At 54.8% G+C, this 52,654-nt stretch carries 73 protein-coding genes, 1 tRNA gene and 2 pseudogenes (1 of these 76 cut by a window edge); 49 read left to right on the top strand and 27 right to left on the bottom strand.

Going from position 1 to position 52,654, the window contains the following annotated elements:
- The 3 genes from HA43_RS08130 to HA43_RS08140 all read left to right on the top strand — a co-directional run.
- A partial coding sequence (locus HA43_RS08130) for an efflux RND transporter permease subunit (RefSeq protein WP_128083790.1) occupies positions 1–2,344 on the top strand: 2,344 nt, incomplete at its 5' end.
- 65 nt (positions 2,345–2,409) lie between these two features.
- Entirely contained in the window at positions 2,410–2,979 is a 570-nt protein-coding gene (locus HA43_RS08135; RefSeq protein WP_094111380.1) for a GNAT family N-acetyltransferase, read from the top strand.
- A gap of 161 nt (positions 2,980–3,140) precedes the next feature.
- Positions 3,141–4,250, top strand: coding sequence for an SDR family oxidoreductase (locus HA43_RS08140; RefSeq protein ID WP_094111381.1), 1,110 nt, complete (start codon positions 3,141–3,143; stop codon positions 4,248–4,250).
- Between the two features lie 85 nt (positions 4,251–4,335).
- Here the strand turns inward: HA43_RS08140 and HA43_RS08145 are convergent, their stop codons facing one another.
- The 3 genes from HA43_RS08145 to HA43_RS08155 all read right to left on the bottom strand — a co-directional run bounded on the left by HA43_RS08145 (position 4,336) and on the right by HA43_RS08155 (position 7,661).
- On the bottom strand, positions 4,336–5,466 hold the full coding sequence (locus tag HA43_RS08145) for a polysaccharide export protein (RefSeq protein ID WP_094111382.1): 1,131 nt from the start codon (positions 5,464–5,466) through the stop codon (positions 4,336–4,338).
- A 276-nt stretch (positions 5,467–5,742) separates the two neighbouring features.
- Positions 5,743–6,513, bottom strand: coding sequence for an amidohydrolase (locus HA43_RS08150; RefSeq protein WP_094111383.1), 771 nt, complete (start codon positions 6,511–6,513; stop codon positions 5,743–5,745).
- The gene (locus tag HA43_RS08155; protein WP_094111384.1) at positions 6,501–7,661 is read right to left on the bottom strand and encodes a pyridoxal phosphate-dependent aminotransferase; all 1,161 of its coding nucleotides are present in this window, start codon (positions 7,659–7,661) and stop codon (positions 6,501–6,503) included. The genes HA43_RS08150 and HA43_RS08155 overlap by 13 nt, the downstream gene beginning before the upstream one ends.
- A 127-nt stretch (positions 7,662–7,788) precedes the next feature.
- On the opposite strand from HA43_RS08155, the gene HA43_RS08160 reads away from it, so the two are divergent.
- Positions 7,789–8,484: a hypothetical protein gene (locus tag HA43_RS08160; protein WP_094111385.1), complete on the top strand. Its 696-nt coding sequence runs from the start codon at positions 7,789–7,791 to the stop codon at positions 8,482–8,484.
- Positions 8,485–8,544: 60 nt separating this feature from the next.
- Here HA43_RS08160 and fadE read toward each other — a convergent pair whose 3' ends face one another.
- Entirely contained in the window at positions 8,545–10,989 is a 2,445-nt protein-coding gene (gene fadE, locus HA43_RS08165) for an acyl-CoA dehydrogenase FadE (protein ID WP_094111386.1), read from the bottom strand.
- A gap of 242 nt (positions 10,990–11,231) precedes the next feature.
- Between fadE and lpcA the strand changes: the two genes are divergently transcribed.
- Together lpcA and HA43_RS08175 are read left to right on the top strand one after the other, a co-directional pair.
- Positions 11,232–11,810, top strand: a complete 579-nt coding sequence (lpcA, locus tag HA43_RS08170; RefSeq protein WP_065650032.1) for a D-sedoheptulose 7-phosphate isomerase — start codon at positions 11,232–11,234, stop codon at positions 11,808–11,810.
- A 48-nt stretch (positions 11,811–11,858) separates the two neighbouring features.
- A complete protein-coding gene (locus tag HA43_RS08175) occupies positions 11,859–12,626 on the top strand; it encodes a class II glutamine amidotransferase (RefSeq protein WP_094111387.1) in 768 nt (255 codons plus the stop codon).
- On the opposite strand, the gene dpaA is transcribed toward HA43_RS08175, so the two are convergent.
- Entirely contained in the window at positions 12,597–13,340 is a 744-nt protein-coding gene (dpaA, locus tag HA43_RS08180; RefSeq protein WP_094111388.1) for a peptidoglycan meso-diaminopimelic acid protein amidase, read from the bottom strand. The two genes, HA43_RS08175 and dpaA, sit on opposite strands and share 30 nt — an antisense overlap.
- A 244-nt stretch (positions 13,341–13,584) precedes the next feature.
- Here dpaA and dinB point away from each other — a divergent pair, with 244 nt between their 5' ends.
- The gene (gene dinB, locus HA43_RS08185; protein WP_071668489.1) at positions 13,585–14,640 is read left to right on the top strand and encodes a DNA polymerase IV; all 1,056 of its coding nucleotides are present in this window, start codon (positions 13,585–13,587) and stop codon (positions 14,638–14,640) included.
- Positions 14,641–14,681: 41 nt separating this feature from the next.
- Here dinB and pepD read toward each other — a convergent pair whose 3' ends face one another.
- Entirely contained in the window at positions 14,682–16,142 is a 1,461-nt protein-coding gene (gene pepD / locus HA43_RS08190; RefSeq protein WP_094111389.1) for a beta-Ala-His dipeptidase, read from the bottom strand.
- Between the two features lie 253 nt (positions 16,143–16,395).
- Here pepD and gpt point away from each other — a divergent pair, with 253 nt between their 5' ends.
- The 3 genes and pseudogenes from gpt to crl all read left to right on the top strand — a co-directional run bounded on the left by gpt (position 16,396) and on the right by crl (position 18,733).
- On the top strand, positions 16,396–16,854 hold the full coding sequence (gene gpt, locus HA43_RS08195; RefSeq protein WP_007887137.1) for a xanthine phosphoribosyltransferase: 459 nt from the start codon (positions 16,396–16,398) through the stop codon (positions 16,852–16,854).
- Positions 16,855–16,975: 121 nt separating this feature from the next.
- Positions 16,976–18,222 (top strand): annotated as a pseudogene (frsA, locus tag HA43_RS08200) (esterase FrsA).
- 109 nt (positions 18,223–18,331) lie between these two features.
- Positions 18,332–18,733 carry a sigma factor-binding protein Crl gene (gene crl / locus HA43_RS08205; protein ID WP_039382877.1) on the top strand — a complete coding sequence of 134 codons (402 nt, stop codon included), beginning with the start codon at positions 18,332–18,334 and terminating at the stop codon, positions 18,731–18,733.
- Between the two features lie 67 nt (positions 18,734–18,800).
- Here crl and ompC read toward each other — a convergent pair whose 3' ends face one another.
- Positions 18,801–19,895, bottom strand: coding sequence for a porin OmpC (gene ompC, locus HA43_RS08210; RefSeq protein ID WP_039382879.1), 1,095 nt, complete (start codon positions 19,893–19,895; stop codon positions 18,801–18,803).
- Between the two features lie 244 nt (positions 19,896–20,139).
- Between ompC and proB the strand changes: the two genes are divergently transcribed.
- From proB to HA43_RS08255, 10 genes and pseudogenes are all read left to right on the top strand, one after another.
- Entirely contained in the window at positions 20,140–21,243 is a 1,104-nt protein-coding gene (gene proB, locus HA43_RS08215; RefSeq protein ID WP_039382881.1) for a glutamate 5-kinase, read from the top strand.
- Positions 21,244–21,253: 10 nt separating this feature from the next.
- Complete coding sequence (proA, locus tag HA43_RS08220; RefSeq protein WP_039382883.1) at positions 21,254–22,507, top strand: glutamate-5-semialdehyde dehydrogenase; 1,254 nt, start codon at positions 21,254–21,256, stop codon at positions 22,505–22,507.
- Positions 22,508–22,857: 350 nt separating this feature from the next.
- Positions 22,858–23,589, top strand: coding sequence for a LexA family transcriptional regulator (locus HA43_RS08225; RefSeq protein WP_094111391.1), 732 nt, complete (start codon positions 22,858–22,860; stop codon positions 23,587–23,589).
- A gap of 413 nt (positions 23,590–24,002) precedes the next feature.
- Entirely contained in the window at positions 24,003–24,281 is a 279-nt protein-coding gene (locus tag HA43_RS08230) for a transcriptional antitermination N peptide (RefSeq protein WP_071668492.1), read from the top strand.
- A gap of 176 nt (positions 24,282–24,457) precedes the next feature.
- On the top strand, positions 24,458–24,925 hold the full coding sequence (locus HA43_RS08235) for a glycoside hydrolase family protein (RefSeq protein WP_039382888.1): 468 nt from the start codon (positions 24,458–24,460) through the stop codon (positions 24,923–24,925).
- Positions 24,926–24,927: 2 nt separating this feature from the next.
- Complete coding sequence (locus HA43_RS08240; protein ID WP_175540454.1) at positions 24,928–25,272, top strand: DUF7940 domain-containing protein; 345 nt, start codon at positions 24,928–24,930, stop codon at positions 25,270–25,272.
- Positions 25,269–25,562 carry a hypothetical protein gene (locus HA43_RS08245; protein WP_039382893.1) on the top strand — a complete coding sequence of 98 codons (294 nt, stop codon included), beginning with the start codon at positions 25,269–25,271 and terminating at the stop codon, positions 25,560–25,562. The genes HA43_RS08240 and HA43_RS08245 overlap by 4 nt, the downstream gene beginning before the upstream one ends.
- The gene (locus HA43_RS18675) at positions 25,525–25,713 is read left to right on the top strand and encodes a hypothetical protein (protein ID WP_128083791.1); all 189 of its coding nucleotides are present in this window, start codon (positions 25,525–25,527) and stop codon (positions 25,711–25,713) included. The genes HA43_RS08245 and HA43_RS18675 overlap by 38 nt, the downstream gene beginning before the upstream one ends.
- Positions 25,714–25,767: 54 nt before the next feature.
- Positions 25,768–27,511 (top strand): annotated as a pseudogene (locus HA43_RS08250) (amylovoran biosynthesis protein AmsF).
- A 152-nt stretch (positions 27,512–27,663) separates the two neighbouring features.
- Positions 27,664–27,739, top strand: a tRNA-Thr gene (locus HA43_RS08255).
- A 14-nt stretch (positions 27,740–27,753) separates the two neighbouring features.
- Here the strand turns inward: HA43_RS08255 and HA43_RS19195 are convergent.
- The 20 genes from HA43_RS19195 to HA43_RS08340 all read right to left on the bottom strand — a co-directional run bounded on the left by HA43_RS19195 (position 27,754) and on the right by HA43_RS08340 (position 37,645).
- Entirely contained in the window at positions 27,754–28,911 is a 1,158-nt protein-coding gene (locus tag HA43_RS19195) for an integrase (protein WP_244555222.1), read from the bottom strand.
- Positions 28,794–29,144: a helix-turn-helix domain-containing protein gene (locus HA43_RS08265; RefSeq protein ID WP_128083793.1), complete on the bottom strand. Its 351-nt coding sequence runs from the start codon at positions 29,142–29,144 to the stop codon at positions 28,794–28,796. Before HA43_RS08265 ends, HA43_RS19195 begins: the two co-directional genes overlap by 118 nt.
- Before the next feature lie 80 nt (positions 29,145–29,224).
- Positions 29,225–29,803, bottom strand: a complete 579-nt coding sequence (locus HA43_RS08270; RefSeq protein ID WP_094111393.1) for a phage N-6-adenine-methyltransferase — start codon at positions 29,801–29,803, stop codon at positions 29,225–29,227.
- 47 nt (positions 29,804–29,850) lie between these two features.
- Entirely contained in the window at positions 29,851–30,087 is a 237-nt protein-coding gene (locus tag HA43_RS08275; RefSeq protein WP_094111394.1) for a hypothetical protein, read from the bottom strand.
- A gap of 387 nt (positions 30,088–30,474) precedes the next feature.
- Positions 30,475–30,795: a hypothetical protein gene (locus HA43_RS08285; RefSeq protein ID WP_128083794.1), complete on the bottom strand. Its 321-nt coding sequence runs from the start codon at positions 30,793–30,795 to the stop codon at positions 30,475–30,477.
- A 66-nt stretch (positions 30,796–30,861) separates the two neighbouring features.
- The gene (locus HA43_RS08290) at positions 30,862–31,365 is read right to left on the bottom strand and encodes a hypothetical protein (protein ID WP_094111397.1); all 504 of its coding nucleotides are present in this window, start codon (positions 31,363–31,365) and stop codon (positions 30,862–30,864) included.
- Positions 31,362–31,898, bottom strand: a complete 537-nt coding sequence (locus HA43_RS08295; RefSeq protein WP_094111398.1) for a hypothetical protein — start codon at positions 31,896–31,898, stop codon at positions 31,362–31,364. The genes HA43_RS08290 and HA43_RS08295 overlap by 4 nt, the downstream gene beginning before the upstream one ends.
- Before the next feature lie 41 nt (positions 31,899–31,939).
- Positions 31,940–32,257, bottom strand: a complete 318-nt coding sequence (locus HA43_RS08300) for a hypothetical protein (protein WP_094111399.1) — start codon at positions 32,255–32,257, stop codon at positions 31,940–31,942.
- Between the two features lie 25 nt (positions 32,258–32,282).
- Entirely contained in the window at positions 32,283–32,771 is a 489-nt protein-coding gene (locus tag HA43_RS08305; protein ID WP_094111400.1) for a single-stranded DNA-binding protein, read from the bottom strand.
- On the bottom strand, positions 32,772–33,386 hold the full coding sequence (locus HA43_RS08310) for an ERF family protein (protein ID WP_094111401.1): 615 nt from the start codon (positions 33,384–33,386) through the stop codon (positions 32,772–32,774). It abuts the gene before it with no gap.
- Positions 33,373–33,531, bottom strand: a complete 159-nt coding sequence (locus tag HA43_RS18855) for a hypothetical protein (protein WP_158086438.1) — start codon at positions 33,529–33,531, stop codon at positions 33,373–33,375. Before HA43_RS18855 ends, HA43_RS08310 begins: the two co-directional genes overlap by 14 nt.
- Positions 33,521–33,718 carry a DUF5444 family protein gene (locus HA43_RS08315; protein ID WP_065649202.1) on the bottom strand — a complete coding sequence of 66 codons (198 nt, stop codon included), beginning with the start codon at positions 33,716–33,718 and terminating at the stop codon, positions 33,521–33,523. The genes HA43_RS18855 and HA43_RS08315 overlap by 11 nt, the downstream gene beginning before the upstream one ends.
- On the bottom strand, positions 33,715–33,849 hold the full coding sequence (locus tag HA43_RS18680) for a protease FtsH-inhibitory lysogeny factor CIII (protein WP_128083795.1): 135 nt from the start codon (positions 33,847–33,849) through the stop codon (positions 33,715–33,717). Before HA43_RS18680 ends, HA43_RS08315 begins: the two co-directional genes overlap by 4 nt.
- 32 nt (positions 33,850–33,881) lie before the next feature.
- Positions 33,882–34,850 carry a coiled-coil domain-containing protein gene (locus tag HA43_RS08320; protein WP_094111402.1) on the bottom strand — a complete coding sequence of 323 codons (969 nt, stop codon included), beginning with the start codon at positions 34,848–34,850 and terminating at the stop codon, positions 33,882–33,884.
- A 136-nt stretch (positions 34,851–34,986) separates the two neighbouring features.
- Positions 34,987–35,151, bottom strand: a complete 165-nt coding sequence (locus HA43_RS18860) for a hypothetical protein (protein WP_158086439.1) — start codon at positions 35,149–35,151, stop codon at positions 34,987–34,989.
- A gap of 18 nt (positions 35,152–35,169) precedes the next feature.
- Positions 35,170–35,331 carry a hypothetical protein gene (locus HA43_RS18865; protein ID WP_158086440.1) on the bottom strand — a complete coding sequence of 54 codons (162 nt, stop codon included), beginning with the start codon at positions 35,329–35,331 and terminating at the stop codon, positions 35,170–35,172.
- A 128-nt stretch (positions 35,332–35,459) separates the two neighbouring features.
- Complete coding sequence (locus HA43_RS08325) at positions 35,460–35,753, bottom strand: hypothetical protein (protein WP_128083796.1); 294 nt, start codon at positions 35,751–35,753, stop codon at positions 35,460–35,462.
- Positions 35,754–35,803: 50 nt separating this feature from the next.
- Positions 35,804–36,295 carry a hypothetical protein gene (locus tag HA43_RS08330; RefSeq protein WP_094111404.1) on the bottom strand — a complete coding sequence of 164 codons (492 nt, stop codon included), beginning with the start codon at positions 36,293–36,295 and terminating at the stop codon, positions 35,804–35,806.
- Between the two features lie 4 nt (positions 36,296–36,299).
- Complete coding sequence (locus tag HA43_RS08335; protein WP_094111405.1) at positions 36,300–36,542, bottom strand: transcriptional antitermination N peptide; 243 nt, start codon at positions 36,540–36,542, stop codon at positions 36,300–36,302.
- Positions 36,543–36,955: 413 nt separating this feature from the next.
- A complete protein-coding gene (locus HA43_RS08340) occupies positions 36,956–37,645 on the bottom strand; it encodes an XRE family transcriptional regulator (protein WP_094111406.1) in 690 nt (229 codons plus the stop codon).
- Between the two features lie 129 nt (positions 37,646–37,774).
- On the opposite strand from HA43_RS08340, the gene HA43_RS08345 reads away from it, so the two are divergent.
- The 29 genes from HA43_RS08345 to HA43_RS08470 all read left to right on the top strand — a co-directional run.
- On the top strand, positions 37,775–38,005 hold the full coding sequence (locus tag HA43_RS08345) for a transcriptional regulator (protein WP_094111407.1): 231 nt from the start codon (positions 37,775–37,777) through the stop codon (positions 38,003–38,005).
- A gap of 109 nt (positions 38,006–38,114) precedes the next feature.
- Positions 38,115–38,417 (top strand): CII family transcriptional regulator, encoded by a 303-nt coding sequence (locus HA43_RS08350; protein WP_244555219.1) that lies wholly within the window; start codon positions 38,115–38,117, stop codon positions 38,415–38,417.
- 34 nt (positions 38,418–38,451) lie between these two features.
- Positions 38,452–39,279, top strand: coding sequence for a ParB/RepB/Spo0J family partition protein (locus HA43_RS08355; protein WP_094111408.1), 828 nt, complete (start codon positions 38,452–38,454; stop codon positions 39,277–39,279).
- Positions 39,276–40,190 carry a replication protein gene (locus HA43_RS08360; protein WP_094111409.1) on the top strand — a complete coding sequence of 305 codons (915 nt, stop codon included), beginning with the start codon at positions 39,276–39,278 and terminating at the stop codon, positions 40,188–40,190. The genes HA43_RS08355 and HA43_RS08360 overlap by 4 nt, the downstream gene beginning before the upstream one ends.
- Complete coding sequence (locus tag HA43_RS08365; protein ID WP_094111410.1) at positions 40,187–40,891, top strand: replication protein P; 705 nt, start codon at positions 40,187–40,189, stop codon at positions 40,889–40,891. The genes HA43_RS08360 and HA43_RS08365 overlap by 4 nt, the downstream gene beginning before the upstream one ends.
- On the top strand, positions 40,884–41,135 hold the full coding sequence (locus tag HA43_RS08370) for a hypothetical protein (protein ID WP_094111411.1): 252 nt from the start codon (positions 40,884–40,886) through the stop codon (positions 41,133–41,135). Before HA43_RS08365 ends, HA43_RS08370 begins: the two co-directional genes overlap by 8 nt.
- Entirely contained in the window at positions 41,132–41,257 is a 126-nt protein-coding gene (locus tag HA43_RS19315; RefSeq protein ID WP_280173563.1) for a hypothetical protein, read from the top strand. The genes HA43_RS08370 and HA43_RS19315 overlap by 4 nt, the downstream gene beginning before the upstream one ends.
- On the top strand, positions 41,254–41,475 hold the full coding sequence (locus tag HA43_RS08375) for a hypothetical protein (protein ID WP_094111412.1): 222 nt from the start codon (positions 41,254–41,256) through the stop codon (positions 41,473–41,475). Before HA43_RS19315 ends, HA43_RS08375 begins: the two co-directional genes overlap by 4 nt.
- A complete protein-coding gene (locus HA43_RS08380; protein ID WP_128083797.1) occupies positions 41,408–41,665 on the top strand; it encodes a hypothetical protein in 258 nt (85 codons plus the stop codon). Before HA43_RS08375 ends, HA43_RS08380 begins: the two co-directional genes overlap by 68 nt.
- A 160-nt stretch (positions 41,666–41,825) precedes the next feature.
- On the top strand, positions 41,826–41,987 hold the full coding sequence (locus tag HA43_RS18870) for a hypothetical protein (protein ID WP_158086441.1): 162 nt from the start codon (positions 41,826–41,828) through the stop codon (positions 41,985–41,987).
- A gap of 3 nt (positions 41,988–41,990) precedes the next feature.
- Entirely contained in the window at positions 41,991–42,188 is a 198-nt protein-coding gene (locus HA43_RS08385; RefSeq protein WP_094111414.1) for a hypothetical protein, read from the top strand.
- A gap of 2 nt (positions 42,189–42,190) precedes the next feature.
- On the top strand, positions 42,191–42,640 hold the full coding sequence (locus tag HA43_RS08390; RefSeq protein WP_094111415.1) for a recombination protein NinB: 450 nt from the start codon (positions 42,191–42,193) through the stop codon (positions 42,638–42,640).
- Between the two features lie 348 nt (positions 42,641–42,988).
- Complete coding sequence (locus HA43_RS19475; RefSeq protein WP_158086442.1) at positions 42,989–43,108, top strand: protein NinF; 120 nt, start codon at positions 42,989–42,991, stop codon at positions 43,106–43,108.
- Positions 43,101–43,406, top strand: coding sequence for a hypothetical protein (locus HA43_RS08405; protein ID WP_094111418.1), 306 nt, complete (start codon positions 43,101–43,103; stop codon positions 43,404–43,406). Before HA43_RS19475 ends, HA43_RS08405 begins: the two co-directional genes overlap by 8 nt.
- A complete protein-coding gene (locus HA43_RS08410) occupies positions 43,399–43,983 on the top strand; it encodes a recombination protein NinG (protein WP_094111419.1) in 585 nt (194 codons plus the stop codon). The genes HA43_RS08405 and HA43_RS08410 overlap by 8 nt, the downstream gene beginning before the upstream one ends.
- Complete coding sequence (locus tag HA43_RS08415) at positions 43,980–44,399, top strand: HNH endonuclease (protein ID WP_094111420.1); 420 nt, start codon at positions 43,980–43,982, stop codon at positions 44,397–44,399. Before HA43_RS08410 ends, HA43_RS08415 begins: the two co-directional genes overlap by 4 nt.
- Entirely contained in the window at positions 44,396–44,521 is a 126-nt protein-coding gene (locus HA43_RS18685) for a YlcG family protein (protein WP_128083798.1), read from the top strand. Before HA43_RS08415 ends, HA43_RS18685 begins: the two co-directional genes overlap by 4 nt.
- Positions 44,511–45,134: a hypothetical protein gene (locus HA43_RS08420; protein WP_094111421.1), complete on the top strand. Its 624-nt coding sequence runs from the start codon at positions 44,511–44,513 to the stop codon at positions 45,132–45,134. The genes HA43_RS18685 and HA43_RS08420 overlap by 11 nt, the downstream gene beginning before the upstream one ends.
- 449 nt (positions 45,135–45,583) lie before the next feature.
- Positions 45,584–45,898, top strand: coding sequence for a phage holin family protein (locus HA43_RS08425; protein WP_094111422.1), 315 nt, complete (start codon positions 45,584–45,586; stop codon positions 45,896–45,898).
- On the top strand, positions 45,895–46,527 hold the full coding sequence (locus tag HA43_RS08430; RefSeq protein ID WP_094111423.1) for a glycoside hydrolase family 19 protein: 633 nt from the start codon (positions 45,895–45,897) through the stop codon (positions 46,525–46,527). Before HA43_RS08425 ends, HA43_RS08430 begins: the two co-directional genes overlap by 4 nt.
- Entirely contained in the window at positions 46,515–46,931 is a 417-nt protein-coding gene (locus HA43_RS08435) for a DUF2570 domain-containing protein (RefSeq protein ID WP_094111424.1), read from the top strand. Before HA43_RS08430 ends, HA43_RS08435 begins: the two co-directional genes overlap by 13 nt.
- A complete protein-coding gene (lysC, locus tag HA43_RS19440; protein WP_425298524.1) occupies positions 46,843–47,073 on the top strand; it encodes an Rz1-like lysis system protein LysC in 231 nt (76 codons plus the stop codon). Before HA43_RS08435 ends, lysC begins: the two co-directional genes overlap by 89 nt.
- A gap of 162 nt (positions 47,074–47,235) precedes the next feature.
- Positions 47,236–47,754, top strand: coding sequence for a Rha family transcriptional regulator (locus HA43_RS08440; protein WP_094111425.1), 519 nt, complete (start codon positions 47,236–47,238; stop codon positions 47,752–47,754).
- 68 nt (positions 47,755–47,822) lie between these two features.
- Complete coding sequence (locus HA43_RS08445) at positions 47,823–48,089, top strand: hypothetical protein (protein ID WP_094111426.1); 267 nt, start codon at positions 47,823–47,825, stop codon at positions 48,087–48,089.
- A 50-nt stretch (positions 48,090–48,139) separates the two neighbouring features.
- The gene (locus HA43_RS08450) at positions 48,140–48,382 is read left to right on the top strand and encodes a DUF2560 family protein (protein ID WP_244555220.1); all 243 of its coding nucleotides are present in this window, start codon (positions 48,140–48,142) and stop codon (positions 48,380–48,382) included.
- 12 nt (positions 48,383–48,394) lie between these two features.
- Complete coding sequence (locus HA43_RS08455) at positions 48,395–48,892, top strand: terminase small subunit (RefSeq protein ID WP_094111428.1); 498 nt, start codon at positions 48,395–48,397, stop codon at positions 48,890–48,892.
- On the top strand, positions 48,861–50,309 hold the full coding sequence (locus HA43_RS08460; RefSeq protein WP_094111429.1) for a phage terminase large subunit family protein: 1,449 nt from the start codon (positions 48,861–48,863) through the stop codon (positions 50,307–50,309). The genes HA43_RS08455 and HA43_RS08460 overlap by 32 nt, the downstream gene beginning before the upstream one ends.
- Positions 50,309–52,396 carry a portal protein gene (locus tag HA43_RS08465; RefSeq protein ID WP_094111430.1) on the top strand — a complete coding sequence of 696 codons (2,088 nt, stop codon included), beginning with the start codon at positions 50,309–50,311 and terminating at the stop codon, positions 52,394–52,396. Before HA43_RS08460 ends, HA43_RS08465 begins: the two co-directional genes overlap by 1 nt.
- A 14-nt stretch (positions 52,397–52,410) precedes the next feature.
- Positions 52,411–52,654, top strand: the 5' end (the start) of a protein-coding gene (locus tag HA43_RS08470) for a scaffolding protein (protein ID WP_094111431.1). 668 nt of this gene lie beyond the right edge of the window; only the first 244 of its 912 coding nucleotides appear in the window; the start codon lies at positions 52,411–52,413; its stop codon lies off the right edge, out of view.

Below are 52,654 nucleotides of genomic sequence, written 5' to 3' on the forward strand. Positions count from 1 at the left end.
CATCCGGTCCGATGCAACCGGCGCACGCCTCAGGCTTGCAGATGTGGCGCGCGTTGAATCCGGATTACAGAGCTATGCATTCGGCATACGCGATAATGGCTTGCCAGCCACGGCTGCCGCGATTCAGCTGGCACCCGGCGCTAACGCCATCAGCACTGCATCGGGCATTCATAACCGGCTTAAGTCGCTCACCGGCTCGCTGCCGGAGGGAATAAGCTTTACCGTGCCTTTTGACACCGCACCCTTTGTAAAACTCTCCATTATCAAAGTGGTGGAGACCTTTGCAGAAGCGATGGTGCTGGTATTTCTGGTTATGCTGCTCTTTCTGCATAAAATTCGCTGTACGCTTATTCCGGCTATTGTGGCACCGGTTGCGCTGCTGGGCACGTTAACCGTGATGCTGCTGTGCGGATATTCCATCAATATTCTGACAATGTTTGGCATGGTGCTGGCTATCGGCATTATTGTTGATGACGCCATTGTGGTAGTAGAAAACGTCGAGCGTCTGATGGCAGAAAAAAAGCTGTCACCCCGTGAAGCGACCCAGGAAGCGATGCGCGAGATCACGCCAGCGATCATTGGCATTACGCTGGTACTCACTGCCGTCTTCATTCCCATGGGCTTTGCCAGCGGATCAACCGGAATCATCTATCGTCAGTTCTGCATTTCGATGTCGGTGTCCATTCTGCTGTCAGCCTTTCTTGCGCTGACGCTGACGCCCGCATTGTGCGCTACTCTGCTCAGGCCGCACGATAGTCGCTTAAGCAGCGACCGGACATTTTCAGCCCGCTTTAACCGGCATTTCAGTGCGCTTACGGTTCACTATGAATCGGGCATCCGCGCACTTCTCAAACGAACCGGCAGGATGATGTTGATCTATCTGGCGCTCTGTATGGCACTGCTGGCCGGTTTAGCTACGTTGCCATCCTCGTTTTTGCCTGAAGAAGATCAGGGCTATTTCATGTCGTCTCTTCAGCTGCCTTCCGACGCCACGATGCAAAGGACACTTAACGTGGTTGAAAAATTTGAGCATGAAATAGCGCAACGGCCAGCCATTAAAAATAACATCATGATCCTGGGTTTTGGCTTTTCAGGCTCTGGTCCTAACACGGCGATGGCGTTTACGACGCTGAAAGCGTCAAAGGATCGTGGCGGCAGCAGCGCGCAGGCTGAAGCGAGTTATATCCAGCAGCAGATGGAAAGCGTGGCGGATGGCGTTACGATGAGTTTGCTGCCACCTGCCATTGCCGATCTGGGAACCTCTTCAGGCTTTACCTACTATGTGCAGGATCGGGGAGGGCGGGGCTATAAAGCGCTGAAACAGGCTACCGACGAACTGATACGGCGTGCAGGCCATCATCCTGCGCTGGCAGAAGCGTATATCGACGGTTTACCGGACGGCACCAGCCTGTCGCTGAAGATCGACCGGGAAAAGGCAGAGGCGCTGGGCGTTTCATTCGACGAGATAAACCAGACTCTCTCCGTTATCGCCGGGTCCAGTTACGTCAATGATTATGTTAACCAGGGGCGGGTACAGCAGGTTATCGTCCAGGCGGATGCAGCATACCGCATGCAGCCTGAGCAGCTGCTGCAGAGCTGGGTCAAAAACCGCAGCGGCCAGATGGTGGCACTATCCAGCTTTGCGTCGATCGGCTGGGGCGTTGCGCCGCAACAGCTGAATCGCTATCAGGGCTATCCCGCTATCCGTATTACCGGCAGCGCTGCGCCCGGCGTCTCCAGCGGCACCGCCATGCAGGTCATTGACCAGCTGGCGCAACATTTACCGGAGGGGTTTGCTGGCGAGTGGGCCGGCAGTTCGCTGCAGGAAAAGGCGTCTGCAAAACAGCTTCCGTTACTGATTGTGCTTTCCGTGTTGGTGGTATTTATGGTGCTGGCAGCGCTCTATGAAAGCTGGTCTGTGCCAGTGGCCGTTATGTTGGTTGTACCGCTCGGGCTGATAGGGGCTGTAATTGCGGTTGCCATGGCACAGATGACGAATGACGTATTCTTTAAAGTCGGACTGATTACCCTGATTGGGCTTTCGGCCAAAAATGCCATCCTGATTATAGAATTTGCCCGCCATTTACGGCAACAGGGTGAGACCCTGACGGTGGCGATTCTGACTGCGTCAAAACAGCGCCTGCGTCCGATTATAATGACCTCCCTGGCCTTTACGCTTGGCGTTGTTCCACTCATGCTTGCCAGTGGCGCAAGCGATAGTACACAGCATGCCATCGGCACAGGCGTATTTGGCGGTATGATCAGCGGTACGCTACTGACAATATTTTTTGTACCCGTATTTTTTACCATAGTGATGCGTTTTGTTAAGAAAAGGGCGGAGTAGCACAGTGGTATCTGCAGACAAGCTTCAGTAATCAATCGTTTTATCACATGGTAGCGCGAGGCATAATGAATATTATTACCACTTCAAGACTGATTATTCGTCGCTTTTGTCGGGACGATGGCACAGCATTATTCAGTTATCTTCATGAGCCGGCCACTCCCTGCTTTTATGATGAAAGAGTAGCGTCGCTGGCGGCTGCTTATCTGGAAGCGGAAAAACGATCGACAGATAAAAGTCAGTTTGCCGTATGCCTGCAAGAGAACAATCAGTTAATAGGCCATCTTTTTGCTGAGAACGGGAATGATGAACCTGACAGGCACACCTGGTCAGCGGGCTGGCATTTCTCTCCGGCATTTCACGGTCAGGGATATGCCCGTGAATCGGTGGCGGCACTGTTTGATTATCTTTTTAAGCAGCAATATGCCCGGCGGATTTATGCCTGGGTGGAAGATTATAATGTTCCTTCGCGCAATCTCTGCGTTCGCTTACATATGCGGCAGGAAGCGTGCTTTAAAGAGTTCGTCAGTTTCATCACTGAACATGGTGAGGCGCGTTATGACGATACGCTGGTGTATGCCATTCTGAAAAAAGAATGGGATGCGAAGCGAAATAAAAATAATGGCGATAATGCTTAGTGAAAGAGTGAACTTTTTTTATAGAGTAAAGACTAATATCTGTCATCAGAAATGATGCAATATATTCAAATAATAGATTCCATTCAAAGGGTGAATGCGCTATTTAGCGCTATTCGCCAGGGCAGCTTATGTCTGCTGTGTCATAATTAAAGAGAAAAGAGATGAAAAAAATACTGGTTACAGGGGCTACCGGCTTTTTGGGTGGTGCTATTGTTGCTGAGTTAATGATAAATGAGAACCCAGAGAGATTGCTTCTTCTTGCGCGAGGCGATGCAGAGAGTAGTGCCCTGGAACGGGTTAAGGAGAATTTAGCTAAGTTTGGCATCAGCCCCGCTCAGCTAAATACCATTTCAGCGCAACAAATCATAGAAGGCGATTTATCAAAGCCGGAAACTTTTATTGCAGATCTCAGGCTGAACGATGTGGAAAAGGTGATTAACTGTGCCGCTATCGCTTCCTTTGGTAATAATCCGTTAATCTGGAAAGTAAACGTTGAGGGCACGTTTCAGCTTGCCAGCCGCATGAGTAAAGTAAAGGGATTAAAACGCTTTATTCATGTGGGTACAGCAATGTCATGTACGCCTGAACCTGACAGCCATGTGACAGAAGCGATCGCGCCCACGCAAAGAAAAGATCATATTGTAGAGTATACCTGGAGCAAATCGACGGTAGAGCAGATGATAAAAGAGCACCTGCCGGGATTCCCGTTAATTATTGCACGCCCCTCTATTGTTGTAGGGCATACTGAGCATGGGTGTATTCCCTCCGCCAGCATTTTTTGGGTGTTTCGCATGGCGCTCAGACTGGGCAAGTTCATGTGCAACCTTGATGACAAAATCGATGTTATACCGGTAGATTACTGCGCCAAAACCATAGTCAGGCTGCTTCAGGCAGCTGAACTCGATCATCCGGTTTATCATATCTCCTCCGGTAGAGAGAGCAGCGTAACGTTTGCAGAGATTGATCGTGCTATGGCGCTGGCTTCAGGCTCCCGACCCGTCTCGGCCGATTATAAAAAAGTCGGCTATAAAGAGTTATCCCGGGAAAAGCATAATTTCAAAACGCTTTTTGGCGACTGTAATGAAAGGATCGTACTGAAATCTATGAGTCTGTATGGCGAGTTTTCAAAGTTAAACGTGACTTTTGATAATGAAAAAATCCTGAAGCTCGGCATGCCAGCCTCACCAAGATTTACCGATTATATTGCGGTCTGCCATAACTCAGTAAAAGAAAAATCACTTTCTGAATTGATGGCTGTCGATTTCAAATAACATGAATGCTTAATAGGGTAGTGCTATATTTAAGCACTACCCTGAATGCCGCTCGGGAACATTTACGCCTGAAGTTAACCCTTTTTCAGGGTATCTTTTTAACGGCAGTGCTGAGCTTATTAACCGCGGTTATGGTAGGTATAAGCTGCCTGACAACCCGGTTCCAGCGCGTCAGTGGCGTTGCGGTAACATAGACAATATCATAGGGCTGTAGTTTGAAATCACTGGCCAGTGCCATCGCTGCCGCATTTTTCAGGTTGATTTGATAAATATCAGCCAGTCTTTTTTCTGCTGGCGCCTTTAATTGCCTGATGACAAAAACGCCTGTGGCGTCAGCCGTAGTCTGATCTATTCCCCGCGCACTGCTGATAGCCTCTGTCAGCGTCATGCCGCTTCTGTCCATCAGTAATGTTTTTTGCGCGCCGGTTTCACCCATGACAAAAATTTTGCGGGAATCATTACGCGGAATGTAAAGAATATCGCCATGATGCAACAGCGCATTTTGTGTCAGGTCGCCCTTCTCTAACAGCAATTTAAGAGATATCGGATACTGCACGGCATCATGCGTCAGTGTGACATTTTCCCAGTCCGCCTCTTTCGTCAGGCCGCCTGCGGCATTGATGGCGTCAAGCACGGTCAGAGGAATATGAGTAATGGGCTGCTGGCCGGAGCGAACGACTTCACCACTCACATACGCTTTCCGGGAGCGAAAAGCGGCTATTTTCACATCAACCTGCGGGGATTCAATGTAGTGGTGAAGTCGTGCAGTTATCTCCGTCCTGACCTGTTCTGTGGTTTTATTAAGAACGTAGATGCTGCCCGTATAGGGAAAATAGAGGGTGCCGTTAGGTCGGACAGTGCTGCCGGTTTCCGTTGAGTCACGATACTGACCCGCCGGAGACGTAATTTCCGGATGATCCCAGACGGTAATACTCAGTACATCACCTACGCCGATGCGATAAGAATAATCGTCTTCCGGCAGCCGGAAAATATGTTTTGAACGGTTTTGCTGACCGGCTTCATTAAGCTGTTGCAGCATTACCGGACTTAACAGAGTGACCCTGACCAGCGCGTTAATGTCAGAGCGCTCGTGGTTATCGTTAACCAGCGTTTTATTGGCCAGCGGCAGGTCCTGACCTGGCTGCACGGTACAGCCACAAAGTATTAACGCAACACTGAGCGCTGAATGGCGAAATAGTCGCAATTTACTCTTCATTAATCCGGTCCATAAAAAAGTGCACAACAGCAAGGGTTTTCAGAAATTATCAGTAGCGGCCAGCTATCACGCTGCAAAGCGCTCTGCAGCGGACTGGCGATACAGATGGTGATAACTAGCTGGTATACCGAAGTAGTGCGGATTACTGATGCAGGATTTATGGAGGGAAAATGCAGGCCTGAAAAAGCAGCGTTGTTAACGCTGCTTTTTCGCCGGATAAACTAAATCCGATAAATAAAAATCAGCGGCTGATTGCCTGTTGTCAGCCGCAGTCGCTCAGCCCAGCGTCCACGTATCAGCATCGCGCCACGCCGGAAAGCGCTCGCGGTACGCCTGCAGCGCCTCCAGCGACAGCTCCGCATCCAGACGTGCCGGGGTGAACGGTTCAGCGGCTGCGAGGATCTCCCCCTGCGGTGAGATAATCTGGCTGTCGCCGCGGTAGCGGTGATGATTGCCGTCGCTGCCCACCCGGTTACAGCCGGCAACATACGCCTGATTTTCGATAGCGCGCGCCATCAGCAGCGCCTGCCAGTGATGCGCGCGCGGGGCCGGCCAGTTAGCCACATAGAGCGCCAGATCGTAATCGTTGCGGTTGCGGGAAAACACCGGAAAGCGCAGGTCGTAGCAAATCTGCGGCAGAATGCGCCAGCCGCGCCAGTAAACCAACTCCCGGCGTTCGCCCGGCAGATAGTGCTGATGCTCCTCCGCCATACGAAACAGATGGCGTTTGTCATACTGATGCAGCGTGCCGTCTGGCTCCACCAGCAGAAACCGGTTTACCGCACCCGCTTCTGTCTGAATGGCCGCGCTGCCGCCGATCAGCGCCTGGGTGGCCCGCGCGTGATGCTGCAGCCAGGCCACCACCTCCTGCTGCGGCAGCGAAGCCTGTGCCGCCTCCATGGCAAAGCCGGTCGTAAACATCTCCGGCAGCACAATCACATCGCGTCCGCTCAGATTTTCCAGCAGCCGATCAAAGTGACGCAGGTTAGCGGCGCCGTTCATCCAGCTCAGCGGCTGCTGCAGCAGAGTAATCTTCAAAGTTTGCACAGGCGCTCCGCGGCGGCGTCAAGCGTCGCCTCTTGTTTGGCAAAGCACAGGCGGATCAGCCGGTGCGGGAAAGGATCAGCGCAGAACACCGACAGCGGGATAGCAGCGACGCCCGCCTCTCCGGTCAGCCACTCGCAGAAGCTGACGTCGTCGAGATCGGAGATCGCGCTGTAGTCCAGCAGTAAAAAATAGGTGCCTTCGCAGGGTAATACCTGAAAGCGACTGGCTGCCAGCGCCTGCGTCAGACGATCGCGCCGCGCGCGGTAAAACTCAGGCAGCGTCCGGTAGTGTTCCGGCTGCTGACGCAGCATATCCGCCAGCGCCAGCTGGGCCGGAGTATTGACGGAAAAGGTCAGGTACTGATGTACCTTACGCAGCTCGGCGCTGATAGCGGGTGGCGCTATGGCGTAGCCCACTTTCCAGCCGGTCATATGATACGTCTTGCCAAATGAGGAGACGGTGACCGCGCGCTGGCGCAGTCCGGCATGCGCCAGCACGCTGGCGTGGCCTGCCGTGCTGAAACAGATATGCTCATACACTTCATCGCTCAGCACATAAATCTCCCGATCCGCAATCGCCTGCCACAGCGCCTCCAGATCGCTCTGCTGCCAGACGGTAGCGGAGGGATTGTGCGGCGTATTCAGGATCACCAGCCGGGTACGTGCGCTGAGCCGATCGCGAAACGCAGGCCAGGGGACGCGAAACTCAGGCGGCTGCAGGGCGATGCGCTGCATCACGCCGCCCGCCAGCGTTACCGCGGGCGCATAGCTGTCGTAGCTGGGGTCAAAGCAGATCACTTCGTCGCCGGGGCGCACCAGCGCGGTAATGGCAGCGTAGAGCGCTTCCGTCGCCCCGCTGGTCACGGTAATGTCGCTGCCAGCGTCGGGCCGGTAGCCATAAAGCCCGGCGGTTTTATCCGCGATGGCGTCGCGCAGTTCCGGCGTGCCGATCATCGGCGCATACTGATTGGCTCCCTGACTGACGTGATGCGCCAGCCGCGCCTGCAGCAGGGCGGGGCCGCTGAAATCGGGAAATCCCTGAGAAAGGTTGATGGCGCCATGCCGGGCGGCAAGCGCGCTCATCTGCGTAAAGATCGTGGTGCCGGTCGCGGGAAGCTTGCTGTCGGGAATAAGATCAAATGGCGTCATAGTAAGCTGGCCTTGCGCGTAAGCAGCGTGATAAGAAACCCTGTATTGCTGACACTATAATCAGGATGCTACTCTTTGGCAATCGAGACGCTTAGATGGCTAAATGCAGCTTTTACAGGAGCAGGTAATGGCACAACCTCATGACAACAGCGCCGCCGGCGAGGCGCTGGCGCAGACTTTGCTGGCGGCATCAACCGGGATAAATGACGGAGCGGCACGCCGGCTGGCGGAACAGCTGTTCAACTGGCAGCCCGCGCCGGTGCCGCTTACGCTGCAGGCGCTGGCGGCGGAGCTGCAGCAGGATGAGGCGCTGCAGCAAATCCTCGGCGTACTGCGCTGGCGTTTTCTTACCCGTCCTGAAACGCTGCTGCCTGAGCATGGCTGCGCGGCGCCTGTCGGTTTTGCCGTCAGCGGGGCGTTAAGCGATCTGCTGATCCACTACTGCGCTGCCCCCGGCCAGCTGCCGCTGCGCGAAGCCGCCGATGCGCGCGAGCAGCATCTGCAGGCGGTTCAGCAGCTGTGGCGCGGATTTTCCGCTGGCTTTCGCCGCCAGGTCGGCAGCGAAGCGCTCTTCAGCTGGCCCGGATGTGACCAGCTGCTGCTGCAGTCGGTCTGGCATGACGCTCTCGGCTACAGCGGTGCAGCGCTGATCCGGCGCAGCCTCAGCGCTATCACGCTGAGTGATTTTTCCGGTATTGATGATGAGGAGATGCGCAACGCCTGTCTGCACAGCGCGCTGGCGCTGGGGCGCACCCTGATGCTGGCCGCTGACCATATTGCGGATGAAGAGGCGCTGGTTGCCCGCATTCGCCAGGCCGCGTAGGCGCTGGCGCAGGCAAAAAAAACGCCTCCGTAAGGAAGCGTCTGGCACCTGGTGTCGGGATTATGCCGCTTCGCTGGGCTGCGCCCGCGGCCGGGGTTGTGGCTTCGGTGCGGCCAGGGCTTCCGGCACGAACTCATCCACATTAATGGCTTTCAGCCGGCTTGCTTCTGCGCGGATCAGCACCTGCGCTTCGCTCTCGTCGATCAGCCCCTCTTTCAGCGCCCGCTGCGCCAGCGCATCAAGGCGGGTAAAGGAGAGATGCTTTTTCTGTTGCTGACAGAGGCGATCGTGGATCACTTCTGCCGCCATCACATCCTGCAGCGCCTGCTCCAGCTGGCCCGCCGGATTATGCTCAGCTGGCGTCAGATACTGACCGCGGCCAAGGCGGGAGCGGGTGGCAGAAGGCAGCTGCAGCAGCTTCGCCAGTTTATGATCAAGTTTGTCTGACGGCGGCAGGCAGCGTTTGCCGCCGGCGAAGATAGCCAGGCGCAGCGCACCGGCGGCCAGACGGTTCGGGAAGTTACGCAGCAGATCGTCCATCGCCACTTCTGCCTGATGCAGCGCATCCTGCACGCCCCAGTGCACCAGCGGCAGATCGGCCTCATGGCGGCCTTCTTCGTCATAGCGTTTCAGCGTGGCGGAGGCCAGATACATCTGGCTCAGCACATCGCCAAGGCGGGCAGAGATGCGCTCGCGCCGCTTCAGGCTGCCGCCGAGCACCGCCATGGAGATATCGGAGAGCAGCGCCAGGTTCGCGCTCAGACGATTAAGCTGCTGATAGTAGTGGCGCGTGGCGTCACGCGTCGGCGCGGCGCTGGTGCGGCCGTTGGTCAGGCCGAGCCACAGGCTGCGTACCGCGCTGCTGCCGACGTGACCGATATGGCTGAACAGCGCGTGGTCAAAGCGGGAGAGATCGTTCTTCGCCGCCGCGCCCATCTCTTTAAGCACCCAGGGATGGCAGCGAATGGCACCCTGGCCGAAGATAATCATGCTGCGCGTCAGGATATTAGCGCCCTCAACCGTAATGGCGATTGGCGCACCCTGATAGGCGCGGGCGAGGAAGTTGTTATCTCCGAGCATAATGCCTTTGCCGCCCGCGATATCCATCGCGTCAATAATGGCGCGCTGGCCGCGGTGGGTGCAGTGATACTTCACAATCGCAGAGAGCACGGCGGGCTTTTCACCCTGCATAATGCCGGTGGTGATCAGCGTGGCGGCCGCGTCCATAACGTAAGCATTACCGGCAATACGCGCCAGCGGCTCTTCAATACCTTCCATTTTACCAATCGCCACTTTGAACTGACGGCGGATGTGCGCATAAGCGCCGGTGGCCAGCGCCACGCTTTTCAGACTGCCGGTGGAGTTAGAGGGCAGGGTGATGCCGCGCCCGACCGAGAGGCACTCGACCAGCATGCGCCAGCCCTGACCGGCCATCGCCGGGCCGCCGATGATATAGTCAATCGGCACGAAAATGTTGTTGCCGCGCGTCGGGCCGTTCTGGAACGGCACGTTGAGCGGGAAGTGGCGATTACCAATCTCCACGCCCGGCGTATGGGTCGGGATCAGTGCACAGGTAATTCCCGGCTCCGGGTTATCGCCCAGCAGACCATCGGGATCGGAGAGTTTAAACGCCAGGCCCAGCACGGTGGCGACCGGTGCCAGCGTAATATAGCGTTTGTTCCAGGTCAGGCGCATGCCCAGCACCTGCTGACCCTGCCACTCGCCCATGCAGACCACCCCGGTATCAGGAATGGCGCCCGCATCAGAACCCGCTTCCGGGCTGGTCAGGGCAAAGCAGGGGATCTCATCGCCGCGTGCCAGACGGGGCAGATAGTGATCTTTCTGCTCCTCAGTACCGTAATGCTGCAGCAGTTCGCCCGGTCCCAGAGAGTTCGGTACGCCGACGGTGATTGCCAGAATACCGGAGACGCCAGCCAGCTTCTGCAACACGCGCGCCTGCGCATAAGCGGAAAACTCCAGTCCGCCATACTCTTTTTTGATGATCATGGCGAAAAAGCGGTGCTGCTTCAGATAGGCCCACAGCTCCGGCGGCAAATCGGCCAGCTCATGAGTAATCGCGAAGTCGTTTGCCATACGGCACGCTTCCTCAACCGGACCATCCAGAAACGCCTGCTCCTCAGCGGTGAGGTGCGGGCGCGGATAATTGTGCAGCTTCTGCCAGTCCGGCTTGCCCTGAAACAGGTCGCCTTCCCACCAGGTCGTGCCGGCATCGATCGCTTCCTGCTCTGTGCGTGACATCGGCGGCATGACGTTACGAAAGCCCCGTAGGGCTGGTTTTGAAAACAGGCGCTGGCGCAGCGACGTCAGGTTAAGCGGCAGCAGGACCAGCGCCAGCGGCAGCAGCAGCCAGGCGCTCCAGAGGCCGGTTAAGGCCATGGCAGCGGTCCAGAGCAGCAGGATGGCGCTGCTCAGACGCAGAGATATCTGATGATAAAAGAGGGCGCTAACCAGCAGTAGCGTCGCCACAATGGAAACCAGCAGCATAGTGAATCGCTCCGTAAGTAGTAAGAGGTCTGACCTGTTAGTCACAGGTTTAGAGCAGCCGCTCTTAATAAGCAATTCCTTTACATCACAATTACAACCAGGCTCACAAAATCATCGCGGCTGGCGCATTTATCGCCTGGCTACGCTGTGGCAGACGCGTTTTCACTGCTGCCAGCGCTTTGCGCCCCTGTGGCATTCCGTTAAACTTGCCGGGTTAACCTCTCCGCTAAAGGATATCTCTTATGTATCAGGACATCATTCGCTCGGAACTCAACGAAGCCGCCGACACCCTGACCCGATTTTTGAGTGACGACGCGAACATCCACGCTATTCAGCGCGCTGCGGTGCTGCTGGCAGACAGTTTCAAAGCGGGCGGAAAAGTGCTCTCCTGCGGTAACGGGGGATCGCACTGTGACGCGATGCATTTTGCCGAGGAGCTGACCGGCCGCTATCGCGAAAATCGTCCTGGCTACCCGGCGATTGCGATTTCTGATGTCAGCCATCTCTCCTGCGTCAGCAACGATTTCGGCTATGACCATGTGTTTTCGCGCTACGTGGAAGCGGTCGGGCGCGAAGGCGATGTGCTGCTGGGGCTCTCCACTTCCGGCAACTCCGCTAACATCATCAAAGCGATTGAGGCCGCGCGCGCGCAGGGAATGAAAGTGATCACCCTGACCGGCAAAGATGGCGGCAAAATGGCGGGCAGTGCGGATATTGAGATCCGGGTTCCGCATTTCGGCTATGCCGATCGCATTCAGGAGATCCACATTAAAGTGATCCATATCCTGATGCTGCTGATTGAAAAAGAGATGGTTAAGTAATTTACGCTGCCTTCCCGCATGCCGGGAGGAGTGAGAAGGGGGGAAGCTATGTGCGAATTGCTTGGGATGAGCGCCAATGTCCCTACGGATATCTGTTTCAGTTTTACCGGACTGGTGCAGCGCGGCGGCGGTACCGGACCGCATAAAGATGGCTGGGGTATCGCCTTTTATGAAGGTAAAGGGTGCCGCACGTTTAAAGATCCGCTGCCGAGCGTAAATTCACCGGTTGCCCGCCTGGTGCAGGAGTATCCGATCAAATCGCACTCGGTGGTCGCGCATATCCGTCAGGCAAACCGGGGCCAAGTCTCGCTGGAGAATACGCATCCGTTTACCCGCGAGCTGTGGGGCCGCAACTGGACTTACGCGCACAACGGACAGCTCAAAGGCTATCGCCAGCTCGACAGCGGCCACTTCCGCCCGGTGGGGGAGACCGACAGTGAAAAGGCGTTTTGCTGGATCCTCTCACAGCTGCAGGCGCGCTATCCGCGCACGCCAGGTAACTGGCCCGCCGTGTTCCGCTATATCGCTGAAATCGCCGGCGAGCTGCGTGAAAAGGGCGTTTTCAATATGCTGCTATCGGATGGTCGCTATCTGATGGCGTTCTGCTCCACCAATCTCTACTGGATCACGCGGCGCGCGCCGTTTGGTAAAGCGCGCCTGCTGGATCAGGATGTGGAGATCGATTTCCAGCAGCAGACCACGCCGCATGATGTGGTGACGGTTATCGCCACGCAGCCGCTGACCGGAAATGAAACCTGGCACCGGATAGCGCCAGGCGAGTGGGCACTATTTTGCCTGGGTGAGCGCCAGGAATGATTTGGACGCCGCTTCCGGTGCAGAAAGTACCGGCGTGTTGTTCACCGCATACTGACCCGTTGCGGTGACGTTAACGCTGGGCGGTACGTGATATTTAGCAAAATAGGCGTAGCCCGGCTGCAGTTCGCGCCAGAAATCGATGTAGGTCGAATAGCGATGACGCTGAAGATTGCTTTCCGTCATGCGGAACGGATAAATATTCAGCTGCATCTCCTGCTGGCCGTTACGCAGGGCCGCATTAACGTAGTTGAAAATCTCATCCATTGAGCCGTTGGTCATGGCGTAGCAGCCCACGGAAACGCAGTCGCCGTGAATCATCAGATAGTTGCCGTTATAGCCCTTGCTGCGATCGTACTGGTTAGGAAAACCGGTATTGATGGCGCGGTAAAAGCGGCTGTCAGGTTTCAGCTGATTGAGTTTGACGTTGTAGAAACCTTCCGGACTTTTGAAGTCGCCCTGGCGGCGCTTGGGACCGAGTCCGCCGGAAAAATTACAGATGCGATAGCTGTCCAGCAGGCGATATTCATTACCGATTTTGCCATAGAGCTCCAGCGTACGCTCTTCTTTGAAAATCTGAATAAACACCGGTGTACCCAGCAGTTGTTTTTTTAACTCTTTGCTTACCGGAGCCAGCGGCTGTGCGGGTTCAGGTGTGATTGCCCAGCTAAGGACTGGCATAAGAATCATCGCGAACAGCAGTGCGATTCTGCCCATTCTGTGTGTACCTTGAAGTGAAGAAAAACTCAGACGCGCAGCGTCACTCAGTTGCATTATCGGAAATATCCGCTATCGCTGCGCAACATTAACATTGTCTGGCTTTTAATCAAGATAGCGGGCAACAAAATGGCGCAAAGTTGTGATGCATCGGGGAGTAAAAGCGCTCAGGCGCGGCATCGGTGCCGATGACGATTGCTCAACGCCTTCGCTACTGTATACTTAGCCAGTGTCCGGAGGGGGTATGCGCAAAATCATTCATGTCGATATGGACTGCTTTTACGCAGCGGTTGAGATGCGTGACGATCCGTCGTTGCGGGATATCCCTATCGCGATTGGCGGCAACCGCGTTCAGCGCGGAGTGATCAGTACCGCTAACTATCCGGCGCGCAAATATGGCGTGCGCAGCGCCATGCCGACCTCGACCGCGCTGCGTCTCTGTCCGCACCTGCGCCTGCTGCCGGGACGCTTTGACGCCTATAAAGAAGCCTCGCGACAGATCCGCGACATCTTTCTCCGCTACACGCCGCTGATTGAACCGCTCTCGCTGGATGAAGCCTATCTGGATGTCACCAGCAGTCTGCACTGCCAGGGGTCGGCGACGCTGATGGCGCAGGCGATCCGCGCGGATATTCTGCGCGAAACCGGACTGACCGCGTCAGCCGGCATCGCACCGATCAAATTTCTGGCGAAAATCGCCTCCGACCTTAATAAGCCTGACGGCCAGTATGTGATCACCCCGCAGGCGGTGCCGGCGTTTCTGCATGAGCTGCCGCTCAGCAAGATCCCGGGCGTGGGCAAAGTGGCGACCAAAAAGCTGGAAGAGATGGGGCTGCGTACCTGTGCTGACGTGCAGCGCGCCGATCTGGCGCTGCTGCTGAAGCGGTTCGGAAAGTTTGGCCGCTCGCTCTGGGAACGCAGCAACGGCATCGATGACCGCGAAGTGATCGTCGAACGTGAACGTAAGTCGCTGGGGGTAGAGCGTACGCTGCCGGAAGATATCCACCACTGGGAGCAGTGCCTGCCGATTATCGACTACCTCTATGCGGAGCTGGATCGCCGTCTGGGGGCTATCCGGCCAGATAAGCAGATCGCCCGGCAGGGGGTGAAATTTAAGTTCAGCGATTTTCAGCAGACCACGCAGGAGCACGTCTGGGCGGTGCTGAATAAAGAGGATATGGTGGCGGTGGCGCGTCAGGTCTGGGAGGCGCGTCGGGCAGATCGCGGAGTAAGGCTGGTGGGACTGCACGTTACGCTGGTGGACCCGCAGCTGGAGCGTCAGCTGCTGCTGGGACTGTGAAATCTCCCCCGCCCGGCAAGCGGACAGGGGAGCGGCATCGATTACGCTTTTGCCGGAATCGCGTTCAGTAGCGCAGTGAGCAGCTTCCAGTAGAGGCCAACGCTCTCAATATGCACCTGCTCATCCGGCGAGTGCGGGCCGGTAATGGTCGGTCCGATAGAGACCATATCCATATGCGGATACGGTTTCTTGAACAGGCCACACTCCAGACCGGCATGGATCACCTGAATGTTTGGCGTTTTGCCAAACAGCGCTTCGTAGGTGTTGCGCGTCAGCGCCATGACCGGTGAGTCAGCGTCAGGCTGCCAGCCCGGATAACCGCCTTTTGGCGCAGTCTGCGCGCCCGCCAGCGCGCCCAGCGAGGTCAGCGTCTCTACCACCCACTCTCTGCCGGTATCGATCAGCGAACGGATCAGGCAGATGATTTCAGCGTTAGCCTGATCCATGCTGACCACACCCACGTTCAGCGAGGTTTCAACCACGCCTTTCGCCACGTCTGAATTACGGATCACGCCGTTAGGGGTGCTGTTGAGCAGGTTGATAAAGCGATCGCGGCTCTCCGCGCTCAGCGCCTCAGCCTGCTGCGCCAGCGGCTCGGTCTGCAGCACAATATGCTTCTCTTTGCTGCCGAGCTCGTTGAGCAGTATCGCCTGGAAGTGCATCGCCGCAGATTTCAGCGCGTCCACTTTGTGGCTCTCAACGGCCAGCGTGGCAAAGGCTTCACGCGGGATCGCGTTACGCAGCGTGCCGCCGGTAAAGTCGATCAGACGCAGATCCAGCTCACGGGCATGGGCGGCCAGGAAACGCGCCAGCAGTTTGTTCGCGTTGCCAAGACCCAGGTGGATATCCGCACCGGAATGACCGCCTTTCAGACCTTTAAGCGTCAGTTTCAGCGTTTCATAGCCAGCTGGCACCGCTTCGCGACTCAGCGGCAGCGTGGTAATAAAGTCGATGCCGCCCGCGCAACCCATGTAGATCTCACCCTCTTCTTCAGAGTCGGTGTTGATCAGAATCTCTGCCTGCAGCCAGTCCGGCTGCAGGCCAAACGCGCCATCCATGCCCGACTCTTCGGTCATGGTCAGCAGCACTTCCAGCGGGCCGTGCGTCAGGCTGTTGTCAGCCAGTACCGCCAGCGCTGACGCCATGCCGATACCGTTATCTGCACCCAGCGTGGTGCCGCGCGCTTTCACCCATTCGCCGTCCACCCACGGCTGAATCGGATCTTTCGTGAAATCGTGGGCGGTATCGTTGTTCTTTTGCGGCACCATATCCAGGTGCGCCTGCAGGGCAACCGGCGTGCGGTTTTCCATGCCGGGCGTGGCAGGTTTGCGGATCAGAATATTACCGACCCGATCGCGTTCGACCCAGAAATTCTGCTCTTTGGCCCAGCTGACCACATATTCAGCCAGCGCCTCTTCATGATAAGAAGGGTGGGGAATGGAGCAGATTTTGGCGAAGATATCCCACAGCGGCTGCGGGGAGAGTTGAGACAATTCAGACACAACGCGTCTCCTGTATCAGCGTGGCGGACAGGCCGCTCGCACGCAGTTTCCGGTTTAAGATCGCCGTCAGCTCATCTGACGTGATGAGCCAGAGAATATCACCCTTTATTCGCAGGCGCGTCATCAGGCGCGCTAAAAACCTGCAACCAGTGTGACGGATGCTGGTTTTTAACGCGTCAGATCCTTATAATCTCGCGCAACCTTTTCCCCCTTGCATATTTTTAAGCCACTTTTGGTGGTTGGGATTCCTTTTATGAGCGAAAAATACGTCGTAACCTGGGACATGCTGCAGATTCATGCCCGTAAACTGGCCCAGCGCCTGCTTCCTGTGGAACAGTGGAAAGGCATCATCGCGGTAAGCCGCGGCGGTCTGGTTCCGGCATCGCTGCTGGCGCGTGAGCTGGGTATTCGCTACGTCGATACCGTCTGCATCTCCAGTTACGATCACGATCACCAGCGCGAAATGAAAGTGCTGAAGCGCGCCGAAGGCGACGGTGAAGGCTTTATCGTTATCGACGATCTGGTCGACACCGGCGGCACCGCGCAGGCGATCCGTGATATGTATCCGAAAGCGCGTTTCTGCACCATCTTCGCCAAGCCTGCTGGCCGCGCGCTGGTGGATGATTACATTGTGGATATCCCGCAGAACACCTGGATCGAACAGCCGTGGGACATGGGCGTGGTCTATATTCCGCCAATCGTCAAAAGCTGATTGATGCAACGCAAACAACGCCCGGTTAAGCCGGGCGTTGTGCTATTCGCGCCTCGCGCAGCCGGGGCGGGTGCAGTAAACTCATAGCCATCTATGCGACCGCCGCAGGAGAAACCATCAGATGGCCGAAAAAAATCTTAGCGAAGAGTTATTCAAGCCGCGTTTTAAACATCCCGAAACCTCTTCCCTGGTGCGCCGCCAGCATCACGCTACCGCACAGGTGCATAACGCGCTGGAGGGGGATACTCAGCGCGGCTGGTATCGCATGCTTAACAAGCTGCTCTGGACATGGCGCGGCCTGTCACCGCAGGAGATCAGCGAAGTCCTGGCGCGCATCGCCGTCAGCCGCTTTGAACACACCGATGAGGCGCTGCTGGATACGGTAATCGGCTATCGCGGCGGCAACTGGAATTTTGAGTGGTCAAAGCAGGCGGCGCTCTGGCAGCAGCGGGCGATGCAGAGCGAGCAGCATGATGAAGCGGGCCAGCAGTGGCTGCATGCGGCGAATCTCTACAGCCTCGCGGCTATCCCTACATCAAAGGCGATGAGCTGGCCGATCAGGCGCAGGTGCTGGCTAATCGCGCCTATGAAGAGGCGACCCGGCGGCTGCCGGGCGAGCTGAAATCGCTGACGTTTCCCGTCAGTGGCGGCAGCCCGGTTACCGGGTTTCTGCATATGCCGGCGCAGGCCAGCGCACCTTATCCCACCGTGATGCTGTGCGGGGGGCTTGATTCGCTGCAGAGCGATCACTATCGGCTGTTTCATGACTACCTGGCCCCGCGCGGTATCGCTATGCTGACGCTGGATATGCCATCGGTTGGCTATAGCAGTAAATGGACGCTAAACCAGGACACCAGCCATCTGCATCAGCAGGTTCTGCGCGAGCTCAGCAACGTGCCGTGGATCGATCACACCCGCGTGGCGCTGTTTGGCTACCGCTTTGGTGCCAATATTGCGACCCGACTCGCCTGGCTTGAAGTACCGCGTATCCGTGCCGTGGCCACGCTGGGCGCGATGGTACACGGCGTGTTTGTTGACGCGGCGCGTCAGCAGCAGCTGCCGGACATGTATATGGATATGCTGGCGAGCCGGCTGGGTATGGCGTCAACGTCCGACAGCAACCTGCGCATTGAGCTGAATCGCTATTCGCTGAAGGTACAGGGGCTGCTGGGACGCCGCACCCCGGTGCCGATGCTGGCCGCTTACTGGCCGGACGATCTTTTCAGCCCGGAGGAGGACTCACGCCTGATTGCCGGCTCGTCGGCGCAGGGCAAAACGCTGGCTATCCCGGCTTCACCGGTATTTCACAGTTTTGAGAAAGCGCTGAATCAGATTTGTGACTGGCTCAGCAAACAGTTGCAGCGGTAACTGGCAAAACGCCAAACCTCTGCTAAAACTTAATGTCGGCATATTACGCGCTGCGCCCTTTGCGCGGCGCGCTGCTTTTTTTACGGTTTATTTGAGGGAGAGAATTAGCATGACGTTACCGAGTGGTCACCCCCGTAGTCGCCTGCTTAAGCGCTTCACCGAATTGGGGCCGTACATCCGTGAAGGAAAATGCGAAGATACGCGTTTCTTTTTTGACTGCCTGGCTGCCTGCGTTAACGTAAAGCCTGCACCGGAGAGCCGCGAGTTCTGGGGCTGGTGGATGACGCTGGATGCGCACAGCGATCACTTTACCTACGAATATCACTTCGGCCTGTTTGATAAAGAGGGCGACTGGAGTGTGACAACCATTAAAGGTAAAGAGAACAACGAGCGTGTAGAGAGCACCCTGCGTAACTTTCATGAGCGGCTGAAAGCGATGCTGCACGAGCAGAAGCTCGATCTGCGTCCCGCAGCTGGTTTTAAAGAAGAGCCGGTTAAGCTGAGCGCATAACGTAAAAAAAAGAGCCGGTCATGCGCCGGCTCTTGCGTTGTCAGAGTGTCAATACCGCAGCGGGTAATCAGAACTGATAGGTCAGCGCGACGGCCACCACATCGTCATTGTTCAGCCCCAGCTTGTTGTTGTCATCCAGCTGATTGATTTTGTAATCCACCATGGTCGACATATTTTTATTGAAGTAGTACGTCAGGCCAAGATCAACATATTTCACCAGGTCTTCATCACCCACGCCTTCAATATCCTTGCCTTTGGTCTGTACATAGCCGAGTGACGGACGCAGACCGGAATCGAACTGATACTGCGCCACCATTTCAATGTTCTGCGCTTTGTTGGCAAAGCCGCGCGTGCCGATTGGCGTCATGTTGCGCGTCTCGGTGTAGATGGACGCCAGGTAGAGGGCGTTGGCATCATATTTGATACCGGCTCCCCAGGACTCCGCTTTGTCGCCGCGTCCGAGCAGGCCGGCCTGCTGCTGCTGGCTGGTGCGATCGGATGAGGTAATGGCTGACATCAGGCTGACGCCGCTATCGCCAATGGTGTAGCCCAGGGATGCGCCGTAGCCGTCGCCGTTCTGGGTGCTGGTATCCGCTGCGCTGCCGCGGCTGTTTGCGCTGTCGGCGTCGTTTTTACCCTGATACTGCAGGGCGAAGCGCAGGCCATCCACCAGACCAAAGAAATTACTGTTGCGGTAAGTTGCCACGCCTGACGTGCGCGCCGCCATAAAGTTATCGGTGCGCGCGGTGCCGTCACCCCCGAACTCAGGGAAGACGTCGGTCCAGGCTTCCACGTCATACAGCACGCCGTAGTTACGGCCATAATCGATTGAGCCGTAGTCGCCAAATTTCAGGCCGGCAAAGCCGAGACGGGTTTTGTTGCCGTTGTTCGCGTCACTGCCTTCAGAGCGGTTGCCCTGAAACTGATATTCCCACTGGCCGTAACCCGTCATCAGATCGTTGATCTGCGTCTGACCTTTAAAACCGAGACGCACGTAAGTTTTATCACCGTCCGCGCCTGCATTGTCACTGAAATAGTGCATCCCTTTTACGCGACCATAGAGATCCAGTTTGTTGCCGTCTTTATTATAGATTTCTGCGGCTTGTGCCGTTGTGGCCAAAGCCAGTGCGGAAACAACCAGTGCCAGTGTGCTTTTCTTCATTTGCTATCAATCCCGATGAGTAAAAAAAGTATGTACCCGTGAAAAGGTTTGTAAAACACGGGACGTTTTACCGATCGCTGATGAAAGTTTTATGACAGATTTGCGCAATCGGGGTGAACGAGGCGGTTAAGTTGTGCTGACTGGCCTGCGGAAATTCGCGCTTTTCCCGGCGTGGCTGTTGGCTTCCTTGCTGACTCCTGATAAAACGTCCGTTCGCGGATTTTTTCTCAGATGGCAGGAAAATATGAGTGGCAGTCAGACCCTGGTGGTCAAATTGGGTACCAGCGTTCTCACCGGCGGTTCGCGCCGGCTGAATCGGGCGCACATGGTGGAGCTGGTTCGCCAGTGTGCACAAATGCACGCGGCGGGACATCGCATTGTTATTGTCACCTCCGGCGCGATTGCGGCCGGACGTGAACACCTTGGCTATCCCGAACTGCCACCGACCATCGCCTCAAAGCAGCTGCTGGCTGCGGTGGGGCAGAGCCGTCTGATCCAGCTGTGGGAGCAGCTGTTCTCTATTTATGGCATCCATATCGGGCAGATGCTGCTGACGCGCGCGGATATGGAAGATCGCGAACGCTTTCTTTATGCGCGCGATATGCTGCGCGCGCTGCTGGATAACCACATCGTTCCGGTGATTAACGAAAACGATGCGGTCGCTACGGCGGAAATTAAAGTTGGCGATAACGACAACCTCTCGGCGCTGGCGGCAATGCTGGGCGGAGCGGACAAACTGCTGCTGCTGACCGATCAGCAGGGGCTGTTTACCGCCGATCCGCGCACGAATCCGGAGGCGCAGCTGATTAGCGACGTGCACCAGATTGATGATGCGCTGCGGACGCTGGCGGGCGGCAGCGTGTCAGGATTAGGCACCGGTGGTATGGCAACCAAACTGCAGGCTGCGGATGTCGCCTGTCGCGCCGGCATCGATGTGATTATCGCTGCTGGCAGCCGTCCCGATGTGATTAGCGATGTGCTGAACGGCAAACCGGTCGGCACGCGCTTTCACGCGCAGCAGTCGCCGCTGGAGAACCGCAAGCGCTGGATCTTCGGCGCGCCGCCGGCCGGCGAAATCACCATTGATGATGGTGCCCTGGCGGCGGTGCTGGAGCGCGGCAGTTCGCTGCTGCCTAAAGGCATCCGCGAGGTGCAGGGAAATTTCTCACGCGGTGAGGTGATCCGGATCCGCAACCTGCAGGGACGCGATATCGCCCACGGCGTGACGCGTTACAACAGCGATGCGATGCGCATGATCGCCGGACATCACAGCCAGGAGATCGGTGATATTCTCGGTTATGAATATGGCCCGGTTGCCGTACATCGCGACGACATGGTTGTCAGCTAAGGAGCAGAAAATGTTAGAGGAAATGGGTAAGGCGGCGCGGGCGGCATCGTACGCGCTGGCGGCGCTCTCCACCGCAGAGAAAAATCAGGTGTTGCTCACCCTGGCTGAAGGGCTGGAGGCGGATCACGCAGAGATTCTGGCGGCGAATGAACAGGATCTGGCCGACGCGCGGCAGAGCGGCATGAGCGCGGCACTGCTCGATCGCCTGACGCTGACGCCGCAGCGGCTGAAGAGTATCGCCGATGATGTGCGGCAGGTCTGCCAGCTGGCCGATCCGGTCGGACAGCTTATTGACGGGGGCCAGCTCGACAGCGGCCTGCGTATTGAACGGCGTCGTGTGCCGCTCGGCGTAGTGGGCGTTATTTACGAAGCGCGTCCGAACGTCACCGTTGATGTGGCGGCTCTCTGCCTGAAAACCGGCAACGCAGCCATCCTGCGCGGCGGTAAAGAGACATGGCGCACCAATGCGGCCACGGTCAGAGTCATTCAGCGTGCGCTGGTAAAGCACAACCTGCCAGCCGGGGCCATACAGGCGATTGAAAATCCGGATCGCGAGCTGGTCAGTCAGCTGCTGAAGCTGGATCGCTATGTCGATATGCTGATCCCGCGCGGCGGGGCAGGGCTGCATAAGCTGTGCCGTGAACACTCCACTATCCCGGTGATCACCGGTGGTATCGGCGTCTGCCATCTCTATCTTGATGAGACGATGGAGATCGCGCCGGCGCTTGAGATCATCGTTAACGCCAAAAAACAGCGGCCGAGCGCCTGCAACTCGCTGGAGACGCTGCTGATCCATCAGGATCAACTCGATCGTTTCCTGCCAGCTTTCCTGCAGCGTATGGCGCAGGAAAATATTACGCTGCACGGCGATGCCAATATTCTGGCGCAGCTGCAGACAGGGCCGGCCAGCGTCGTCGCAGTGAGCGAGGCGCACTATCGCGATGAGTGGCTGTCAAACGATCTCAACGTGAAGCGGGTAGCGGACATGGATGAGGCGATTGCGCACATTCGTGAATATGGCACCCAGCACTCCGACGGCATTCTGACGCGCAGCATCCGGCACGCGAATGCGTTTGTTCAGCAGGTGGACTCTTCTGCGGTCTACGTCAACGCCAGTACCCGTTTTACCGATGGCGGCCAGTTTGGTCTGGGCGCTGAGGTGGCAGTCAGTACGCAAAAACTGCACGCGCGCGGTCCGATGGGGCTGGAAGCGCTGACCACCTACAAATGGATTGGCTGGGGCGACGATACGCTGCGCCGCTAGCCGTCCTGCCCGCCTCAGATGGGTACCTGTACAGGTACCCATTTTTTGCTTTAGATCCACTCAATATCACAGCTTTCTGAAATTTATCTGTCATCTGTGGCGCGTCAGCCGCTTTTCGCCCATTTTTTTGTGTAAGCGCTGGTCCGGGTTTAACAGAAGATTCCTGAAAACCTCAGTCAGAACAAGCTGTCACACATTCATTGCTGGTTTAGCGCAGACGGGCGAGGATAATGATCCTCCAGCTTCATTGATAATATCGCGTGGGTAGTAAACTAGCGGTAATATAAAATGAACTGGTAGCAAAAACCAAAATAACATTCAGTCTTTTACTGATGGCAGACAATTAACTGATGGTTAAAAAAGAGAGTACAAAACACGCTTTTACTGCCAGGCTGATTGCCGCATGCGAAAGTGCGGGAATTGTCGGACATGGACGAAACAAACAGGTTGCACAGGCGTTGCAGCAAAGAGGATGCAAAATTTCAACGCCGGGGGTATGGAAATGGTTCAACGGTCAGTCGATTCCGGATGACGGGAATCTGTTAGCGCTAAGCGATCTGCTGGGCGTGCGCGTGGAGTGGCTGCAGTTTGGTATGGAGAAACCGGATGCCGGGCTTTCGCAGCAGCGTCTGCTCTCCGCCGGGCATATGTTCCGCGTGGAGAGCCTGGATATCGGCCAGCGCAGCGCGCAGGGCATTGCCGCGCGCGATGAGCTGGTAGAGACCATTCAGGCGATAGAATATGGTCTGGATGAGGCGCGCGTGCTGTTTAATGGCCGCCCGGCAGAAAGCATCCGGCTTATTGCGCTGAACAGCGATTCAATGGCCGGCACCTTCGCACCGCGCGATCAGCTGTTTGTCGATATCAGCGTGCATCACTTTGATGGCGATGGAATTTATCTGTTCACGCTTGACGATCAGCTCTATCTCAAACGCCTGCAATTGCAGCATAAAAAAGTGGCCGTTATCTCAGATAACAAGCGCTATGAGACCTGGTATCTGACGCTGGATGAAGCCGATTCTCTGCAGGTGGTCGCCCGCGTCATCATGAGCCAGGCACGTGATTATCAGATCCTGGGCTGAGCCGTTGCCGGCATCGGCAGAAAAAAATAACCCGGCTGAAATCATAAATTTAACTGTTGGTAAATAAAAAATTAACTGTTGGTGTTTGCCAAAGTATTAGAACATGTTAATAATTTGACCATAGATGGACGAAATCGTTACCCCCGGATGGGCCCGCTCTTAAACAATTGAGGCGCTGCACAAGCGCGAAACTACCCACTCAAAATCAGTGTATTTTGGGATGGGGTGGATACGCACTCAGCAGCGTTGTCAGTTGTCTCCTGCCTTCACTTCTCTCTGCTTTTTCCTGGCCGTTTTTTAACGACCGGGAAAGCGGATTGTGGGTGATTCCGGTGGCACACCGGACGCACCGGCCTCTGCCGGAAGGCCGCGTTTGCCACCCCATCGCCAAAAACTCATTCACAGGAGGAGTTATGGCGATTATCCAATATGGCAAATCAGCGTTTACCGGTAATGCACGAACCCGGCGTCATCGACGACGCCAGCCACTCGCACGTCTGAACCGTACTATCGACAACGCACTCGGGCTCGAATGCGATGACGTCACGCTGCGCACTGCTGAACGTATCTGTCAGCGGGAGATTCGATCCAGAGTAGAGCGTGCCGTACTGGCGCCGGGACGCTCGCACAGTGAAAGCGCCAGTTTCGATAACTGCTGTTTACCCCACGTTCATCTCTACGCTACCCGTTAAGTTTCTCCTGCTTTTCCAGTTCTGAACGGAACGTTTTTACATTGCTCACTGTTTAACCACGCTTGAGCGTTGCGCTTGAATCTGGCGTGCGCGAATGGCTGACCGATCAGTGACGTTTAAGTGTGCTGACCCTGTGCGCAGCGTACTCCGCGTTGCGCCTCAAAGAAGGAACGGATATGAGCCAGATTATTGCCATTTTAAATTTTGAAGAGGGTTATCGCGAAGCGCCCTATCTGGATACGCAGGGCTTTCCCACCGTGGCGGGCGGCATCCGCATCGGACCAAAGGGCGCCTCGCTGAGCAACTACATCTTTCAGGTGCCGCGCCGCGTCGGGGACGTCTGGAAGCAGTGCATTGTGGAGAAAAAAGTGCAGGAGATGCAACAGCGCGAACTGATCCGCCAGGCGCTGCTGAAGTGCAACGATGCCCGCAGTGACGTGCTGATTAGCATGGCGTATCAGATGGGCGTGGAGGGGCTTGCGCTGTTTCGCGGCATGCTCACCTCGGTCACGCAGGGCGACTTTGACGCCGCAGCGAATGCCATGCTGGATAGCCTTTGGGCGCGGCAGACCGCCGGACGCGCCCGGCGGCATGCGGAAGCGATGCGCAGCGGCACCTATGACATCTACCGGGGGCTGCTATGAACATGAAGTGGATGATCTTCATCATTGCGGTACTGGCGGCAATCATACTGCTGCTCCTGCTGCAGCGCTTCACCACGCTGGAGTTTGTTAAACACGCGCGCCTGCTGTTTAAAACCTGGTCAGTGTGGCTCGCTTCACTCGGCTCCATGCTCAGCGCGTGGGCGCAATCTTTTCCCGCTTCCGCGCTCGATGCCTGGAACGCGCTGCCGCCGGACGTCAAAGAGGTTCTGCCGCACAACTACCTGGGGTTAATTGGTGCCTTTATGGTGGCAATGGGCGTTATGGCGCAGTTTGTGCGACAGAAAAATCTGGCGGAAAAACGCAGCGCGCTGGAGGAAAAATCATGAGTTTTCTTCTTTCCCTGCTGGCGGGCAGCTGGCACTGGCTGGCGGCGCTGTTCGGCATCATCGCCGCGCTGGTAGCCAGCTACGCTGGCGGTAAAAAGATCGGCAAAGTGCAGCAGCAGGCTAAAGCAGACACCGAACGCGCAGAAAAAACAGCGGCGCAGGCGGTAGCGGTTAATCAGCAGCAGCAGCAGCTGCGTGAGGAGGCCCGACGTGTGGAAATCAGCAACAGTAATCTTGATGATGCTGCCGCTCGTGACAAGCTGCAGCAATCGAAGTACCACCAGCCCTGAGGCGCCGGTCGTTATCGACTCCGCCTGCTCTCTGTTTTCACCCATTTATACCCACGGCAGTGACGCCGATCGCATGGATATTCGCACCGTGCGTGCCATTAACAATCACAACGACCTCTGGGATCGGCACTGCCGCACGCCGGCACGCTAACGCCGCTCCTTCTGACGCTATTCCAATACCTCTGTATAAGCCGAGGAGGCTGACATGATCGAAGTTAATTCATTTGCTGAACTGCGTACCACTGCACCTGCTAAAAACGGCGATTCTGCGTTTTTGCGCCGCTACAATGCGGACTCAAACTTTCGCGGTGGCGGTGACTTTACCGGTTTTATCGGGACGACCACGGCGGCTGACGATGGCGGTACGCTGGCGGTCGGTAATGGCTTCTACTGGAAGCGCGTGATCAACGACCCGGCAGACCTCAACGTCTACCACTTTGGTGCGAAGGGAGATGCTACGCCAATGACACCGAACCCTTCAAACGCATGCTGGCGTGGACCCAGGGCTACAGCGGCAATATCCGCGATCTGCCGGTGCGCTTTCCGGGCGGTAAGTTCCTGATTAACCCGATAGATATCAGTGATACTGAGGTCGCCTTCTTTGGCCTGCAGGGGGATGATGTGGAGCTGGGTTCGCTGCCGCGTACCACGATCATTTCCGACAAGAGCGCCAATACGGTGTTCAAAGTGAAGGCGCGCCGCACCGCGATCAAAGGGATCACCTGGCATGGTCAGGCGTCCGCCGATACCAATACCAACAAAGGCACTATCACAGCCGAGCTGTGTACCAACGTGCAGCCCTTCTTCGAAAACACCTGCATCGAAGGCTCTACGGTAAATATCTACTGTTTCCGCGCGCAGAATAGCGGCGGGACCGTCATTAAAGTGCTGGATACCCTCGACAGTAAGTTTGACCAGATCTACACCCTGTGGACCTACGGGCGCGTATTCGACATCGGCTGGTCAAACTCGCCAAAGGTAAGTGGGACCACTCCACCGCGATTGAGATCTGCAACTGTAACTTCCAGACCGGTTACGGTGACGCCACGCTCTATATGCCGCGCGTGACGCAGGGCATTATGCGTAACGTCTGGATTGAGCATACGCGTAACCCTGGCGATCTCTCCGACGGCGGCTGGACCATCGATACGCTGAACATTGAGGATTGCGGCTCGCCGTTTAACCTCAATAACGCCCGCGTGATCATGCGCCAGATTGGCCTGCAGTCGGGTGCCACTATCTCCAACGACCTGGCGGGCACGCGCTGGCTCTCGACGTTTGAGTATGGCTACCGGCGTGAGGAGAACCACGGCACTATTATCACCGGCTCCCTGCGCACGGGTTACTACAGCGGCCATAAAGTCACCAATAACACCGATACCGATAACTGGTATCGCCTCGGGCAGCTCTTTTTCCCGGTGGCGAACCAGCAGTGGGTGATGGAGCTGATTGGTAAAGCGGATGCGACCCAGCCCACCGGCACGGCGGCGTCGCCGGTCAATATGGCCGGCACCGGTAAAACCTGGATCAACCTGCAGCGGCTGGATACCGTCTGGGCTGACGCCTGGCATATGGGCCAGCCTGCGGTGATGGATATCCGCTACAACCGGGTCGGCACCACCTATGCGGTGGTGTGGGTTAAGCTGCGCGCCAAAAGCGGTGATACGCTGATTAACCTGAAAACCACCGGGCCAACGCGTTTTGAGTCAGGCTCCTGCTCGCTGTTCCAGACTGACTTTTCAGTCGTAACCGATACCACCAAAATGGGCACACTCAAGCCTGCGGCGCGCTTCGGACTGCATAATGGTGTAGCTGGCATTGGTGCCAATGAGAAAGGGGTGCTCACTGTCGCGACGGCAGCGGGTAATCCCACCAATAAAACGGCCCCTTCGGGCTTTGTGCTGGTCAATATCAACGGTGTTGATCGTAAGCTGCCTTATTACGATTAAGGCCAGCACCTTTTTGGCGAGGCTCCGGCCTCGCCTTTTTTTTGTGGTGGAAAACGCGCCGGCGCTGCTGAAAAAGCGGGCGGTTGAATCACCGCATCTTGACGCCGCGCGTCACATTTCCTATTTTTACTCCCCGTAGTTCCCGCCCCATTGCCGGTGTAGCTCAGTTGGTAGAGCAGCGCATTCGTAATGCGAAGGTCGCAGGTTCGACTCCTGTTTCCGGCACCAGTTAAATCAATGATTTATCCATCATTCGTTCCTTCTCCCTTAAGCATGTGGGACAGATTTGGGACAGACAGGCCCATAATCGCGTCAATTTGCTTCGCGTGCTCCGTCAGATGATTCGGTGCCAGGTGTGCATACCGGCGAACCATCTCAATGCTTTCCCAGCCCCCCATTTCCTGCAGAACCGATAAAGGAACTCCTGCCTGTACCAGCCAGCTCGCCCAGGTATGTCTCAGGTCGTGAAACCGGAAATCCTCTATGCCTGAGCGACGCAGCGCCGCGTTCCATGACTTGTTAGCGTCATAGCGCATCTTCCTGACAACCGGCGTTTTCGTTCCATCCGGACGCGTGCTGCTCTCCCGGTACACAAACACCCACTGGTTATGATTGCCAATCTGTTTTTTGAGCACCTGACATGCGGTATCATTCAGCGCTACGCCAATAGCTCTGTTTGATTTGCTGTCCTCCGGGTGTATCCACGCCACCCGGCGCTGCATGTCGATCTGGCTCCACTCCAGATTGACGATGTTAGAACGGCGCAGTCCCGTTGCGAGCGCAAAACTCACGACAGACTTCAGCGGCTCCGGGCACTCCTCAATCAGGCGTTGCGCCTCGTGAGGTTCCAGCCACCGTATGCGGCGGTTCTTAGGCTGGGGTATCTTCACGATAGGCGCACGTTCCAGCACCTTCCATTCCCTTTCTGCCGTCCTTAGCAGCGCCTTAATGAAAGACAGGTGCGTTGCCTTAGTCGCAACTGATGCGGGCTTAGGCACAAACTTAGGGGCCTGCTTTCCTCTCTTCGCCAGCGATTCTGCGCTGAGCTTCCAGTTTTCCTCATGACGCCTGTTGGTCATCTTCTGGATCGCGTTATAGATATGCGTCTCAGAGATGTCCTTCAGCTGCATCCCTGCAAAATACTTCAGCCAGAACTTAATCCGGCTCTTATCGTCATCCAGTGACTTTTTATGCCCTTTTTCTTCTATCCACCTGACGCATGCTTCTTCAAACGATACGGCCGGCATCTCTCCGAGCTTCGCTGTCCGCCATGCTTCGGCTTTCAGTTTGTCATGGAGTTCTGTTGCCTTCCTTTTGTCCGCTGTTCCAAGAGATCGCTTAAAGCGGCTGCCGTCCGGCGATGTGAAGCTGGCGTACCAGGTTTCACCCCTGCGGAAGATCGACATGGTGATTTCTCCTCATGTGCATCTGCCGCGCTCACGGCGACAGTGTGCATTGGATTGTTGAGAGCGGCAATACATGCCTGGCGGGTGAGAAGATAGGGTGACTTTGGTTTGGACGGGTCTTTGCGCGTGGCGGCCAGCCTGCCAGTTTTAATCCACTTATTGCAGGTTGGCCGGGAGATGCCGAGAAACGCGCAGGCCTCATCCAGGGTAAGCGCGTATGCTTCCATGAATAGCCTCTACAGGTAGCTGAAGATGGTTTTGATTACGATGATTGCTACGATGGTGATGATGAGTTGAAGTGGGGTGATCATGCTGCGCTGACCTTTGCAGCTGATAGCAGCAGCCTGGCTCCGATCGACATTAGCGCATCACGGCTTACGTACCCGGTAAGGCCAAAGTCTGACAGGAAAGGATTCCAAATCAGCAGCATCGAACCCTTGTTATTTCCATTCACTGCCTTGCCTGTATCGGCGCGGATGAAAGACAGCCTACCATTGGTGATGAACCTCACCTCCGTGCATGAACGCCGAGCGATGCTGAACCATCCGACGGAAGTATCTGCCGGCACAAGCATCACGGTGCCTATGCCTTTGCTTGCCTCTTCACTCGCCTTTAGAACCCATGGCGTAATGTCACTGTATGGCGGATTACACCAGGTGATTCCGATCGGAAACTGCGCCGCCCAGTCCTGGCTAAGTGCATCGTCCTGCTCAGTGAGGTAAGTTGGCAGCAGGTGGTTAAGCTTGCTGGCTGCCACATCTGCTACAAAGCGGAAGTCACGATTAAGGGCGGCGAAGATTTCTGGTGGCGTCTGCCACAGGTCTCGGATGTCGATCGGGGTGTAGCTGTCATGATATCCGGCCACGGACTGCAACACTTCAGACATAACAACTCCTCACGCAGAGCGCGACAAAGGTTAATAGGGAGGGAGATTTATTCTTGGGTTAGAAACTGAAGTTTTTGCGGGATGTCTAAATCATCTTCGCTGTGCTGGTCGCAATAATATTCCAGTGCGCGCTCAATCAATTCCACTTGCTCAGAGGATAAGTGGTCATCGCGCGTATCAAAGTAAGCAACACGTATCGGTTTGCCACCAAGGATGTCAGTTTTTGGGCCAACGGCAGGGCTTAAGCCCTCCGGAAATTCCACTGTTAACGTATATACCGTCATACCGCCCTCCGGTTTTTCTGCGCCCACACATACTTTTCATGGTCATGCCTGCACTCTGGCGAGCAGTAACTGCATCCATCGCGGGAAGGTTCACCGCAGTCGCCATTACGGCAGATTGGTGACCGCGGTTCCGGGCGAGGCCGGTTAGCCAAGGCGATTTCTGTATTGAGTATCTCAAGGTCTGACGCATCATCGGCTATGTCGCACATAGTGATTCTCCAGATAACAGGTAGAAAAAAACCGCCTCAGTGGGCGGCTATCGGTAAACGGGCGAGCACTCTAATTGCACCAGCGGCCGGCGCTCATGCAGCCGGTCCTTTACCTGCTCGCAGGCTTCAATGGTTGGATAGATTCGCTCAGACACCGGGGCGGGAAGGGCAGAGACTATTACGATGACGAAGCCGATGAGCATGGTGCCTCCGAGGCTACGGGTGGCGCAGTGTAGACCAGCTTAGTTGTGGTCTGGTATACGTCGCCACGCGTATCTCCACAGATGTTATTGCTAAATCGCCACTTAGATTTTTCGCCGGTTACACGGTCTTTGAACTGAATTATTTCTCCAACAGGTTCAGCAGAAAGCGCCGCCAGAGCAATACGCAGCACCGTAGAGTAATGACCTTCCAGCGACCACACTTCCTGCTCGCCCCTGATGAATTCAATCAGCTGCTCCTTCTGCTCTTCAGTCAGCCCCGGCATCTCATATTGCATAAGCCACCCCCGTCCAGATAATTGTGCACGCTACCCACATAACAGCCCACATCTTGCCGCGAGTGCTCATTGTGATTGCTCCTCAATGTTGCGGAGGATATCTGCTCGCATGCTGTTCCTGCCCGACTTGAATTCATTTGTTTGCCATCCTTTTTCCTCTGGAGGCACCAGCTCCGCCAGGCTTAAGGCGGGCGCGGGGCGGGTGAATAATTCTACATTGAAGTCCGGGTCTCTCCTGTCATTACGTAGCCAGCAATTCACCCTTCCAGATTCATTAAGCTCTTTCCAGTAAAATGGTGATGTAAACGCCACTGGCTCCTGCCTCTCCAGCTCTGCCAGCTTCGCCTCAAAAGCATTGCACTCTCGCGCCAAACCAGCTCTATCCTCACGCAGCTTTGAGTTAATGCGCTTTTCTTCTGCCAGCGCAGCCTCTGCTGCTTCGGCCCGCTGCGCCAGCGATGCATAGTCCGAATACATAACCAGATGCCCATCTTGCTTAGGCCTTACGTATACAGCGCCGCAGTGACAGCTAACGTCATATCGATCGATCAGCTCATTCAGCTCTTTCATTTGCCACCTGCCAGTGATTCATATTGGGAAGGGGTGGTGTCGGTTTCGGCGCGGAGCCGGGCGGCCCACTTGATTAATTGCTCTTTCGGAATGGCTTCAACGCTGCGTCCCATTTGGTCACCATAAAGCCATGGCGCTTTTTCAGCGGCCTGCTCTATTGCTTCCGCCCGTACCGCGTTCAGCAGGGTATCGGTGGCTGGGGTTTTTGCATCCGAGCACTCTGGGCAAGATTTAACACCACCAACGCCCCATAACTCTTCCGGCGTGTAATCCCCTTCTCGCAACAATTTCTGTTCTTCTTCGGTCGGGCGGCAGCATAAATTGTAGTTTTTCAGCGCCACATTCTCCGCCAGCACCGCATCCAGCTTTTGCTGCAGTGCGGCTATCTGCATATCGCGCCAGCCAAGCTCTGCGGCGATATCTGATTTGCTGTGCAATTTCTCACGCGTCATATGGTCAACGTGGCGGCAGTAATGATTCCCGGCGATATCCATCGCCATCAAATCACGGTCACCGTAAATTTTCTCGCTCATCTCTTTCCCCTTATGCAATGCCAGCCGGGTACAGGCCAACATCACTCCATCAGTATTGCGCCATATCGGCCGCGTCGGGTGTCTCTGAAGTCGCCCCATACCTCTACAACAGGTTGGGTGACGATGATTTGTGGCAGAGGAGGGCGCTTAGCCATCTCCTCATGCTCTCTGCGTTTCAGCTCAGCCAGGTAAACATCCTCTCTGCGCTGAGGTGTAAGCAGCTGCGGATGGTCATGTCCTGCCTGCTGTGCTGCTAAGGCCGCCAGAACGCCATTCAGCACTTCCTTTTTGCGGCGCTTAATCTTTTCGTCAGCTCCGTTCAGGCGTGACGAGTGCGCCGGATATACCGGTGGGTTCATGATGCGGCCTTATTGGTGGGTTAAATCAGAATGGGGGTTCTTCGTCGAAGTCCATCGGAGGTTCGTTGTTAGCCGGCGCACTCTGGCGCTGCAACTGGTTTCGGGCCTGTTGCATGCCGGCTTGCTGTTTGTTCTGCTGAGGCCTTTGCTGCTGCCCTGAGTCCTGCTTTACGCCCAGCATCTGCATAACGCCGCCAACGTTCACCACAACCTCAGTGGTATATTTATCCTGACCTGACTGGTCCTGCCATTTCCGGGTACGCAGCTTACCCTCGATGTAGACTTGCGATCCTTTACGCAGATATTCGCCAGCAACCTCAGCCAGCTTTCCGAACAGCACCACTCGGTGCCATTCTGTCTGCTCTTTGTTCTCGCCGGTCTGCTTATCACGCCATGATTCGGATGTTGCGATGCTCAGGTTGGCTACCGCGCCGCCTGATGGTTGATAGCGAATCTCCGGATCCTGCCCGAGGTTGCCGACCAGAATGACTTTGTTAACGCCTTTGCTGCTCATTTATGCCGCCTTTTTAAGTTCTGCGCCGCGCACCTTGTACACGTCAACGCACTTCTGTTGATGTTCAGCAGAGGACGCGAGAGCATTCCATGCTGGCTTGTAAATCGCATTCAAGGCTGCGAGCGTCGGGCATTCAGCTGCTTGCGCGGTAAATTCAGCGAGAATCTCATCAGGGCTGCGTGGTGCCGGCTGATGAATCTCTGCATCCGGATCCATTGCGGTTTGTTCTGTTGGGATGCAGAACGTCTGGAAAGCTGCATATTTGTAGGCGATAGACATAGCCTTATTGGTTGCCTTATCGCCGCTGTCCATGGCTTCGCCGTAGGTCACGACGGTGTGCTTACTGCCATCTTCGACAGCAACGAAATCAAACTCAGCTTTCACCACAACGTAAAACAGCACTGCGCCACTTTTTGTCACGCGCTCGGTTACAGTGCGCTCGGTGATACGCGGAAGGATTACCAGCCCATGCTTCGCCAGCATCGGCGCCAGAGCGTTGTACACTTGGTCAATACCACGGAATTTGAAGCCCTGCTGACGGTTATCACGGTCCTTACTGATGCCTTGCTCTGCCATTTCACTGGCTACGGCGCTGATAGCCTTATAAACGCTCATGCGCTCCTCCCATAGATTCAAACTGGCGCTCCGTGCGGAAATCAGCAATCGCTTCCTGCGCTGCCTGCTCATAGGTCATCGGGTCTGCCAGCTCGCCCAGCATGCCCTGAATAAAGTCGCCCCAAACGTCATCGTCATGCTGCATTTGCTTTCACCTTTGCGTTCCAGTCAGTGTCCTGACAATCGTGCCAGCCCAGAGAGATAGTGCTCGCCCATTCATAAGCCGACTTCATCCCGTCTTTGGTGTCAGGGAATGATTCTTCATACAGCTTGTTCAGCCGCAGGCAGCCCTGCTGAACCAGCAAGGTTCCGTTTACCGGGATAATCGTCATTGCTTATGTCCTCTCTGGCTCATGGCGTTTAACAGGCTGCGGGCTGCAGCACGCATGCGGCGGGTGATACGTTCTAACTGTGATTCTTCGAGCTGAGCAGCGCCCACGATGGCGCCGCCCCGCGATGGCATAGTTCATCGTGGGTCCTTAATTCATTGGTGGATTAGTAGGTGATTCGGATGGCAGTAACTTCGCCTTTAGCGATCGCCGTGATTACGGTTCGCGCCTGTTCTTCTGTCAGGCCGACAGCAACTAAGTCAGTCAGGGCCTTTTTATTGACAGATTTGCGGTGAGCGACGTCTGCAGCGCGGGCAGCGGCTTCGTCTGCAAGGCGTTTCTCTTCAGCCAGGCGAGCGGCTTCAGCCTCTCGGGCTTTTCGCTGCTCAGCTTCGATAGCCGCCTGCTTTTCACGCTCAGCTCTCTCACGCGCTTCCTGAGCCTGTCGTTCAGCTCGATCCTGTGCTTCTCTGGCTTCGCGTTCTGCGCGCTCCTGAGCGGCTTTAGCGTCGGCCTCTGCCTTTTCCTTGGCAGCCTGCAGGTCTGCTTCACGCTTAGCTGCTGCATCACGCTCACGCTGCGCAGCCTGCTCTGCTTCAATGCGAGCCTGTTCTGCAGCCTGACGGCGAATCTCTTCTTCATGCGCAATGCGCTTACGCTCAGCTTCTGCTGCTGCTTCGGCGCGTTCACGGTCAATCTTCTCATTCATCAGAAGCGCGATTTCGTGGTCTGACTCTATTTGCGCTGCAAGCTTCTCAGCGGCAACCCGCGACTCTTCTTCAGCCTTGATGCGTTCCTGATCTGCTTCCCATTCGGTGTAAGGCTGGCGGGCTTTATCACGCAATGCGTCAAGGCGGTCACGCACAATCTTACGGTTGGCGTCGATGAGCTTAGGCACCTCTTTCAGCTCAGCAACCAGATCCTTACCCAATCCATCCAGGTAGGATTTAGTCTGCGATACGCGGTAAGCCAGTGAAGCGATCTCCTTTCTGCCCTTTACCGTAGAGACATCCGGCACAAAGGACATAACTTCACGCTCGACCTTCTGAATAATCTCTTCTATCTGGTCGGCAGATTTAAAAACGGTGAGGGCGTTTGCCTTCTCGATGACTACAAGATCCGTTGTTTCGCTCATTTTGATTTCCTTCAGGCAAAAAGAAGCCCAGCATTGCGCCGGGAATAGGGGTGAAACGTTCTGGTTATGGAAGCCCTCTAAGGTGGTGGTGCGTAGCACCTCAAAGCCGTCTAATCAGACAGCTTTACGGTGTCACTCAGTAGCTAACTCCGATCCCCGGAACCTTGCCTTCGGCGATAGCGTCATACAGCTTGGCGATATCATCAAAGTCTCTTCCGCCGTTAGGGAAGTATTCCTGCATAACTGCCACAGCCGCTTCTTTCTTTTCTTCGATAAAAACCTGCTCAATGTCTTTATTCATTTCTCTCTCCTGTAGTGGTTACTGGCCCCGATGGGCGATGCGGACTAACTTTTCTATCAACTCCTGCACACTCAGTCCGCGGTCTTCGCAGCTTTCGGCCAAGTATTCAATTCCGGTATCGTCGATAAACTGCACGAGCACTTCGGCTTCTTCTGGCTTAATTTTTAAATCTTCACTCATCTCAACCTCCTGCTATAAACCCCAGCACCATCAGCACGATAAACACTAACCAACCGCAGTAGTAATCAACGTCGCTCATCATGGTATTGGCCTTTGTTAAGGTAAAAAAATACCCGCTCGATGGCGGGTTATTTACTGTGTTCTGCAACGTATTCTTTTAGCTCCTGCTCACTTGCCGGGAGCCAGTCTTCAACTACCCGAAGTCCGCAGTCCTGAACTTCATCCATAATCCAACCGCCTTCATCATGGTCATATCGGCGGGTGTAATAGCTTCCATCTGGATGACGCTCAGCCAGTGTGTAGCTGTCATAAGGGCCGCCATAGGTAGGCACATCACCCAGCTCAGGATGGTTCATCCACATAAAGAATAATCGCCCGGTAATTGGGCACACATCAGGGCACCAACGATTTTCCTTGTTCATACTCGCCTCTTAAATATCTGCTGCGTACACGCTATAAAAAAGGCTGCGGGTTAGGCAGCCTGTTGTGATTCCCGGCATTGCCGGTTTAGCTTGTTGAACACGTCCCTGAAGATAGGGTATTCATCCTTTGAAACCTTACTCAGATAGCGGTGACCGATGATTCCAGTTTCTTCATCAAGAACGATGCGCGCGCTGTTGACTCCAACAACGAAGAAGAAGCGAGGGTGCTTGCGCCATTGAGTAATCAGGCCATCATCAATCGCCTGCTGAAGATAAGCGGGTATTTCAACCAGGCTTACGAGCGCTATCTTTGTTTCTTCGCGTTCGATTGCATCTTTGGTGCGTTGAATGCTGTCCTGCAGCGCCCTCAGTCCATCGTTCTGCTTATCCCACTTATGCAACGTTGCGCGACCATTGCGCTTGTCGTTGAGTGGCTGTCCGTTCGCCTGAGCTACAGTGTCGAAGTGGTCTTGAAGGCGCTCATCAAACCGCGCCTCTTTCTTAACGAGAGACGCTTTCAAAATCTCAAGTCGCTTACTCATGCGGTTATCTCGCCGTTACGTTGTCTTTAGATTTGCGATACCCAGCACTGAAGATGGCTACCTGTGGTAAGCACATCGCTGTGCTCTCATGCTTCTCACGCAGACTGGGCGCTGATGTGGCGCGGGCTACGTTTAAGCTGCATCCCATAAGGGTGGTGACAATCCCGTTCTCAAACTGGCGATCTGCTGCTTTCTTTGCACGATGCTCAGCTGCGCGCTTTGCGTTGTAACGCTGCTTCGAATTCATGATGTTTCTCCAGGTGAGTGCTTTGGTGATTGGATGGCCGGTGCTCCTCGCCGTTCACGTGCGCTGGTTTTGCCACCGCCAAGACGGATTTGTTATCCAGCGACTTCAGCCGACGCCGGGGTTACTACAGCTGCCCCAACCATGCGTTTGCATTCATCCAATCCCAGAGCACTCGCTCCGGCCTACCTGCATCAGGTAGGAATCTAATTGTTAAAGAGCTGACTTCCGTTTCTTACTGCTACAGCGTCCTGCTGATGGGTTAAATATATCCAAAGCTATTATTACTGTAAATAGCCAAAGATATAAATTTATAGCTTTAGTGATTTTCATGTTGATTCCTAAAGGAATTTATTTTTGTTCAGACGAAAAAAATCCCGCCTAAGCGGGATCATTTAAGACTTTTGCGTTTAAGTTCAGCCTAACCTTTTATAGTCAACGGACTGACGGAGAAGGACTTTTGCCATGATATGGAACTCACCCTCGTCACTCTCCTCGATAAACCATTCTTTATAGCGCTGGTTGTCGGATAGTACTGCGAGGCGATGCTTCTGCATTTGCAGGCGTTTTACATGCATTGTTTTGCCAAACACAAAAACATATACGCCATCACCATCGAAATGAGTCACAGCGAGATCTACAAAAATCTGATCACCTGGCTCAATGGTTCCTTCCATGCTGTCACCGCGCACGGTGATAACCTTTATCGTATCAGCAGGACGTGGGCCAAATAATGCTTTAGCCTGCTCATTGGTATATTCAATAGCTCTTATGGTTTCAACGAATTCAGTAGACACAAGATAACCATCCCCCGCGCTAGCTTGGACATCCAATACATCTACACGATAGTAGTCGGGTTCCGCCAGTCTTTCTTTTTTAGGGATGTGAATCTGAGGGACGCCCCTCATCTCACCTTCGCCAGAAGAAAGCCACTCAGGGCTAACTTCAAGAACCTTCGCTATCTCATAAAGCTTTCTGGTGTTTTTGGTTATGCCCTGCGTCAGTTTCCATACGCTTGGCTGGGCCATTCCTACCGCCTCAGCTAAAGAAGCCTGAGTGTGTCCGCTTGCCCTCATGGCAGCGTTAAGTCTGTCTGCAAAAGTCATTTTAGATTTCCCTTTTGTCCTCCCTGAAAGATATAGCCATAGATATTATTCATCAAATAACCAAAGCTATTTACTTTTTGGATAGCTTTAGCTATTATCACAATAGCCAAGCAAAGCAGGAGCTATTTTATGGTCAACAAAGCTATTAAGCGGGCTATTGACATCGTAGGCAGCCAGCAGAAGTTAGCTGATGCCTGCTTAGTCAAACAGCCCTCAGTTTGGGCTTGGTTGCATGGGAAGAAAAAGGTGTCAGCCGAGAATGCAAAGCGCATCGAGAAAGCCACCGATGGAAAGATCCCAGCTTACCAGGTACGCCCAGATTTAACTGACCTGTTTCCTCATCCGAATCAGGCAGCCTAAGTAACACCGCTCTTTGTCAATTTAGCCGCCCACCTGCTGCAGGAGGGCAAAAACCAAGTGACTAGCTCACTGCAAAATCACGCAAGTTTTTCAACGAAAGGAATATTACATGATTGAAATTACAAGCTATCGCAAGAAAGCGAGAGAGATTGAAAGCCAGCTGCTGAACAAACTGGCAGAGCTGGGGCAGGGGCCACTGGCGAAAGTCATGGGTTTGGATGAGGCAGCAGTAAGCCGTATGAAGCGCCCATCAGGAAAGCAGCGTTACAGCTTCTTCCAGATGATGAGTCTGGCAATGGCTTATCTGGATGTGGTGTCACCGGAGTCTGAAGTGGCTAAGAGGCTGCTGAGGATTGAGGAATTACTTACCAAAGAAAAAGCCCCGAAGAACTGCGAATTCTTCGAGGCCTGATGCGAAATGACTGGATCAATTCACAGGAGTAATTATGAGTAGTTTATCACTGTATTACAAGGGCAAAGAGAAGAACGGCACGGATACCACGGTGCGCAAAACGTTCTTGGTTCCGCTGTCAGAGCTGTATGTCGAGCCGGGCTATAACGTTCGTGATATCGATCAGCAGCACGTCGAGGAGTTTCGCGACGCATTCATTGCCGGCGAGTTTGTGCCGCCGCTGGCGGTGCAGGTGACAGGCGATCGGGTCAAAATCATCGATGGTCATCACCGCTATCACGGCGCCCTGATGGCTACCGAAGCCGGTCACGAAATTGCCCGCCTTGAATGCAAAGACTTTACCGGTACCGAGGCCGATCGCATCGCATTCATGGTTACCAGCAGCCAGGGTAAACCGCTCACTGCGCTTGAACGCGCAGCAGCCTATCAGCGCCTGTCTAATCAGGGATGGTCAGTAAGCGAAATTGCCAGCAAGGTTAAGCGCTCAGTCGCGGATGTTGATCACCACCTTCAGCTGCTGACGTGTGGCGATGAGCTAATAGCAATGGTCAAAACCGGCGAGGTAGCAGCAACGACCGCTGTCGCTTTGGCGCGCGAGCATGGTGCCAACGCTGGCGCTATTGCAACTGAGCAGATGGGTAAGGCTAAGGCCGCTGGTAAGAAAAGGCTTTCGCGCAGTGCAGCAATCCCGCTTTTCAGTGCTGCAAAAGCCCGTCGCCTGGCTGAGCTGCTGATAGGTGCAGAGATGTCCGGAGAAGCCGGTAATGAACACCTGGTGCTGGCTGAAGGAACCGCAGAGGAGGTAGGGCAGATCATTGCTGACTACCGCGCCGGCGCGCCCGGCAGGTGGGAAGAGTCATGAATCTCGCCTATGAAAACGTAACACCAATCAGGCCCGGACTACGGGCCGTGGAGCAGCGCGTGGCAGAGCTTGAAGACGGCTATGCCAAACTGTCCAACATGCTTCTTGAAGAGTATGCCGGTGCTGACCTGACAAAGCGTCAGTTTAAAGTCCTGCTGGCAATCCTGAGAAAGACCTACGGATGGAATAAAGCGATGGACCGGATCAGCGATTCTCAGATTGCAGAGATAGCGAAATTGCCGGTCAAGCGCTGTAACGAGGCGAAGCTGGAACTCGTCAGGATGGGGCTCATAAGGCAGCAGGGCGGCATGTTTGGCCCTAACAAAAATGTCTCAGAATGGTGTATCCCTCAAAATGAGGGTAAATCCCCTAAAACGAGGGATAAACAATCCCTCAATTTGAGGGAGCAGAATCCCTCAAAACAGGGGGACACAAAAGACACTATTACAAAAGACAATAAAGACAGTAATTTTTCGTCAGAGAATTCTGTCGAATCCCCTGACTCACCTCCGGCAAATCTTCCTGCTCTTCGTCCTGAAGCAGCAGTCCAGACACCGAAGGGTGACAAGTGGGGAACCGAAGACGACCTGAAGGCGGCGGAGTGGATTTTCAAACGGGTGCAGATTGTCTCACCAAATGCCCGGAAGCCTAACTGGCCTGCCTGGTCAAACGACATCAGGCTGCTGCGCACGGCCCTGCAGGTTACGCATCACGAAATTTGCGAGGTATTCCTCTGGGCCAGCCGCGATCACTTCTGGCAGTCGAACGTGCTCAGTCCCGCGAAACTGCGCGAGAAGTGGGACACACTGAAAATTCAGATGAACCAGCCAGACCGTAACCGGGCGGCGCCAGCGGATCAGCAGCCTGCTGCCCACTGGAACAGCCAGGAAGCATGGGAGAACTTCATATGAGACATCTCGTAGCGGCAGTAAATAATCGCGACAGCAGCGCGCTGGCCCGTATGGCCGGTGATGCACCGCAGCCGGCGGATCGTCGCCTGCATCAGGAAGTTGAAAAGCTGATGAATGAGTTTTTCGACGGACTGAAACAGGTGTTTCCCGCCTCAGTCAGCACCGCCTGGCGGACTCAGGCAGACGAAGCCGCCGCCAAACGACAGTGGATAGCTGCTTTTGCGGAGAACGGCGTGACCAGCAAACAGCAGCTTTCAGCAGGCATGCGCCAGGCGCGCGCCAGCGGATCACCGTTCCTGCCGTCTCCGGGTCAGTTTATCGAGTGGTGCAAGCAGGGTGAGCATCGTGCCGCCGGACTACCGGACAACGAAGAACTGCACGACATGTTTCGCCTGTACTGCAGGGATCGTGGCATGTACGACAGCAGCGAGGATTTCCCCTGGCAAAGCCCGGCGTGCTTCCACATGGTGACCGCGGTCTATAACCAGATGCGCTCGTTCAACCTGACGGACTCTGAGTGCCGCAAACGCCTGAGCGATGAGCTGCGCAAGATGTCGCGCCGGATTGAGTCTGGTGAAGAAATTCCTCCTCCGCGCAAGCAGATACCGCATCTTCACATCCCGACCAGCAGCGCAAAAGCGCTGGAGCATCTGGCCGACATTCGTCGTCGTTTTTCTCTGAAAGGTGGTCATCATGACTGAACTGAGCAACGTAATCAGCATGGCGCCGTACACGACCCGCGCCAGAGACATCGAATCGGCTAAGGAGTACCGCGACTGGCTGATTACGACGGTCGCCTCCATAACCACTGCAGACAGCAAATCGGACGATCTGAAGGTGGAAGCCTGCAACGGCATTCACGAGCTGTTTGAAGCATTCATTGACTCAGCGCTCAGCCCTGATAACTACACCAGAGAGCTTCAGTACAAGGATGCTGCGCCATGACACAGGTAATTCACGGTCTGACCCGCGAGCAGTTAATGAAGCTCGTATTCGGTAAAACCAAACCGTCACAGTGGGATTCTCGTTCCGACAAAGGCGGCAAGAAAAATGGAGCTACCCAATGAACAAGCTAACCGCTGAAATTGTACGCATGGATATTGGTCATCTACGTGAGCATCAGGCTAACCCGCACGTAGGCCTGAGCCTGAGGGAAGAGAAGTACCTGCAAGCCCTTGAGATTGCGCTGCCAGTGCTGGAGCAGCAGGAGAAGGGAGATGATGGCAAAGTTGAAGATTCTGAGCGTGGTGATGATGAAGCGTTTTGGGATGCAGATTATGACTGATAACAATGACTGGATTGAGTGGACTGGTGGAAAGTGTCCAGTAAATAACAGGGATATCGTAGATATTAATCTTAGGGGTTATGGGGAGTTCACTGACAGGGTGTCCGGAGCTTTAATGTGGGAGCATTCCGGCGGATCAGCAGACATCATCGCCTATCGGGTGATTGAGAATGATGGGAGGGAAGGATGATGGGTGACAAAAGAGAAAAACGCCACGCTGAACAAAACCACGACAGGACCTGGCAGGCTTTAGGTAAAACCTTCAGGCGCCAAGGGCAAGCCGAAAAGTTTATTCGTCAGAATGGATATCAGGTTGGCGTGGCAATCCGCGCAATGTGCGGAGGTTGGGTATGACAATACAAACCATCGGCGATGCGCTGGAGAGGAAGAAGTTTGAGGATTGGTTCAATTCCGAGTGGCGAGAAATAGTTGAGATGTATCCTCGCATGGAAAAAATCCGATACAAGAATATTGCAAAGGCTGCCTGGATGGCCCGCAGCAAGCAGGAGTAGCTCATGAACAACGTAATCCCCCTCAGACCAAACCAGCAACTTCATGAAGCACTTGATACGCTAACCAAGCTTCAGTACGCACTGGGAGCCATTCACACCCCTAATTTTGCTGACCAGATTATGAAAAGTCAGGCCCAGCAACTATCCAAAGAACTTCACGACAACCTCTATGACTACGTGGAGACACTTGAAGGGAGGTAGCAGTGGAAACGCAACGTTATCTATTGAGAGACAACAGCATCAGACAGAACTGCATCACCGCCATCCAGCAACTCCCCACCGATAGCAACAAACCAGTCGAAATAGTCATTCAGGAGCGCAAGCGCAGTGCGGATCAGAACCGCCGTATGTGGCCGCTTTTGCATGACCTCTCCCGGCAGGTTGAATGGTACGGGCAGAAGTACAGCCCTGACGACTGGAAAGACCTTATTACTGCACTCGTTGCGAAATCCAAAAACGAACAGCAGCGCACCGCACCCGGTATCGGCGGCGGCGTCGTCATGTTCGGTTCCCGGACAAGCAAAATGCGGGTGAGCGAGATGGTCGAGGTCATCGAGGCGATTTACTGGTTTGGCACAGAGCAGAACGTGAAATTCAGCGACGAAGCCCGGCGTGAAATTGAATGGGCCCAAATGTACGGGAGTCAATCATGAAACATGGCAGACACTTATCTCACTCACAGGAATTCTGTAACCGCATTGCACACCTCCGCAGTCAGGGGCTGGCATGGTCCATTATCAGCGCAAGAACCGGACTATCTACCGGAACGTGCCAAAACCTTGCGAAGAGGGCGCGATGAAAACTACGTGGTTCACTCACCCGGAGCCCATGGACTCCATCACGGCAGACAGCCTGCTATCCCAATATGCCGCCCGGCAGGTTACAGCAAAAAAGACACTGGCATTCGACCCTAAGTTCTGGACGGTATCGGCGCTGCTACCAGAAAGCAGGAATGAGCCCCGGCCCAGCAAACAATTTCAGAACAGAATATGGAGCTGACTATGTGTGAAAACTGCGGCGAACCACTCAAGCCTGACGAGGTTTACTGCTGCGCCAGCTGCCTCGATGAGTTCTTCATAGAGTGCGATCCTAACGGAGCAATGGAGGATAGCGATGGCTGAGTTAAAAGCAGGTGGGCTGGCTATGGTTTTTGGGCTTAAAGAAAACCTGGCCGCTAACGGAAAGTGCGTTCGCTTAATAATGATGGTGAATCCTGGCGAGATATTTAAATCACCACTGTCAAACAGGATGCTAATTCACAGAGAAAGTATCTCATCGTGGATATGCGAAGGCGACATTCAAAAGTCACATCCAAGAGAAATCGGCTGGGCTTGCTTTAATCCAAGTAATCTTATGTCCATTGACGGCGACGACTTCCAGCATGAGGACGAGCGACAGAAGGAGCTGACGAATGGCTAATGGCATCAAGCCAAAGCCGCCGAAGCCTAAGAAGTGCAAGTGTTGCCCCGAGAAGTTTATCCCCCGCAATAGTCTCCAGACAGTCTGCTCCCCTAAATGCGCCATTCAACTCGCAACTCTGCTATCCGAACGCAAGCAAAAGCGCCAGGAGAAAGAGCAGCGTGCAGCATGGAATAAGCGCAAAGCAGATGTTAAGCCGTTAAGCCACTGGATGAACATGACCCAGCGGGCATTTAACGACTACATCAGGGCGAGAGACGGAGATATATGCATCAGCTGCGGCAGCACAACGGCGGTCAGCTACCATGCCGGCCACTACAGGACAACAGCGGCGGCATCACAGTTACGCTTCGACGAGGACAACGTACACAGCCAGTGTTCAGCGTGTAATACCCATCACTCCGGCAACATCGGTCCGTACCGCATCAATCTCATCACCAAAATCGGCCTTCAGCGCGTCAAGGCGCTCGAATCTAACAACCAACCACACCGATACACCAGAGAGGAACTGGAACGCATCAGAGCGCATTACAGGGCTTTGCTGCGGGCATTGGTAAAGCAGAGGGAAGCAGCATGAAGCTAACACCAAAACAACGAAGCATTCTTCGCATGAAATTCGGTGGTCACTGCGCATATTGCGGCTGTGAATTACCCGAGAAAGGGTGGCACGCAGACCACGTAGAAGCAGCGCTCCGCAAGTGGGAATTTGGCCCCCGCCGTCAGGATGGCACACGCAGGACAATAGCCACGGGAGAGCACTGGCGGCCAGAAAATGACGTTATGGAAAATCTCTTTCCGGCATGCGCACCCTGCAATCTATTTAAGGCGACTTTCAGTGTGGGGGTGTTCAGGGAGCAGATTGCCGAGCAGGCAGAGCGAGCCAGGCAGTACAGCGTCAACTTTCGCACTGCTGAAAGATTTGGGCAGGTGAAGATCACCGCGTCCCCGATTGTGTTCTGGTTCGAGAAATACATGCAGGAGCGTGCAGCATGACCCAATACCTCAAAGAAAAATGGCTGCGCCTACGTCTTTACCGCGCCCGCCGTATGTTCGAGATCAACTACCGCATATTGCGTAACACGGCAAAAATAATGGGAGCTAAGCATGCGCATTGAGCGAGACTTTCAGCAAGTTGTTAGGCTGGCAGGCGTTCGCAGTTCTGCAGATATGCGCCGGCTATTTGGGACTGGATGGAAGACTATCAATAAATCACAGCAGGCCTGGATCCGACACCTGCTCACTGTCTGGGGCGATCACCTGGGTGGCGATGATTATGACCGCGGTGAAGTGAACGTTATCGGACGTCTGATGATGCGCTGCGAATGGAGCGAACAAAAGGGTAAGCAGATAGAGAAAATCGTGTCAGAGCTGCACTGTGAAGGCTTGCGCGGTGAGGAGTTATTCCGTAAAGCTCGTGACCTACTGATGCCACAAACTTCAACAGCAAACATCATCGCTCTCGCCAAAGAATCAGATGATGCTGCTTTCGTTGAAACGGTCATGGTTAAAACATTCGGTAAGGACAACCCGATTAAGAACGTAGCCAGATTACGATATTGCAAACGCAAGAGCGTGCAAAATATCGGGGCATCGCTGATTTATTTCACTGGCATCAGCAACAAGGAGGCCCGAAACAGAATGGAATGGGCGCTTGATATCCTCGAAGGAGAAATGTTTTACGCGATAAAACGAGAAATGGAGAAGGAGATTCCTAAAATAGCCGCATAAATAGAATGTATAGCACGAATAGCTAAAGACAAAAGGCATGCTGCCTGGCATATTTGTAATACGCTCGGGAAGTAAAGCGTACTGAGCATTCCATCACTCTGTGATAATTAGAAAGCCCTCCGGACTCACCATCCGCGAGGGCTTTTTGCATTTCTGCACCCAATTAAAAAGCCCAGCCACACAGCTGGGTTTTCTCGTTTTCGCCCCCGCCAGTCAAAGCGACCTCAATTCTATCCGTAGTGGCGGCGGGCGTCTTTTACACGCGAATAGCCGCAATCGCGGCATTCTCATTGTGATCAACTAAAGCTGCGTCGGGCATTTAGCGGCGGGAAGGCTCGGGGAAGTTTCTCAGGTGACAGTGAGAAGTCTAACCGGGTTTGTTCTGTTCACAATGTCATCAATTCCTAAACAGAATAAGCCCCGCTCAGGGGAACAGGATGAAACGACGCATGCCTTACAAATCTGATCCGGGCTTTATAGCCGCGCTGCTGGCACTCGGTATGACTGTGCTGGGTTCAGTAGCGGCTTATGCCTACAAAGTTTTAAGCGGAGAGAGCTTCAGCTGGCGCACCCTGTGCCTGCAGATGATTGTCTCCATCTTTGCCGGATTCCTGATGATGCTGCTGGCCGTCTACTGGCAGTGGCCGCAGGAGGTGACTGGCGCAATCTGCGGAATGGCCGGCTGGTCCGGTTCATCCCTTATCAAAGCACTGGAAAAGCGTTTTCTGCAGAAAGCTGCAGGCGATGCGGGAGCTGCTGAATGATTACTCTCGATCAGTTCCGGCGCGCAACCGGCATCAGCCAGGCTCTGGCCGATATGTGGTTTCCTCACGTCGCAGCAGCGATGCGGGAATTCGGTATCGACACGCCAAAGCGGCAGGCTCACTTTCTGGCGCAGGTGGGACACGAATCTGCCGGCTTTACCAAAACCGAAGAGGGGCTGAATTACAGCGAGAGCGCCCTGAACGCTATGTTCGGTAAGCGCATCACGCCCTCACAGGCCAGAGCCTACGGCAGAAACAACGCTCACCCCGCTGACCAGTGCATGATAGCCAGCATCATCTATGCAAACCGCAACGGAAACGGCAGCATCGAATCCGGTGACGGCTACCGGTACCGCGGGCGAGGGCTGATTCAGATTACCGGGAAGAAAAACTACTCGGCTCTGAATGCTCAGCTGAGCGCTGACCTTATTGCATCGCCGGACCTGTTATCAGGTAGGGCGCTCGCAGCACGGTCAGCGGCAGCCTGGTGGAAGAATCACGGACTGAACGAGCTGGCTGACGCAGGGAATGTCGATCGCATCACGCGGGTTATCAACGGCGGCCTGAACGGCATCGACGATCGCCGCCAGCGTACAGCCCGCGCACTGGAGGTGCTATGCAGAACATGAACGTTATCCGCATCCTGATCCCCGTCATCTTCGTGGTTATCATCATCGGCTTCATTGCAAAGCTCGGATATGACAATCAGATCCTCACGCAGAGGAACGAGCGTCTGCGCCTGCAGAACACTGAACTGATGTCCAAGAACACCGACCTTGCCGGCACCATCAAAACGCTGGCGGCGCACGTTGGTGAGCAAAACGAAATCGTCCGCGCTGAGACAAAGCGCCGGGCAGCCGCAGAGATGAAGCAGCAGGGGCTACAGGATGAGGTTAAGCAGGTATTACGCGACAGCACGTGCAGCGTTGTGCTTGTCCCTGATGATGTCACTGACAAGCTGCGCGACCAGGCAGATACAGTACGAAGCGGTAAAGGAGCCCCGGCTGCCGATACCGGCAAGCCTGCTAAGTGAGTGCCCGATACCGGCTATTCCGAAACCGATGACCTACGGTGACAGCATCCTGCTCAACTTCCGGCTGCTGGATTCGCTTGATGAGTGCAACGGCAAGCTGAGAGCTATCAGCAGAATTGAAGAAATCAGAGCCTCGCAATAGCGGGGCTTTTTTGTACCTGCAGTAAATCACGCGCCATGCCCGGCGCATCAAACCACACAGAGCCTTTCAGGAATCAGCTTCGGAGATAACCGTTATAAGCGGCGGCTTCTCTGTGGGCGGTTATCTGGGCAACGAGGCTTATTCACTAAAAGGTAGAGCGCAATGAGTAATCAGTTGGCAACTATTGACTTCCGGGACATGGTCTCCGTGTCAGGTGATCGCGTCATCACTACATCCCGCAAGGTAGCTGCATACTTCGACAAGCAGCATCATCACATCATCCAGAAGATTGAAAAACTCGACTGCTCAGATGAATTTCTAACCAGCAACTTTTCGCGGGTTACCTATGAGCACAAGGGGAATCAGTATGTTGAGTATGAAATCTCAAAAGACGGCGCTATGTACATCATCATGTCTTTCACCGGCAAGAAGGCTGCCGCCATCAAAGAGGCATTTATCAAAGCCTTTAACTGGATGCGCGAGAAGCTGATGGAGCTGGCTCACTCCTACCAGCGAGAGCATAACGAACTGATGCTAGAGCTGATGAAAGAAAAGGATGTTGCCAGCATGTCTGGACGATTGCTCAACAGATGGGGACGCGTGAAAAGGCCTCAGCTTATGGCAAGAATTGAAAGGCTGGAGCAGCAGGCGCAAATCACCATCCCAGGACTACCAAAGTGACTATCACTTAGCTCATCACTTCCGGTGGGCTGACTAATGGTTAATCGCATATCAACCAAGGAGTTTCCATGTCGCTTAAGCGCAAAGAGCTGCCCCGCTATAAGGGCAAAGAGAATCAGGTGCTGGCCCTGAAGATTAAAGAAGTCCGTCAGGCAGTAGATGGCACCGGTGTGATTGTGCCGGAGGATGAATTCTACCCGGAGTTTGAAGTCTCCAGCGAATACATGAGCCTCAACCAGCCTAAGAAGGGCGGCTACTACGTTGAGTCAATCGACGGCCAGCCTTTCTATCTGGAAGCGAAAGACTTCGACAAGCAGTACTCACTGATGAAGTGATCATTACAGAGCATCTCACGGGGTGCTCGATAATGACAAAGGAGACCACCATGGCAGAAACAGCAAACGCTACTGAGCTTACGGCACAGCAGCAAACCCGACTGACCATTCTCGACATGCTGCAAAACGACACCGCCGCCGCACAGCAGGCAATCAACTTTATCGGTGATGATCAACTGAAGCTGGAACTGTTCAAACGGCAGTACACGCTGGCACAGGCAGAACCCACTGCGGTATCACGCACAACCAAAGCGATTCAGGGTGTAAAAGACGCTCTGCCGCTGTTCCAGTAAGAGAGAAACCTGATGGCTGAACTCAACGAACAACAAGAGCGCTTCTGTCAGGAGTACGTGATTGATCTGAACGCAACACAGGCGGCTATTCGCTCTGGCTACAGCGAGAAATCTGCAAAGTCGATTGGTCACGAAAACCTGACTAAACCCCACTTGCGGGCTCGAATCGCTGAATTGGCGAAGGAGCGGAATGCCGCGGTAGGTCTGAGCGCAGAGTTTGTGATTGAAGGCGTGATTAAGAATATCCGTCGGTGCGAACAGGCGGAGCAGGTTTACGACAGAAAGGGTGAGCCAGTAATGGTTGAAGGCCCGGATGGTGAGCTTGCACCGCTCTACAAATACGACGCCAACGCAGCGCTTAAAGGCTATGAGCTGCTTGGTAAGCATCTGAAGCTGTTCACTGACAAAGTGGAGCACTCCGGCAGCATCGAAACCATGTCAGACGAAGAACTTAACGCAAAACTCGCGAGGCTTGTAAATGGACAATCTGAAGCGCGAGGAGAAGCTTGAGTTAATCCGGCTGCTGGAAGAGAAAGCCCGCCGGTTAGTCGTGAATCGCTACCGCACCTACTTCGACACCCGATACCCATGGCAGCGCAAATTCATCGCACAGACAGCTGACTATCGTCAGTGCGCCCTGATTGCAGCGAACCGCGTTGGCAAGACAGACACCGCAACCTATATCGATGCTATCCACCTTCTCGGTGAATATCCTGAAGGGTGGGAGGGATACCGTTTCGACCATGCGCCGCTGATGTGGTGCCTCGGTTACTCCGGTGAAAAGTGTCGTGACCTGCTGCAAGCTGCAATTATCGGCAAGAAGGTTAACGGTGAGTTTGCCGGCGGCCTGATTCCTCCAGAGCGCATCGTATCGACTGAGCCAATGACCGGCACACCTAACGCTGTCCGCTCTGCCTACATCCGGCACAGCAGCGGCGAGCTGAGCAAAGTGCAGTTCTGGTCATATACGCAGGGCCAACATGCACTGATGGGGGACAGCGTCGACTGGTTCCATATCGATGAAGAGCCGGAAGACCACGAAATCTATCCGCAGGTGCTGACACGTACCGCGACCGGCGACAAAGGCCGCGGTGGTCGTGGCATACTGACATTCACGCCAGAGAACGGGCGCACTGACCTGGTTATCAAGCTCCTTGATGATCCGGCTGAATCACAGTCCTGCATGAACGTGGGCTGGGATGACGCGCCTCACCTCACCGAAGAGACAAAGAAAAGCCTGCTGGAGTCATACCCGCCGCACCAGAGAGAGATGCGAACCAAAGGCATCCCGATGCTGGGACACGGGCGAATATTCGACTTCAGCGAAGACAAGATTACCTGCGAGCCATTCCCGATACCGAAGCATTACATGGTTATCGACGGCATGGACTTCGGCTGGGACCACCCACAGAGCCGCGTACAGCTGGCAATCGACCTTGACAGCGACACCTACTACGTCACCAAAGCGTGGAAAGCCAGCAAGACATCACCTGCTGAGGCATGGGGCGCGACAAAATCATGGGCCAACAAGGTTCCTACCGCATGGCCGCAGGATGGACTTCAGACAGAGAAAGGCAGCGGCCTGCAGCAGAAGTCATATTACTCAGATGCGGGCTTCCTGATGCTGTCTGACTGCGCACAATGGCCTGATGGCTCCCGTTCTGTTGAAGCCGGGCTATTTGAGCTGCACGACCTGATGAGTAGCGGGCGCTTCAAGGTGTTCGCCGGCCTGCGCGACTGGTTTGAGGAATTCAACTTCTACCACCGTGACGATCGCGGCCGCATCGTCAAAACCCGCGATGACCTGTTAGATGCAACCAGATACGCCTACATGATGCGCCGCTTTGCTAAGCGCTTTGGTGATATCGGCACAGTGAAAGAGAAAAAATTACCGGCGCCAATTCGCCCTATTTCCCGGAGTAGATAATGGCCGACAAAGACGAAAAATTGCAGACCATTCTCACGAAGTTTGACCGGGACTGGACAGCAAGCGACGAGGCCAGAACGGAGGCAACTAACGACCTGTTCTTCAGTCGCGTGAGCCAGTGGGATGACTGGTTATCAGATTACACAACGCTGCAGTATCGCGGTCAGTTCGATGTGGTGCGCCCGGTAGTCCGCAAGCTGGTAGCAGAGATGCGCCAGAATCCGATTGATGTGATGTTCAAGCCGAAAGACGGTGCCAGCCCGGATGCGGCAGATATCCTGATGGGTATGTACCGCACTGATATGCGGCACAACACGGCGAAGATTTCCGTCAACGTTGCAGTACGTGAGCAGATTGAAGCAGGCATTGGTGCATGGCGGCTGGTCACCGAGTACGAAGATCAGGACCCGACCAGCAACAACCAGATTATACGGCGCGTACCCATTCACGAAGCATGCTCGCACGTTGTGTGGGACGCCAACTCGAAGCAGATGGATAAGAGCGATGCGAAGCACTGCACGCTCATCAGCGCACTGAGTAAAGACGGCTGGAGCGCCTTTGCTGAAGAGTACGGGCTTGATGAAGATGATATGCCTGATTTCCAGTCGCCATCTTCCAACTGGATTTTCCCCTGGACGACTAGCAACGTTTATTACATCGCTGAGTATTACGAGGTCGAGGAAAAGAAAGAGCTGGTATTCATCTATCAGGACCCGATGACCGGTGAGCCAGTCAGTTACTTCAAGCGTGACATCGCTGATGTAATTGATGAGCTGTCTGACAAAGGCATGGTGAAGATAGGTGAGCGCAAGGTTAAACGCCGCCGGGTATACAAAACGCTGCTGACACAGTCCGCAATCCTGAAAGACCGCGAGCTGATTGCAGGCGAGCATATCCCGGTCGTGCCGGTGTTCGGTGAGTGGTCATTCGCCGGCGACAAAGAAGTTTATGAGGGTGTTGTCAGGCTGACCAAAGACGGCCAGCGCCTGCGCAACATGATTATGAGCTTCAACGCTGACACAGTGGCCCGCACACCGAAGAAGAAGCCATTCTTCAACCCGGAGCAAATCGCTGGCTATGAGTACATGTACAGCGGGAATGATGATTACCCGTACTACCTGCTCAACCGCACTGACGAAAACAGCAATGACCTTCCACCGGCACCCATAGCGTACATGGAAAATCCGGAGGTTCCGCAGGCTAACGCCTACATGCTGGAAGCTGCCACAAATGCTGTGCGCGAAGTGGCAGACACCGGCGTAGATGCGGCAGCTGCAGGCGGGCAGGTAGCGTTCGATACCGTCAATCAGCTGAACATGCGCTCTGACCTTGAAACGTATGTTTTCATGGATAACCTGGCTACCGCGATGCGTCGCGACGGGGAGATTTACTCCTCAATCGTGAACGACATCTACGATGTGCCGCGCACGGTGTCCATGACGCTTGAGGATGGCAGCGAGAAAGAAGTACAGCTGATGGCGCAGGTTATCGATTTCCAGTCCGGTAACTCAGTCACGCTCAATGATGTGCGTGGCCGGTATGAGACCTATACCGACATCGGCCCGTCTTTCCAGTCGATGAAGCAGCAGAACCGCAGCGAGATAGCTGACCTGCTCACGAAAGTGCAGCAGGGCACGCCTGAGTACCAGATGCTGCTCCTGCAGTACTTCACTCTGCTGGATGGCAAGGGTGTTGAGATGATGCGCGAGTATGCGAATCGTCAGCTTGTCACCATGGGGCTGAAGAAGCCGGAGACGCCAGAAGAACAGCAGTGGCTGGCAGAAGCACAACAGGCTCAGCAGGGACAGCAGGACCCGAACGCAATGATTGCACAGGCGCAGGTTATTGCTGCACAGGCCGAAGCAGAGCGTGCACGTAATGAGACTGCACAGACACAGATTAAAGCATTCACCGCTCAGCAGGATGCGCAGGAATCGCAGGCTAACACTGTCTACAAACTGGCTCAGGCCAGAAACATTGACAGCGACGCCGTGATGAAAGCCATCAAATTGCTGAACGAGGTTGCATCACAGCAACAACAAAACTTTCCTTCCGCCAATACCGGCGAGATTCCTCGAACCATGTGAGAGAGCTAAACAGCATGAGCGATACCACCGAAATTCAGAACACTGAAGAGCAACGCCTGCCCGGCGATCACGCAGCGGCATCTGCTGATAGTCAGGTCGAGGGGAATGCCACCCAGACCGATGAGCAGGAAGAAGGCTTCGATATTGTCCTGAAGGACGATGAGCACAAGCCGAAGCAGGACCACGACACCAACGCTAAATTTGCAGCCCGCCGCATTGCGCGTAAGCGTCAGCGCGAACTGGAGCAGCAGGTTGAAG

Source organism: Pantoea eucrina, assembly GCF_002095385.1.
Lineage (GTDB): Bacteria > Pseudomonadota > Gammaproteobacteria > Enterobacterales > Enterobacteriaceae > Pantoea > Pantoea eucrina.

Coding starts and splice junctions, on each gene's coding strand:
- HA43_RS08135 (WP_094111380.1), top strand. CDS start 2,410: ATGAATATTATTACCACTTCAAGACTGATTATTCGTCGCTTTTGTCGG.
- HA43_RS08140 (WP_094111381.1), top strand. CDS start 3,141: ATGAAAAAAATACTGGTTACAGGGGCTACCGGCTTTTTGGGTGGTGCT.
- HA43_RS08145 (WP_094111382.1), bottom strand. CDS start 5,466: ATGAAGAGTAAATTGCGACTATTTCGCCATTCAGCGCTCAGTGTTGCG.
- HA43_RS08155 (WP_094111384.1), bottom strand. CDS start 7,661: ATGACGCCATTTGATCTTATTCCCGACAGCAAGCTTCCCGCGACCGGC.
- HA43_RS08160 (WP_094111385.1), top strand. CDS start 7,789: ATGGCACAACCTCATGACAACAGCGCCGCCGGCGAGGCGCTGGCGCAG.
- fadE (WP_094111386.1), bottom strand. CDS start 10,989: ATGCTGCTGGTTTCCATTGTGGCGACGCTACTGCTGGTTAGCGCCCTC.
- lpcA (WP_065650032.1), top strand. CDS start 11,232: ATGTATCAGGACATCATTCGCTCGGAACTCAACGAAGCCGCCGACACC.
- HA43_RS08175 (WP_094111387.1), top strand. CDS start 11,859: ATGTGCGAATTGCTTGGGATGAGCGCCAATGTCCCTACGGATATCTGT.
- dpaA (WP_094111388.1), bottom strand. CDS start 13,340: ATGGGCAGAATCGCACTGCTGTTCGCGATGATTCTTATGCCAGTCCTT.
- dinB (WP_071668489.1), top strand. CDS start 13,585: ATGCGCAAAATCATTCATGTCGATATGGACTGCTTTTACGCAGCGGTT.
- gpt (WP_007887137.1), top strand. CDS start 16,396: ATGAGCGAAAAATACGTCGTAACCTGGGACATGCTGCAGATTCATGCC.
- crl (WP_039382877.1), top strand. CDS start 18,332: ATGACGTTACCGAGTGGTCACCCCCGTAGTCGCCTGCTTAAGCGCTTC.
- ompC (WP_039382879.1), bottom strand. CDS start 19,895: ATGAAGAAAAGCACACTGGCACTGGTTGTTTCCGCACTGGCTTTGGCC.
- proB (WP_039382881.1), top strand. CDS start 20,140: ATGAGTGGCAGTCAGACCCTGGTGGTCAAATTGGGTACCAGCGTTCTC.
- proA (WP_039382883.1), top strand. CDS start 21,254: ATGTTAGAGGAAATGGGTAAGGCGGCGCGGGCGGCATCGTACGCGCTG.
- HA43_RS08225 (WP_094111391.1), top strand. CDS start 22,858: ATGGTTAAAAAAGAGAGTACAAAACACGCTTTTACTGCCAGGCTGATT.
- HA43_RS08230 (WP_071668492.1), top strand. CDS start 24,003: ATGGCGATTATCCAATATGGCAAATCAGCGTTTACCGGTAATGCACGA.
- HA43_RS08235 (WP_039382888.1), top strand. CDS start 24,458: ATGAGCCAGATTATTGCCATTTTAAATTTTGAAGAGGGTTATCGCGAA.
- HA43_RS08240 (WP_175540454.1), top strand. CDS start 24,928: ATGAAGTGGATGATCTTCATCATTGCGGTACTGGCGGCAATCATACTG.
- HA43_RS08245 (WP_039382893.1), top strand. CDS start 25,269: ATGAGTTTTCTTCTTTCCCTGCTGGCGGGCAGCTGGCACTGGCTGGCG.
- HA43_RS08265 (WP_128083793.1), bottom strand. CDS start 29,144: ATGGAAGCATACGCGCTTACCCTGGATGAGGCCTGCGCGTTTCTCGGC.
- HA43_RS08270 (WP_094111393.1), bottom strand. CDS start 29,803: ATGTCTGAAGTGTTGCAGTCCGTGGCCGGATATCATGACAGCTACACC.
- HA43_RS08275 (WP_094111394.1), bottom strand. CDS start 30,087: ATGACGGTATATACGTTAACAGTGGAATTTCCGGAGGGCTTAAGCCCT.
- HA43_RS08285 (WP_128083794.1), bottom strand. CDS start 30,795: ATGCAATATGAGATGCCGGGGCTGACTGAAGAGCAGAAGGAGCAGCTG.
- HA43_RS08290 (WP_094111397.1), bottom strand. CDS start 31,365: ATGAAAGAGCTGAATGAGCTGATCGATCGATATGACGTTAGCTGTCAC.
- HA43_RS08295 (WP_094111398.1), bottom strand. CDS start 31,898: ATGAGCGAGAAAATTTACGGTGACCGTGATTTGATGGCGATGGATATC.
- HA43_RS08300 (WP_094111399.1), bottom strand. CDS start 32,257: ATGAACCCACCGGTATATCCGGCGCACTCGTCACGCCTGAACGGAGCT.
- HA43_RS08305 (WP_094111400.1), bottom strand. CDS start 32,771: ATGAGCAGCAAAGGCGTTAACAAAGTCATTCTGGTCGGCAACCTCGGG.
- HA43_RS08310 (WP_094111401.1), bottom strand. CDS start 33,386: ATGAGCGTTTATAAGGCTATCAGCGCCGTAGCCAGTGAAATGGCAGAG.
- HA43_RS18855 (WP_158086438.1), bottom strand. CDS start 33,531: ATGCAGCATGACGATGACGTTTGGGGCGACTTTATTCAGGGCATGCTG.
- HA43_RS08315 (WP_065649202.1), bottom strand. CDS start 33,718: ATGACGATTATCCCGGTAAACGGAACCTTGCTGGTTCAGCAGGGCTGC.
- HA43_RS18680 (WP_128083795.1), bottom strand. CDS start 33,849: ATGCCATCGCGGGGCGGCGCCATCGTGGGCGCTGCTCAGCTCGAAGAA.
- HA43_RS08320 (WP_094111402.1), bottom strand. CDS start 34,850: ATGAGCGAAACAACGGATCTTGTAGTCATCGAGAAGGCAAACGCCCTC.
- HA43_RS18860 (WP_158086439.1), bottom strand. CDS start 35,151: ATGAATAAAGACATTGAGCAGGTTTTTATCGAAGAAAAGAAAGAAGCG.
- HA43_RS18865 (WP_158086440.1), bottom strand. CDS start 35,331: ATGAGTGAAGATTTAAAAATTAAGCCAGAAGAAGCCGAAGTGCTCGTG.
- HA43_RS08325 (WP_128083796.1), bottom strand. CDS start 35,753: ATGAACAAGGAAAATCGTTGGTGCCCTGATGTGTGCCCAATTACCGGG.
- HA43_RS08330 (WP_094111404.1), bottom strand. CDS start 36,295: ATGAGTAAGCGACTTGAGATTTTGAAAGCGTCTCTCGTTAAGAAAGAG.
- HA43_RS08335 (WP_094111405.1), bottom strand. CDS start 36,542: ATGAATTCGAAGCAGCGTTACAACGCAAAGCGCGCAGCTGAGCATCGT.
- HA43_RS08340 (WP_094111406.1), bottom strand. CDS start 37,645: ATGACTTTTGCAGACAGACTTAACGCTGCCATGAGGGCAAGCGGACAC.
- HA43_RS08345 (WP_094111407.1), top strand. CDS start 37,775: ATGGTCAACAAAGCTATTAAGCGGGCTATTGACATCGTAGGCAGCCAG.
- HA43_RS08350 (WP_244555219.1), top strand. CDS start 38,115: ATGATTGAAATTACAAGCTATCGCAAGAAAGCGAGAGAGATTGAAAGC.
- HA43_RS08355 (WP_094111408.1), top strand. CDS start 38,452: ATGAGTAGTTTATCACTGTATTACAAGGGCAAAGAGAAGAACGGCACG.
- HA43_RS08360 (WP_094111409.1), top strand. CDS start 39,276: ATGAATCTCGCCTATGAAAACGTAACACCAATCAGGCCCGGACTACGG.
- HA43_RS08365 (WP_094111410.1), top strand. CDS start 40,187: ATGAGACATCTCGTAGCGGCAGTAAATAATCGCGACAGCAGCGCGCTG.
- HA43_RS08370 (WP_094111411.1), top strand. CDS start 40,884: ATGACTGAACTGAGCAACGTAATCAGCATGGCGCCGTACACGACCCGC.
- HA43_RS19315 (WP_280173563.1), top strand. CDS start 41,132: ATGACACAGGTAATTCACGGTCTGACCCGCGAGCAGTTAATGAAGCTC.
- HA43_RS08375 (WP_094111412.1), top strand. CDS start 41,254: ATGAACAAGCTAACCGCTGAAATTGTACGCATGGATATTGGTCATCTA.
- HA43_RS08380 (WP_128083797.1), top strand. CDS start 41,408: ATGATGGCAAAGTTGAAGATTCTGAGCGTGGTGATGATGAAGCGTTTT.
- HA43_RS18870 (WP_158086441.1), top strand. CDS start 41,826: ATGACAATACAAACCATCGGCGATGCGCTGGAGAGGAAGAAGTTTGAG.
- HA43_RS08385 (WP_094111414.1), top strand. CDS start 41,991: ATGAACAACGTAATCCCCCTCAGACCAAACCAGCAACTTCATGAAGCA.
- HA43_RS19475 (WP_158086442.1), top strand. CDS start 42,989: ATGTGTGAAAACTGCGGCGAACCACTCAAGCCTGACGAGGTTTACTGC.
- HA43_RS08405 (WP_094111418.1), top strand. CDS start 43,101: ATGGCTGAGTTAAAAGCAGGTGGGCTGGCTATGGTTTTTGGGCTTAAA.
- HA43_RS08410 (WP_094111419.1), top strand. CDS start 43,399: ATGGCTAATGGCATCAAGCCAAAGCCGCCGAAGCCTAAGAAGTGCAAG.
- HA43_RS08415 (WP_094111420.1), top strand. CDS start 43,980: ATGAAGCTAACACCAAAACAACGAAGCATTCTTCGCATGAAATTCGGT.
- HA43_RS18685 (WP_128083798.1), top strand. CDS start 44,396: ATGACCCAATACCTCAAAGAAAAATGGCTGCGCCTACGTCTTTACCGC.
- HA43_RS08420 (WP_094111421.1), top strand. CDS start 44,511: ATGCGCATTGAGCGAGACTTTCAGCAAGTTGTTAGGCTGGCAGGCGTT.
- HA43_RS08425 (WP_094111422.1), top strand. CDS start 45,584: ATGCCTTACAAATCTGATCCGGGCTTTATAGCCGCGCTGCTGGCACTC.
- HA43_RS08430 (WP_094111423.1), top strand. CDS start 45,895: ATGATTACTCTCGATCAGTTCCGGCGCGCAACCGGCATCAGCCAGGCT.
- HA43_RS08435 (WP_094111424.1), top strand. CDS start 46,515: ATGCAGAACATGAACGTTATCCGCATCCTGATCCCCGTCATCTTCGTG.
- lysC (WP_425298524.1), top strand. CDS start 46,843: ATGTCACTGACAAGCTGCGCGACCAGGCAGATACAGTACGAAGCGGTA.
- HA43_RS08440 (WP_094111425.1), top strand. CDS start 47,236: ATGAGTAATCAGTTGGCAACTATTGACTTCCGGGACATGGTCTCCGTG.
- HA43_RS08445 (WP_094111426.1), top strand. CDS start 47,823: ATGTCGCTTAAGCGCAAAGAGCTGCCCCGCTATAAGGGCAAAGAGAAT.
- HA43_RS08450 (WP_244555220.1), top strand. CDS start 48,140: ATGGCAGAAACAGCAAACGCTACTGAGCTTACGGCACAGCAGCAAACC.
- HA43_RS08455 (WP_094111428.1), top strand. CDS start 48,395: ATGGCTGAACTCAACGAACAACAAGAGCGCTTCTGTCAGGAGTACGTG.
- HA43_RS08460 (WP_094111429.1), top strand. CDS start 48,861: ATGGACAATCTGAAGCGCGAGGAGAAGCTTGAGTTAATCCGGCTGCTG.
- HA43_RS08465 (WP_094111430.1), top strand. CDS start 50,309: ATGGCCGACAAAGACGAAAAATTGCAGACCATTCTCACGAAGTTTGAC.